The sequence below is a fragment of the Pedobacter nutrimenti genome, from assembly GCF_032678445.1.
GTDB lineage: Bacteria > Bacteroidota > Bacteroidia > Sphingobacteriales > Sphingobacteriaceae > Pedobacter > Pedobacter nutrimenti_A.
The window spans coordinates 57,672-115,342 of sequence record NZ_JAVTSQ010000003.1; the positions used below are offsets into that span (position 1 = coordinate 57,672).

Below are 57,671 nucleotides of genomic sequence, written 5' to 3' on the forward strand. Positions count from 1 at the left end.
AAGATTGCAGTTTAATATTATTACTAAAACCATTAATGGAATTCTCCTTTAAATTGCCATGATCGAGATTATAGGTCATCGCTATATAATATTTAGAACGGTCTGTACCTCCGCTGGCATTTAAATTAAACCGCTGGTTATTTGTTCTGTTTTTAATTAACTCCTCTATCCAGTTGTTATTAGGATATAACAATGGGTTATCTCCATTAGCTGTATGGTCAATTTTATTTTGATCGTATGGTAATGAGCTCAGTGGGTTTCTGGTTAACAGAGCCTCATTGGCAAGTGTCATATAGGTGATGTTATCTGCTAATGCAATATTCTTAGTGTTGCTTGAGCTGGAGTTCTCCATACGGAAATTTAACTGCATTTTCCCGGCTGCACCTGTCTTGGTATTGATCAATATCACCCCGTTTGCTCCCCTTGCGCCATATACTGACGTTGCCGTAGCATCTTTCAATATGGAGAAACCAGCAATATCATCGGGTTGCAACCTGGCAAGATCGGTAGAGCTGGATTCAATACCGTCAATTAAAATGAGCGGTGTGCTGTTTGTTGCACCAATGTTCCTGATAAAAAAAGAAGCATTGTCCTTGCCTGGCTCTCCACTTCGCTGATAGGAGATGATACCGGCAATTTTTCCAGCCAACATGGTCGTCAGATTACTGGTAGGCCCCTTAAGTTCTTGCGGATTAATGGTACTAATGGAACTGATCACTGAGGTTTTCTTTTGGGTGCCATAAGCCACCACCATAACTTCATTCAGATTGCCTTCTTTCGAAATGAGTTTCACATTAATAAGGGTACGCCCATTTACAACAACTTCCTGCGGAGTAAAGCCAACCGCGGTAAAAACAATTGTGTCTTTTACTCCGGGTACAGCGAGTTTATACTTTCCATTTACATCTGTACTGGCGCCTATTGACGTACCTTTTAACTTAACGGATACACCTAAAACCGGCATATTCTTTTCATCTGTTACCCTACCGGTAATAATTATATTAACAGATTTTTCTGCAAATTTTGTTCGCTTGATTTTGATTAAAATACTTGTATTTTCTATAACGTAGGTTAAAGGCTGATTACTGAAACAAATATCCAGTACTTGTTTTAATGTAGCATTTTTTAGATCTATACTTACCGGATTGGCAAGTTTCAGATCATTAACGTTATATAAAAAATCGGATTTCGTTTGAACCTGAATTCTTTCAAACACCTCCTTAAGTGTGGCTCTTTCGACTTTTAAAGTAACTCTTTGGGCATAGCTCGCAGCAGAAACTTGTAAAAAGGTGACTGTTAATAAAATAAGTGTTAGCCTCATGGTGAGCAGCAATTTATTAAATGGACAACATGGTCTGCCGCAAATAAATACGGTAAAATTTCTATACATTTGGTTGTTAGTTTAGTGAATTAAATTGATTCTAATCGATGTCAGTGATTCCTATTATCTAACATGGCTTGTGGGCCGATAACCAGGGGCGCTGCGAACGCTCCTGGTTTAAATTGTAGATAATGGTGATTTGAGTACATTTATTCTGTAACGATCACCCTCCTTCCCATAATCTTAAAGTGAATGTCTCCGATCTCTTCCAGGTGATGCAAGAGTTCATTGATGCTTTTGAAGCGATAAAATGTTCCGCCAAATCTTTGATTTTCAAAGCTTCCCTGGTATTCGACATCTACATCATACCAGCGGGATACCTTTTTCATGATGCTCTTTATATCATCATTATTGAATATAAAATACTCATTTCTCCAGGCCATTGCTTCGGCGATATTGGCTTCCGAAACTTTAATTTCATCATTACTGTTGTTTACAACTACTTGCTGACCTGGCTTAAGCAAAGATTGTTTATGATTTTTGCTTATCTGAACAGAACCTTCCAGTAAAGTGGCCGTAATTTGTTTATCGTCACCATAGGCAGCAATATTAAAATGTGTACCCAGCACCTTGACTTCCACATTATTGATACTGACATAAAAGGGCATGTCTTTATTTTTAGCCACTTCAAAATAAGCCTCACCATGCAGTTTAACATGCCTTGCGTTGCCTGTAAACTCCTGAGGAAAACTCAAAGAAGACGCAGAGTTTAACCATACCTTTGTTCCATCTGACAAGACAACCTGGTATTCTCCTCCTTTGGGTGTTGATATTAAATGATAAACCGGGACATTGTTTAGGAGATTTTCATGGCCGTCCTTTTGCAAATTATTGTAAATAAGTTGCCCTTCACGGATTTTAACTGCACTGGCTTTTCCTAATTTTGCAATTAAGTCACTATTGGCTGTTTCCAATGGTATAACCTTACCATTAGGTAGGGTCAACGTTGCTTTATTGCTGCCGGGTAGAATCTTAACCGGAGTCTGAATGTTGGCAACATCATTTGTTAAGGTTTGATCCTTAGGTCCGCTTTTTATGAAAAATAAACCGGCCGCACAACAAACCAGAAGTACTGCAGCGATTTGCAGCCAAGATTTCTGATAGAACTTAACAACCTGTGGCTTATCATCAGTCTCTCTAAAAGATGCACCAATATATCTTGGATCAGATCTAATCCGGCTAAAGAGTTCATTCGCTTGTTTATCCTTAAATTCTGGACCTTCATCCAGTGAAAATAATTCCAGATCTATAATGTCGGCGATTTCGTCCGGATTGACACTATTTAAATAATTGAGCAATTCAATACAGTCAGCCGCACTTATGGTATGATTAAAGTACTGATACAGAAAATACCGAAGCTTCTCTTTGTCCATGTTCATTCGTCTATAAATTCCTGAAGGAATTCCTTCAGGAAGGTTTGGTTATATAGAGAGAACACAGAAGTGATGTGGTAGGACTAGTTTAATGGAAAAAAAATATGATCAGTACTGCAGCCGAAGAATTCCACCCCGTATCAACTCGTTATGATTTATTCTAAAATCTGTGATTTTACGCCCGTTAAAGCTTACCGATTTTATAGGATCTTCCAATGAATGCCTGTTAATGGCCTCTATCCTTATGTTTTTACCTTTGCCGTTATTGATTTCAATATCATTAAACAGAGGTGAAGTGATTTCATACCAGGGCTCGCCAACTACTAAAGGAAATATCCCCATTGCAGAGAAGGTGTACCAAGCTGACATGGTCCCATCATCTTCGTCCATTTCCGGTAAAAAGCCTACAGGATCATTTTTAAATATTCTGCTGTAAACCGGCTTCTCATATTCTGAATTCCCTCCGTAAAGGTGCTTGATTTCTTTGGTCAGCATAGCCATTACCGTTTTTTGGGCAAGATCTGGTCTGCCTGCACGGTTTAGGATAAAAGGGGCATGAATCCCCACCTCATTTCCTTGATTATACAGGTTATGATCAAAATAGTAAGCCAGCTGCTGTCCCAATGTATCTTTACCGCCAGTGCCATAAGTCCGTTCCATTCTGTCAAGGTATTGCGGTAATGCCCATCGGTATTGCCATTTGGTACCCTGGTATAATCCATTGTTGCCCATTTTCGCAAAAGAACCATCCACATTTTTCAAATATCGGTTCCAAACGTTATCAAACAGCTCTGTAGACTGATCTCCATATTTTATGGCATCAGCTTTATTGCCCTCAATTTCTGCGATCTTTGCCATTGCCCACAGGTCAATACAGGTTTCCAGGATCTGATCCGGACGCTTCGTTTCCAGACTGTCTACTTCTTTCTTTATGCCATTATAGGCCAGAGGCAGATCAATGTCTGTAATGCCTTTCTTATAGGCATCCAGAAGCACGGCAATGGTATGTTCTGTGCGCACTGTTGGCGTGGATTCAAATGGGGTAGCCCAGGGCTTCTTTCCGTATACATACAGACGGCTCAGCGACTTACACATATCCCTCATTTGTTGAGGATCCAATAAGGTGATCAGGGGAAATTTAGTCCTGTAAGAATCCCACATAGACCAGGAACTGTAATAGGTAAAATCTTTGGCCTCCTGAATTGTACCATTGGTAGCCAGATAACGATGGTCTCTGGAAGTGGTATTCGCCGGACTTAAAAAAACCCGGTATAAAGAGGTATAAAAAAGAGTCCGGTTTTCATCGCTTCCACCAGAAACTTTAACCTTTCCCAGTAAATTCTCCCATTGCTGTTCTGCCATAGATTTTACTTTCTGAAAACTGAACTTAGATACCTGATCATTTTCAAGGGCAGCGGCTTCGGTGTTGAGCGGAGACAGTGCAATCCTGACTTCTACAGGACGATCATCCGCAGGCCCAAAAGAGAACTCTAAGATATGCTTTGTACCGGATACCTTTTTGAAGGCCTGGCTGGTTTTAAGATCAAAATAGATTTTCGCCCTTCCTACATCGCAGGTTGTTCCCGTCCAGACATAACCTTTAATTTCCCTGTCCGATACGATTTCATAAACCGCATCATAAACGGAATTAAATGCGGATGCCACGTTTAAAGTCATAAATGCTTCCTTTCCTTTTGGAAAACGGTAACGTTCAATAGCTACTTGTTGCGTAGCCGTAAATTCAGTTCCAACACCATTGTCTAAATCAGCTGTATAGTAGCCTGGGCTGGCCTGTTCAGTGGTTTTGATAATTTTTAAACTGGAATCTTTGGAACAGGGTTTTATACTAAAATTCCCTCCATTTCCCCCACAGCCAATTCCCGACAAACGGTTTACCGAAAAGCCAGAGATTGTGTTGACCGCAAAATCATAGCCACTATGGCTCCTTGGCTTTGAGTCGGGACAAACACGAACCATACCATAAGGTACACAGGCTGCCGGGTCAACTTGCCCGTTATCCCCGCTTGTTCCTATAAAGAGATTTACATATTTAGATACGCCTTGTGCATAAATAGAAGTACCTCCAGCTGCAATAAAATATAAAATGGTAAATAGTAAAACTTTGTTCCTTTTCATTATTCCATTATTTAACCTTTTCCAGTAAAACACATGCTCCGCCCCCAGGAGCCAGCTCCACATCGATATACTGATTAGGGGTGACCATTTGGGTTGCTACTGTGTATTTTTCTTTATTGGCCAGATAACTGGCGTCTTTTCCATCTTTGATGATCATTGCCTTGTACTTTCCTGGTTCTGCAAAGTTTAACGGGATGCGGAGTGTCCTGGGGCTTTCATTAGTTGCTGCAGCAACCAGCCAGTTCCCTGTGGATGCCTTACGCGCCATAACAATATATTCTCCAATGGCACCGCTTAATGTTTTACTTTCCATCCAGGGCATCTTTTCAGAGGCAATAAATTTCAGGAGTTCCGGATGTTTGTTATAATATTCAGGGATGTCGGGTATAATTGTGGCCGCTGAAAAAGTAATCAGCGTACGGGCAGCTTCAGCAACTATGGTAGAAGGAACCGGATTGCCATTATCTACCCTGCCTTTTTGGGCCATATCCATTACGCCATTACTCATATCCAAAGGTCCGGCCACCATATTCACAAATACGGTGGTAACAAATGTTTTTGGCTGGAATACTTTAGCACCATCCAATTGTGCCTGACAGTACTCGCGGGTAACGGCATTGGGCCAGGTACGCATTTGTCCATAAGGATGTACAGGATCATCATGAAAGTCTGTCATTAAATGATTCTGGGCACACCACTTTGTGATCTGTCTGGTTTTGATATTCTTTTCCTCAAAACCACCTTGCATAAATCCATATTTAATACCTACAGCACCCCAATCACCATACTGCTTGATGGTAGATTCAAGCGGAAAAGATTTTCCTCCAACATCATTCAGGTACAACCAGATCCCCACTCCTTTTTCTTTACCATATCTAATCAGTTCTTTTACATCAGCTACTTTTCCGCCCTTCAGCGGATCTGAATCTTTTTCAAACTCAGGGCCATACCAATTGGCATCCAACACCAGTGAAGGCATTTTGTTGACTGCGGCAAAATCGACCATTTTTTTCCAGGATGGCAGCGACATCTGATACTTAAATCCATCCACTTGTGCACCATTAATTCTCCAGTCCCAAAGCGCTACCCCAGGCTTTACCCATGAAAAGTCGTAACCAGGCTCCGGATCAGGGTTCAACAATTCCAGCAAATGGGAATCAACCAACTGGCCAGGTGTTCTTCCATACATAATGACACGCCAGGCTTTGGCGCGCTTAGAGGGTACCAGGAATGAAGCATGCCCAGATACGGGCTGCAATAGCAAGGGTTCCCCACTTTCTAAACCCGCCTCATGAATAACCATATATTGCTGATCAGAAGCTTTAATGGTTACAACTGGCCTGCGAATACCTTTGGCGTCCTGCAATTTTTCGGGTCCGATATTATGATTCTCGCCATTATAATACCAGGCCTCGTAATTTCCTGCAAAATTGAACTCTGTCAGTTCAGATTCACTCTGTCCTTCTTCATACCTAAAAGCAATACCGTCATTATAGGCCCTGGCTCTTATCGTATAAACATCCGACACCATTGTTATTTCCCTGTAGACATCAGGGACAATACTTCGCTTGCCCCAAACTGGCCGCCAAACTTTCTGAACAAGCTTCGATTGCTTCAATTTAAACACTGGAACCTTAGATACATTTAAGCCCATACGTGAAGGCTGCATTAAAAGCCTACCATCAGCTATCAACGAATAAGAAACTACGCCATCCGGATCAGAAGTAAACAAAACCTTCAACTTCCCATCGGGCGAACTGAGCTCGCCCAATTTCCCTAAACTTTGAGAAAAGGACGGACTGGCGAGCACACTAAAGATCATGAAGAAAAGGAAGTGGTTCCTAAACATTTTAAAAGGTTGCATTTTGTATTTTATTTAAGTTATTTATTTCCCGTTACTATATACCATCGCCGAATGCATGTTTGTTCATTCTATTATAAGCGAAGTAATTCCGTATGGCAACATATTAATTGAATTTCCTACTACCTTACCTGGTGTTTCATCTGCGACACCTATTCGAATAGATTTTGGTTTAAAAGAAGGAAATGATAAGTTCACTATTTCCGGTTTTTCAGATAATGATCTAAGCCGGATAATCATCTTCTTACCATTTGCAGATGTTTTAACAATCGATATAAAAATCTTATCATTATTTACTTTAATCAGGGGCTTGATATCTACCCTTTTTCTAACAGTGGTAGCTATTAGTGGTTGTGATTGTTCGAGTCCAAAACGATTAGCTTTAACAGCATCATAGGCATGTTGATGCGGTAAAATCCGATAACGAAAATTCAGTTTTCCTTCTTGGGAAAGAGGGAAATTTGTATGCCAATGATTATTAAGGGCCCACGAATATATCGTGGAACTTAAAGGCAGATGCTGGATCCATTCGGGAGAATGGGATGCTCCACCGATAATATTGGCAGTCATATTGCCACTTTCAAAGGTGGGGGCATCCAGTGAACACCAGGTTACTCCCTTATCTCCGTTTGATATATCAAGCCAGCGTTGAAAAGCCATCCAATTGCGGTTTGCAGCTGGGAGTTGGTCCGCTTCCATTTCTACTACACCCCAGGGAATATCCATTTTCGTACGTCCGTCAGGGATATCAAAGGCAAAACCAAAATGAATGCCTTCTTTTTTCGTTGTCGCTATTTTATCTACCAGGTTATTAATTTCAATTTCTGGTTTACCTGCAATAACACGGACTTCCCGGGTTAATGAATTGCAGCCCTCTGCATTTGATGTGATCAGTATGGATGCTACAAGCGGCCCGTTTTCTTTAATTACTGTTTTTACCATTGTGGGTCCGGAGGCCTTCATTGTATCCTTAGATAAATTATTACTGGTTGCATTATTGGCGGCAGCATATTGGGGTCCGCTGGCTGTGGGTTTCCCGCTTCCGGGCAGGTATCTGAAGCTGTTAACTTTACTTGCATCAATCTTGCTGACAAAATCGGTACCTGTTTTATCTTTTATACTGATAATATCTCCGGTTGTATCATCTATCAAAATTTTAAACAAGCCATTTTCCAGGGTATTTCCATTTGCCATTTTGACATTGGAACTCGCCACGTTTTTTGTACTTAATGAGTAGTTTTTTGCTCCGAGTGCAGGTATATCAGTAGCCATAAACACTAATTCACCAGTGCTTAATCGTTGGGAGAGAACTATTTTATTATTATCATCCATCACTGAGGATATCTCTTTGCTCTGTTCTGCTGAAAGTGTAATTAATCCGCTTCGCTGCCAGCCAAGGGTATTAAATACTGCAATAGTATTTGATGTTTCAGTTGATAGTGGCTTTAATGCGTGGGAAAGCAGATGGATGCTGCTATCTTCGGCGCTCTTGAAGAAGTTTTGTTTTACTTTCCATATTTCATTCTGCATATCAGCCTGATTAGGATTCATGTAACACCAGGTATGTTCTGAGCCCATAAGCACATTACGCCATGCTTCATTCAGCACTGTGCGGGGTGCTTTTTCTCCACGATGAAGCATTGACCAGAGCATGTCTGCCTGAATTAACCGCTCTTTGGATTTGCGGTTCATGGCAGTTTCTTTTGCTGCAGTGCCCAGGCCATCTGTCCAGTATTCAGTAAAATCGCCCCTGTAAGAAGGAATAATAGCAGCATATTTTTTTTCAAATGCAGACATAATATCCGTTGCGCTTGAAATGATCAGATGCGGGAACGCATACTCTTTATTCCAACTTTTAACCGCATCGGGGAGATCTGCGTCTATAGGGGTATTATCAGCCATCGCCCATGTCATTGGAAATAAATCATAGGGATAATCGCTACCCGTTTCCAATTCCTTTAGTTTTGGCCACAGATAATCATCAATAAAATTTTCGCGCGGATGATCTGTTTTAACAATTTGCAAAAGTTTATTAGGATCTTTTTGTCCCGCCATTAAAGGCCAGTATTTATATCCTTTTGCTCTGGCTCCGGGCGTATAATCACCAGGTTGCAGGAACAATACCTTTGAGGTGCCATCCTGCCCAATCCACCAAAATGGCCTGAAATTCAGTTTGTCGGCTAAGCCAATGCGATCCGATCCGTTAAAGTCTGCAAAAACGTACTTTATGCCAAATTGGGCTGCCATCGGGACAATTCCCCATGTCATGCCAGGAACGTCCGTTTGAACGATCGTTTTTACTGGTATACCTGTTAATTTTTCCAGGCTCTTTGCATCTCCAAAATACCTCGGAAATTCTTCGTTCGCTGTAACACTGGTATTATCATTTATATATCCGGCATCCAAATGTATATAGCCTTTCCGGATAGCCTCCAATAATTCGCTTTTTTCGGTTGGTGTTGCATTTTTCAAATAACGTTCCACCGGCCAGATAACTTCAGGATTCCATAGGTACCTGGCTCCGTCCGGATAGTTGGATGTTTCTTTTGCAAGCTTCATTCCGCTAAGAAGGTTCCGTTTATGAATGATCTCCACATTGGCCTGCGTGTTTGTATATCCTATATCGACATGTGAATGAGGATAGATATAAACTGTCCATTGTCTTTGCTTTGGCAGCATGAATGATTTTCTGATAACCTTGTTGCCTGATATTAATTTTATGAAAACCTGTATCTCCTTCTCTACGCCAACTTCAGACGGCAACAGTACTTTTGCTGTTTCATAGCCGTATTTATTGAATGGAAGTAAGGTAGTTTCTGTGCGGCCATCAACAGTCGCTTCGATGGCTGACGATTGATATAAGTTACTTCCCAGGAATGTCAGTATCACCTCTCTTCCCGGTTTACCATCTTTACAGTACCTGTATACATTGGTAGATGCACAGCTAATATCCAGTGGGTGTGGAAGTGCTGCATCTTTTAACTCAGGGCTAGAACTGAATTCCACTTCGCTTAGTCCATAAACATCACCACCCCAGTTAGATTCGGCTGCAATGTTATCATGAATATCTGAGCTGTTTGTTAAATAGTGAACACCTTGGTCGGGGTCAAAGGTACCGGATGCAGGTAGACTGATTTCACTGACCCTGATATTTTTAACTATCCTGAATTCAGATTGCTGTGCTACAGCACCTAGGTAAATCAGCATGAGTAATAAGCTGAATGTTATGGTATTATATAATTTTTTCATTCTTAATTAAGGGTTATTAGATGGTACACTATTGTTAAGTGCAGGAGAATCTGAAAGTTTACTTTTTATTTCCTTTTCGAGATCCCATTTTCGTTAAAAGAGTCTATTCTAAAAAAGTAGGGAATACCTTCATTTAAGCCTGACAAATCCAATGAGTTTTGACCATAGACCATGGCCGAGTGGTACAGTTTATTTTGTTCTGTGCCAAAATAAACGATATATCCTGTCGCTGCTTTCACCGGTTTCCATTCCAACCTGGCTCTACGGGTATCTTCAGGCTTTCTTTGCACAGAAAAGCCATCAACTGCCTCGGGCAATTCACCCTTTCCTTTACCAAATATTCTAAATCCGGATAAAGAGAATTTACCATCCGGCACCTGCAAATTGTCAATTTTCACATAACGGGCTTTTACCGCTTTTGGCAGTACGATGTAATCATGAGTAACATCAGCTGCATTTTTTGATTGATCAACTATTTTATGCCAGTGTACGCCATCATCTGAAGCGGAAATGATGTATTGATAAGGCCGCACTGGATTACCTGCTTTTAATTTGGAGGCTTCATCTGCAAAGTTAACCTGCAGTGCATTCACTGTACATTGCTGCTGCAAGTCTATTTGTAACCACTCCCCTTTATTTCCAGTGGCTGCGCTCCACCAATCGCGGACTTCTTCATTACATGCCATAGCCGCCGGATGGCCTGCCAGTTCAGAAGAAGCCTTTACAGGTTTGTGATAAGAGAGCAGCATCCAATTGGTAAAAAGACCTTCTTTTTCATAATTCATTTTACGGTTTGGCATCAGCATAGGATAATCGCCAAAACTGGTGATGCAATTCAACTGACCCTTGTCATCAAAAAAAGCGGGGAATAGACCAATACGCCTTTCAAACATGTGCCGTACGGATATGGCCATGGTGGCTACATGCCAATAATTGCCGTATTTATCCTTAAAAGTACATCCATGACCTGCGCCGTTAATGAAGCCTCCGGGTTTATAGGAAAATGGACTATTGGGCATATAAGTAAAAGGACCCAGTGGCTTCTCCGAAACATATACGCCGTCGCCGTATACCTTAAATTCTGTACCAGGCGAGGCGTACTGAAGATAATATTTGCCCTTGTATTTCGTCATCCAGCTGCCTTCATTCCAGCCTTCCTGTCCATCGTCATTTTTCTCTCCATGTTCCTCCCAGCCGTATGTTTTGGCATGGTGTCCTATAAGAATTTTTGACTGACCGATCGTATCCAGCAAATGTGAAGGGTTCAATTCAACGCCTCTGATCGGATCTCTATTGGAACAGCCATAGTAAAAATATACACGGCCATCCTCATCTTTAAACAACGCGGGGTCTGTCATAGAAATCGGGAAGGAGGCATTGTAGACTTTCCAATTGTCTTCTATTGGATTTGTATTGTAGTATATTTTCTGACCACCCCTTGAAGCGATAAAAAACACCGTATCACGAATGGTTTCAACTGTTGGCGCATAATCTTCTACAGGCAAAGTTGCCGAAGGCCTGAAAGTCCATTTAAGCATATCATCAGAATACCAATATCCACCTGATTTAGAGGCGTACAGGAAGTATTTGTTTTTAAACAAATGAATCACCGGATCTGCGGCTTCCCGATAAGAAGAGGATTGGTCATAACTGAATCGATAATTCAGGTTGAGCGGATTACAGAAACTTTGTTTTGCCGGTTGAGCAATTGATTGCCCAAATACGGATACACCAAGGAATAAAAAAAAGGAAAGAATAATTCTATTCATCTGCTTATCTTATTATTTTTTTTTCAGGATAAAACTAACTGGTGCATAAGCATGCATAAAAAGCGTCAGCGTATTTTTTGTAACAGGCATTGGTTTTCCTATGACCTCAGCCCGAAGATTAACCGGAACCGCTTTAGTATAATTTGAACCCTTGGGTAGGGTAACTGTAATACTACCCGAAATACCATCCTGTTCCCATAAACGTAAAACAGTTCCTTTACCATCCGGATTTTCTCCGAAGGCAGTGACCAGCACGCCCTTTCTTGACATAGAAAGGCCTTCATTTTTTGCAGGTAATTTTCCGGCTGCTCCTTCTGAAGTTCCAGTTAACAGAGGTACCCTGGCCTCCCAGGATCTTTCGCTGAGGTTGGCTACAGTTTCGGTATTTTTATCAACAGGCCAGATCCGTACTCTTTCACTCCATGAGCCTTCCTGCCATAGTGGAAAATTGGTATTCCACATGTTGTTATATATATTCACAAATACGGAAGGTATTTTGGGGCTATGATCTAAAGAAAACTTCCATAATCCTGGTTCGCCTAAACCAATTAATGGGGAATCCATTGGGCTTAGCCCTACTCCAGACTTGTCTTTCTGTGTAATGGAAACGCCTGTATTGACCGCCATCAGATATTTATTACTACCCGGAATAATGTCGGTTGCAGGATCTATCGGTCCTCCCAAACGGCCCACCGTAAACTTAGGGTCTTTCACTTCAAAAGGAAAACACAGCCACCCGCCTTCAGGTTGTTTATCTGGCGTTTTATTGTCCACAAACCATTCTACATCTACATAAGCAGCGTTTCTGGGAAATGTAAATGTTAAAGTATATTTATTTGCAAAACCCTGCGTTGCTAGTGAAGTTAAAGTAGCTATATCGGTAATATCGGAATGAGAAACGGTGATCTTCCAATCATCAGGTGTAAAGGCCATATATGGTGCTTTGTCTGTACCAAGCATGCCAGGTTTTCCCAGATCATTTAAGCCCCAGCCCTCTTTTATCCTACTATAAGTATTAAACCACTGATCAACTTCCTTTGTACTGAAACGTTCATGCAAAAACTGACCAACAATATATTTAGAAGATTGATCGACCAGTTCACGCTTCGTTTCTTTCTCTATTAGAGAAGCTATCCCTCCTTTCTTCAGATCGAAAACGATTTTAAAATAAGGGGTCTCGAATTCAGATTGATGATCATTTGTGAGGACGGATTCTTTTAAATCTTTCTCAGAATAGCTAACATATCCAGATGGAGCAATCTCTTTAATATAGAAATAGCTCCCTTTATTCCATGGGTTCTCCACGATCCCTGACCGCTTCCATGGCAAAGGATTATACACCACCAAACGTTTCCCGGAAACATGAACGGATCTGGCCAGCAAATCTAAATGACTTTTTAGCTCTGTATTAATGATATCATTGGTTTGATGAATATAGTTCCTCTTAACGTCGTAAGAATGCAACCACTTTTTCTTGCTACCTATATTGGTTTGATGGGCATCACTGTTTTTAAGTTTTGAAAAATCTCCGTTTTCAGGATCAGGTTCCGCAGCCGCTTCAGCCAGCCACTTTTTCCAATCCTCACCATAGCTGTAACGCGGGCCATATTCAGCATTCATACCCCAGGTATGTTCTGCATATAAAAGACTCTGCTCATAGGCTTTATCCAGTTTAGCCGAAATGCTTTTTACAGGAATTCCCCAGTTTTTCATTTGTGTATGCAAGCCATCAAGAGCTGGTTCTAATGGGCGTATATTTCGCCCGATCTTTGCTTCTACCGGGTTAGATAATAAGCCGTGAATCCAGGAATCTGGTGTATCCCCTTTAACTGTTGGCAAATTGGGTTTTTCTGCCAGTGCGGCTTTTGCAAAATCATCGAGCGTTCCAAGATGTATTTTCACACCAGGCATTTCTTTATTAATCTGAGCCACTATCGATTCGACCTCTTCTTGATTTGGCGGTCCATGATTGTCACCCGTCATGATCATCGCAAGATAATTCTTTAATGGCCAATCTGATGGGGCCTTTACTCCGGAACCATAATCAGATGTATACTGACATAATATTTTAGAGCCGTCAGCGCCTTCCCACCAAAAAAGTGGAGGGAAACGAGGATACTGACTTGCCGGATTACACCCTAACTGCAAAAACCTGATGCCAGCGTTGTTCAATAAGGTTGGAAGAATCCAGGAATGGCTGGGAACATCGGTCATTTTAGCACTGATTGGCAAAGCCTGTCCATAGGCACGGGCAACCCGGGAGGAGTATCCCAAGCTACGAACCAGATCTTCCTCATCAAGGGATTCTGTATGGGTGGTAAATGCCAGTCCGTGGACCACGATTGAACCTTCTCTAATTGCCTTTTCTATCCTTTTTTTACGTTCAGGGTCTTGCTTAGGACCCAAAATTTGCGCGTAAAGCGGCCATCCGGGTACGGTCCATGCAAAATGTTTATCCTTAGGCAAACTTGAATTTTTCTCGATCACATTTAAGGCCTTATCCATCATTTCACCTCTATAGCGGGCAAAAACGTTCTCTGGCAAATCGGTAAAGCCTAAGTCAAAATGAGTTTTAAAAACCACCCATACATCCGTTACTTTTGGAGTACCCAAATGCTTTGCCTCCTTATTTTGGGCATTGGCAGCCAAGACCATAAGTAAAAAGACAAGGGGTAAAATCTTTATTATTTTCATTACAGAGCGGATAATTTATTATTTTTCAATCCTTCAATGACATACCAGGAATAACCACCTGCATTGAGGCTAAAGGTCATATCTATGGTATCATCATGGTTCAGTTTATAGGTTTTAGTCACCTCTCCTTTTTCACTTACCTTAACCATATCCGATAAACCCGTATACTTTAAGGGAACTTTAATTGTTTTTGTCATTCGCACATTGGTTGGATTGTACAACATCATCAATCCTTTTTCTTTTAAGGAAGGGTTGACGTGCAGTATCCCATCCCAGTCACGACCATCTGCCCTGCGCAAATGAATGATATCGGAGTTTAAAATGTCCCTGTATTTCTTGTACCAGTTGATCACCTTAATCACCGTCTGCTTGGTTTCTTCGGTATCGTAGAGTCTTGGACCGCGGTAACAGGCCTGTACTCCAGCACCATAATACTGCATCATCAGCTGCTCGTAATCATTCAAGTGTTCAGAAAGCGGTTCAAGGGTTGCCGCACTTCCACCGCCCTGATATTCAGTAAGTGGTACAAAACCCCAGCCCATAGATGGTGTCTTCTCCCAGGTGGCATCGTAGATGTTCTGACGGTTAATGATTTTTTGCGACGCTCTTGGAAGCGAGAAGTTTACCTCCCTATATCCTAAAGCGATTTTATTGGTGCCGTCAAGAAAATACCAATCTGGGGCATTAATATAAACGCCTCTTTCATTTAACCAGGTATACAATTCTTTCTGGATCTCCATTTGTCTCCATTGAGAGTCTTCCAATCCTTTATGTCCTGGATGGCTTGTTGAGGCACATACGTCTCCCGGATAAGGGCCATCATTTTCCCAGATATCAAATCCGGTTTTGGTGAAAAAGCTTTTGATGTGATCTCTGTAGGCAAGCCCCCATTTACTTCCAAAACAAGGTGCATTACCAAAAAATGCACCACCTGGTTTTCCGGTAACCGGACTAATGACATCTGTTTCAGGATTGATGCTGCGTGAGCTAAATAAAGAGTAGCCACCGATCTTTACATTTTTACTGTGCGCATAAGCGGCCAATTCTTTCCATGCGCTTATATTGGATTGTGTGGTATCTTCCATATTCAGATAACTGCCAAAACTCAGGATCAAGGCTTCATAACCTGTTGCCGCGCATTGATCAATAGCGGTTCGTACCTGATTTGCATTCCTGGCTACAAGGTGCATAAATATCGGATTGGCCGAGGTCCATGGTGCAATGGTGCGGTACATTTTTCTAATGGCCAGACCACGGCTCTCTCTGTCTTCATTGTTCATGAGCAATTCATTGGTACGAACTGAATTAAACACCTCTCCTGCTTTAAGCTCTATTCCTGGTGCTTTATCCGGATAAATTTCCAACAGCACGGGTGTTTGCAAACGATAGTGTACTTGTGAGGTATAGGTTGAATCTGGCTTCCAATGCGTAGTTTGATCACTGTTTGCATAGTTCATAGAATTATTAAAAGCGTAATTGGTCTCAAAATAAATACCCGAAGGCTTTCTCATCAGATCAAAGCGCCCCTCTACAGAACTCTCTTCTTCTACCATTCCCAATACCTCATTTACCACACTTTCGATCTTAAAGGATTGGTTACTTTTATTCGAGACACTTAGAGATTTAACCATCAAAGGTATCCCGTCATATAATTCATAATTCACCCGCACCTCCAGGCCTTCCAATTCTGCTGCACCCGCTTTGTATAAAAAAGACACTGTTTTACCTGAAGCAGGCTTAGCATGCAATTCCCAATATTTGGTATTGTCCCATTTTAAACGGGGGCTAATGGGTTTCACTTCATAGGAAACATATTTAAAATCCTTTGCACTAGCAGTAAAGCCATCAAGCCATTCCGGTAAGAGATAAGCCTTCTCCTTCTGGCCATAAAGACCGCCTATATTATAGGCCTTTCCATTAATGACTAACCTACCCTCTTCACGTACGGACCGCAACAGCTGCCGACCTGTACTTAAATTGGTATAATCAACACAAGCGAGGTTTGGAGTAATCCTGAATACCCTTTTCAAAAGACCATTTTCCAGGACAATGTCTTTTCCGTTCGCACTTTCCCGAACCTGGGCTTTTGCCGTTACTGGTTTGATCAGCCAATCTGAAGTAAAATTGGACTGAGCATGTCCATCCGTCATGCAGGCAAGCATCAAGGCAGCCAATACGAACAAGTGTTGAATTCTAAGTTTCATTTCTAAATATATTAATAAGCTTTATCTCTTTTCAAAACGATCGGATTCGTTTTTAGGTTATTTATTCTCTGGTACAGTGTCCAGGTATTTTTATCAACTGTTTCTAAAGTCCAGTCTTTCTTTGGATCTGCCAATTCCTTTTTTAACAAACGAGGAAAAGCATTTGCTGCACGGGCATCTTCCCAGGTTCTGATTACTTTGAAGATCGCATCTTTCTGTGGGCAACTTTCAACATCTTTCTGGTTTAAGGTCAAACTATATGTTGTTCCGATGCCCACCGAAATTGCCTGTATATGTTCATATTGCGCAGCTGTTGAATTGGCTTTAATCGGAAAATTACCTCCCATCCCTACCGGGAAAAAGTTGGCATAAGTTACATCGCGAAGATCTTTACCCTGGCTGGTGGCACTACCCCATTCTCTGGTGTCCACATCGTACAGGTTTTTTCCTCCTCCTACATTCCAGATACTTTGATAATGCCATGAGCCTTCTGACAGGGTTGATCCGGTGAAACGGATATCGGGAATATGATGTTCTGCAGCTCTTTCAAACATTTTACGGAAGAAACGCTTTGCAGAATAATACCCTTGTCCATTGTTGAATAAAAATTCCTGTCCGTCAAAATCGTAATAACCCAAACCGTTGATAGAACAAACATCAGCATAGTATTCCGCTATTTTATCTTGTAAATCCATATTTGGAATCAAGCCATCATAGCCATAGTTTATGGTGACCTGCAGTTTGTAAAGCGTATCCTTTGCTTTGTGGTTTGCAGGTGTTGTATTCCAATATCCACGTTTTACATTTAAAAGTCTGTAAGGTTTTGTATCAGAAACACCCAGATAATGAATCAATTCCTTTCCTATCTTTATGATATTTAAATCTTTACAATGTCCTTCCCAACTGGCAATCTCTTCAAGATGTGTAGGATCATCCACAACAATGATGGTATCTGTCGTAGAAATGTTATTCATCAGCAAGCGTTTTTGCTGGTAACACAAACTGTCGCTTGGAACAGGGCTGGCATCTTTGGTCCCGGGGGCTAAAGAATTGGTTATTGGGGTTCTTCCTATAGTAATTCCATATTTCGCAGCCATTTCAGCAAATTCTTTCTGCGATTTGCTTCCGGTGGTGAATTTCAAAGGTTTTTTCTCAAAATTTCTTCCGTCAATATAGCCGAGATTGCCCCGATCTGGTCTTAAAAACCCCTGATCATATAAACTAATGGCTTTAAAGCCTAATCTGGCCGTATAGGGCACAATGCTATCATACAATCCACCACTTGTGAGGACATCAGGTACAAAGGCAGCCGGGTCTTTCACCCATCTGCCATGAATGGTTGGATGTGGCAACTTCTCCGACAACACAATATTCTGCACAACATCCATCAGCGCCGTACTGTCCGGACTTCCCCATAAGGCAACGGAAGAACCTATATAATCTACTCCCGGCAAGGGCTGTACTTCAATATGGTTTGGCGTATTTGCAGCCATGTTGGGTATTAAAGAATAATTCACCTCTCTTTTGAAAGTCCTGTCTCTCGAATGATAATTTATAGAGATCCGCCCCTTATTGTCTACCATAGCTGAATTTCCATATAAAATCCTGTAATAAGGCTCTTTATGGGCATAAAAAGCAACGTCACTTATTCCGTTTCCTCCAAGGGTAAAAACCTGTCCCTCATGCAAATTTCCAGGCAATGGAAAACGTTTGGCGTCTGGAGTATGGATAATATACTGGAAAGGGGCGGCATCGGCAATCGTTTCCGAGGTACCACCCAAAGTATTGTCGTTAAGAGCAAGCATACCAATGGCATAATTTGTCACTTCGCTCGTATCACGGGCCACACCTATAATTTCACCAAACAGATTTTTAATATTGGTATGGATTGCTCCCCACTGAACATCATCAACACCGTTCCGTGGGCTAAGGGACACCAAAGTCAATTTAAAATATTTCTTTTGGGCCTCCAGTGAAATTCTCGCCATCGAACCGTTGGGGTAGTTTAGTGTAATCGATTTATTGCTCTTGTTATAAGATGCTTTATTTGGTTCATAATATACCTTTTTCTTGCTGTCATATAGACTCATCAATGGCGAAGGTTTATCCGAAGGGCTAAATTCCTTATTGGGTGTTACCGTCGTATTTTTCATACTGGTGATAAATCCCTTATTGTTGATGTGGATTTTAAAATAATTTGTACTAAAATCCCATTGTGCTTTCGCAGAGAAATTGAAGGCTAAAAGCAATACAATAACCAGGCGAATGGTAAAAATGTCTCTTCCCATTTGTAAAAATCTAATTAATACTGGCAACAATTTGTGTGTTTAAGTTGCTATCAGATTCAAATCTACCTGTTTTTCAGCCTTTTTAATTGATGCTAATTTGACCAATAATGACGTTATTTTTGCCCGGAGATCAATTACCTTTACCTCTCTTTAAAACTATTGGATCAGATTTTACGCCATTGTTTTTCTGGTACAATTTCCAGGTATTGTTATCTACTGTCTCTAAAGTCCAGTCTTTTCTTGGGTCTGCCAATTGCTTTTTTAACAAACGAGGGAAAGCATTCGCTGCGCGAGCATCTTCCCAGGTTCTGATTACCTTGAAAATCGCATCCTTCTGAGGGCAACTTTCAACATCTTTCTGATTAAGGACTAAACCATATGTTGTGCCAACTCCTATAGAGATCGCTTGTATATGCTCATATTGTGCTGCAGTTGAATTGGCGCCTATAGGAAAATTACCTCCCATGCCCGCCGGGAAATAGTTAGAATAAGTTACATCACGAAGATCTTTACCCTCACTGGTAGCACTTCCCCATTCCCTGGTGTCAGCATCGTATAAGTTTTTGCCTCCACCCACGTTCCAGATACTTTGGTAATGCCAGGAACCTTCGGATAAGGTAGATCCTGAAAAGCGAATATCAGGAATACCATATTTTGAGGCCCTTTCAAACATTTTACGAAAGAAACGTTTTGCAGAGTAATAACCGTGTCCATTGTTGAACAAAAACTCCTGTCCATCAAAATCGTAATAACCTAAGCCATTGATGTAACAAACATCAGCATAATATTCAGCTATTTTATCCTGTAATTCCATATTGGGAATAAGCCCATCGTATCCAAAATTTATAGTCACCTGAAGTTTGTAAATCGTATCCTGGGCTTTATGGCTTGTCGCTGTGGTCTTCCAGTATCCGCGCTTAACATTTAAAAGCCGATATGGTTTTGTATCAGAAATCCCCATATAATAAATCAGTTCCTTCCCTATCTTTATCATATTCAAATTTTTGCTGTGCCCTTCCCAACTGGCAATTTCTTCAAGGTGCGTTGGATCATTTACGATAATGATGGTATCGGCTGGAGAGATGTTATTCACCAGCAAGCGTTTCTGCTGATAGCACAGACTGTCACTTGGAATTGGACTGGCGTCTTTGGAACCAGGAACCAAAGATGTGGTGATTGTACCTCTTCCAATTGTTATTCCATATTTTGCTGCCATTTCAGCAAACTCTTTATGTGACTTATTTCCAGATGTTAGCTTTAAAGGCTTTTTTTCGAAATTCATTCCATCAATATAGCCTTTATCGCCACGGTCAACTTTTAGAGAACCCGGACCAGATAAACTGATGGCCTTAAAACCTAACCTGGAGGTGTAAGATATGACACTATCGCACAAATCCCCGCTGGTTAGTGCATCAGGTAAGAAAGCAGCGGGATCTTTTACCCATTTGCCATTAATTATTGGGTGTGGCAACTTTTCAGATAACACAATGTTTTGAATAACATCCATCAGCGCCGTGCTGTCCGGACTTCCCCATAAGGCAATGGAAGAGCCTATATAATCTACCCCAGGCAAGGGCTGTACTTCAATATGATTTGGCGTATTTACAGGCATGTTGGGTATTAAGGAATAACGTACCGTTCTTTTGAAAGTCCTGTCTCTCGAATGATAATTTATGGATATCCTTCCCTTATTGTCTACCATGGCGGAATTTCCATACAATATCCGGTAGTAAGGTTCCTTATGGGCATAAAACGCAACATCACTGATCCCATCTCCACCAAGGGAAAAAACCTGTCCCTCATGCAAATTTCCAGGCAATGGAAAACGTTTCGCATCTGGCGTATGGATAATATACTGGAAGGCGGCAGCATCTCCTATTGTTTCGGAGGTACCACCCAACGTATTGTCATTAAGAGCAAGCATACCAATGGCATAATTTGCCACTTCGCTCGTATCACGGGCTACACCAATGATTTCACCAAAAAGGTTGGTCATGTTGGTATGGACCGTACCCCATTGAACATCCTCAATTTCTTTGCGTGCACTCAGAGACACCAAGGTCAATTTAAAATACTTCTTTTGAGCGATCAATGAAATCCTCGCCAACGAACCATTGGGATAGTTTAGTGTAATCGATTTATTGCTCTTGTTATAAGATGCTTTATTTGGCTCGTAATATACCTTTTTCTTGCTGTCATATAGAGACATCAAGGGCGAGGGTCTATCCGCAGGGCTAAATTCCTTGTTGGGTGTCACCGTCGTATTTTTCATACTGGTGATGAATCCTTTATTGTTGATGTGGATCTTAAAATAATTGGTACTAAAATCCCATTGTGCTTTCGCAGAGAAATTAAAGGCAAAGGCCAACAGCAATGCAATAACCATGCGGATGGTAAAAATATTTCTTCCCATTTTATAGAGTTCTAATTAATAAAGGCAACAATTTGTGTGTGCAAGTTGCAAATAGACTCAAATTTACCTGTTTTTCAGCCTCCTTTACTGATGCTAATTTGACCAATATGGACGTTTTTTTGCCCTACCTTTTGATTAAAGAAAATTTATAGGCTTTACAGTACTAGATTAACTCCAATTTCAATCTGTATTAAAATTTTTAACATGCTTATAAAACCTTATAAAGCTTAACAGATTCAATCACAGGACAGGCCAGGGAATTTGTAAAGTTTATCCGCACCTTTGAAGCTGTGACAGTAGCAAATCTTGCTAATTTTTTTCTTCCAACTGTACTCCCTTTGAATACCTGTTCCCATTTCCCGTTTTTCTCCACTTCAATCGAGAAGGACTGAATACGCTGTCCCAATCTGACGTATTCTTTAATCTCGAAACAGTTGAAGCTGTCCGCCTTTTGCAACGTAAAGGATAGTGATGCCTTTTTGGTGGTGTCATTTACTGCCCAGTACAAGTGTTTGTTAGCCAGAACATTTGACGCTGCATATTTTTTGGAATTACCTCTGGTTTCGGAGGCTTTAACTTTCGCTCCCTGCAAAAGATCTTTTGAAAATGACTTGGTCAGATAATCCTGCAATTTATCAAGTGAGGCGATGTCATTCGCATTGATTTGACCTGTGCGGTCAGGAGGAAGATTCAGGTTCCAGCAGGCTCCATTGCCAACAGATTTAAAATAGATTTCTTTCAAATTTTCCAGGCTTCTTACACTCTTATCTTCAGTGCTGTGATAGAACCAACCTGGTCGAATAGAAACATCTACTTCTGCCGGAATCCATGCTTCGCCATTCAGCGTACCAGTCTCCCCTTCCTCCCCTTTGGTATACCCAATACCCGGTTTATCACCTTTCGGTCCGTGAGGCGTATACGTAGCCCAGCAGGAATCACGTGTGTAACCACTTTCATTCCCACACCACCGTTCGTCGGGGCCAATATCGCTAAATATACATGCGTTAGGCTGTAATTTCCGGATGATGGACCATGTATTCTCCCAATCATAATAAGTGTTCCGGTCGATCTCCCGTTTCTCATTCGCCCCTCCATAATACCCATCACCACCATTGGCTCCATCTAACCAGACTTCGAAAACATCACCATAATTGGTCAGCAACTCTCTGAGTTGGTTTCGGTAATAGGTAATATATTCAGGTTTACCGTACATGGCACTGTTTCTGTCCCAAGGTGATAAATAAATACCGAACTTAACTCCATATTTTCTGCAGGCCTGTGATATTTCCTTTACAACATCTCCTTTTCCATTTTTCCAAGGACTGTTTTTTACAGAGTGTTCCGTGTATTGGGAAGGCCACAAACAAAAACCATCATGGTGCTTACAGGTTAAAATAGCCCCTTTAAATCCATGTTTGGCAATCGTAGATATGATTTGATCAGCATCGAAATCCGTGGGATTGAAGACACTTTCTTTTTCGTTCCCCAGGCCCCATTCCCTATCTGTAAAAGTATTCACTGTAAAATGAAGAAAGCAATAGCGTTCCATATCCTGCCATTTTATTTGACGCTCTGTAGGTATTGCACCATGGGACTTCGGTGGAAGACTATTTTGCGCAAATGTTGTATATGCCAGGAAAATCAGTACTGTAGACAAAGTGATTCTCATATTATTATAATATTTATCTTAAAAAATTTGCTTATTTTTAATCGGATGTTCCCCATGAAGTATTAGGTTTAGCCCCCATAAATAACTCCAATTTGTCACCGTCTATAATTTGGGTGAAATCTATATAACACTTATTGTACTCTTTTCCGTTCAATTTTGCAGATTGAATGTATCTGTTCTGAGCTGAATTGTGATGCGCTGTAATCGTAAAAAGCTTTCCTTTTGCAAAATGGCGATCGGTCTGTATTTCGATCTTATCAAAAACCGGACTGAAGATCTCAAAACGGTTTTCGCCCGGACATGAAGGATGAAGTCCGCTAGCTGCCAAGACATACCAGGCCGACATCTGTCCCACATCTTCATTACCAACCAAACCTTCTACCGAATTGCGGTATGCCCTCTGGCAAATTTCGCGCACCCATTTCTGGGTAAGATAAGGCTTGCCTAGTTTATTGAACATAAAGGGAACAAGGTGAACAGGTTCATTCGCATGGTTATAATAATTATTCCACTTCATAGACTGTGGCGTTTTATCAAAGAAATTCTCCAACTCTTTTACGGTATTTTCTTTGCCACCCAGCAATGCAGCCAGTCCATTAACATCTTGAGGTACAAACCAACCTTGCTGATAAGGGTTGCTTTCCGTACATCCGTATCCCATGGTCAAAATACCATCTTTTGGCCACGGAGCCCAGGCCCCATTTCTTTCTTTTGGCCTAAACCAATGCTGCGTAGTGTCAAAAATATTTTTGTAGCTTTTTGATCTTCCGAGATATAAACGGGCATCTTCTTTTTTACCCAGGCTATCTGCCAGTTGAGCGAGCTCCCATTCAGAATAAGCATGTTCCAACGTTTCGGAAATCTGGAAGGAATGTCCCACATCTCCATTGCCAAATTTTTCACAAGTATTTTTGGCAAAGCGGTATCCTTTTTCTATATCAAATTCCCTGATTCCTTTATTGTAAGCATCAACCATTATGTTTACTGCCGGGTTTCCATTCATACAGCCACTGTAGGCATTTAAAAACTCCCATCGTTCCAGGTAATGCTGGCCGCTTTCATCAGCCAGTTCTACCAATGAATTTACCATATCCTTAACAACAGTGGGATTAATGATGTTCTGTAATGGAAACTGGCTCCGGTATACATCCCACCCGCTAAAAATTGTACGCTTAACAAACTTATGGGTTTGATGAACTTTGTGATCGCCTCCTACATAACGCCCGTCTATATCTGTATAGCAGCGCGGGTCAATCATGGTATGATAAAGTGCAGTGTAAAAAATGGTCTTTTGATCTTCTGTGCCACCAGTAACTTTGACTTTATTCAAAGCCCCTGCCCAAAGCGCTCTTGCTTGTTGATGAATTTCATCAAAGTTAAAACCTTTAATTTCTGCCTTCAGGTTCTTTTCTGCCCCCTCCATACTTACAAAGGAAATCCCTGCTTTCAGCAATACTTGTTCATCCTTCCTGGTTGCAAATTCAGAGAAAAAACCCAAATGTTTTCCCTGCATTTTTTTTATACCATATAAGACTTTAGAATTTTTCACAATATCCTGATAAACATCGCTTGTCACGTTTTCCCTTTTGCGTTTCATACCTTCAGGTATATCTGCCGTCCATACTCCGTATTTCTTTAAGGGCTTATTCATCTCCGCATAGAAATAAACGGTATAATCAGGCTTTCCGTCACCATTACCCCAGCCTCCGCCTTCAGGTGTGCATTTCATCCAGCCACGAATGGCATGGTCATTCACAACCTCTATATACTGCTCCGTAGATGTTCCCCCTACCCGACGGGCCAGATCAATTTGAATGCGTGACTGTTTTCCAGCCGGATAAGTAAATCTAAGTATACCACTATGTGGTGCTGCAGTTGCTTCAGCCCGGATGTGACCTTCAGATAAGGTTACTCCATAATAACCTGCACTGGCTTTTTCACTGGATTTCTCATAAGGAGAACGGTACCCCTTCTCTTTTCCATTTTCTTTACCCGCAAAGGTTTTCAATGGTCCAGTGGTAGGCATAACCAAGAAATTTCCAAGATCACCATACCATCCAACTCCACTCATCTGGGTAAAAGCAAAACCTTCTATCGTGGTATGCTCGTAACTATAGCCACTTCCATTATCACCGCCTGTAATGGTATTGGGGCTCAGCTGAACCAAACCAAAAGGTGTAGCAGCACCCGGAAAAGTTTTACCCAATCCAGCACCATCTCCTGCTTTAGCAACACTGGTGCTGGCCCCAATGAAAGGATTAACGTAATCCACTGGCTGTTTCTGCGCATAAACAGCTTGAAACGGAACCAGTATCCCTAAAATCAACGCAATTCTTAAATTGATCATTGAAGGCTATTTTTTAAACTTTAGTTTCCACTTTACAACCTGACTTTCTTGCCCCTTAATCACCACTCTAAGCCAACCCTTTTCTACCTGGGGCAATACCTCTATGCTTACACCTTTAGGGTTTCCAACTAGAGAAGCACTGCTCAATTTCCAATTTCCGCCATCATTCATTCCTGCGATACGTAGTTCATAGCGATCACCGCCAATGATCTTACTTGCCCCCGATAGACTTTCTCCGGCCCAATCTTCTTTAACAAGGTCAATCATACCCTGGGTGATGTGCTGTGAAGTTGAAACCACCACAGGATGATTGGATTTGGCACGTACAGCAATGACCTTACAGGATTCTGAAGGAAGCTCCCATGCAAACGAACCAGACAGATTTGGAAGAGGCTTGTTCGCCCAGAAATCAAAGGCGTAATAGGTCGTTTTATCTTTTAATCCGGTCCGGCTTAAAGATGTGCCGATTTTCTGAGGGCTGGTCTCCCAGTTGTATAATCCCAGTACATTACGATCAGTACCCGATTTTTTATCTGTTGCGATCCAAATTGAAGGAAGCGTTTTATCAAAAGCATCTACTGGTCGGGCAGTTCCCTTATGCGAAGCCATGCAGCGCTTCATAATTTCCAATCTGTCTAGTGGCAGGTCAGGAAGCCAGTCGCTGCTTAAAAAAAACTGACCTGAAACAGCAACAAAAGATGGTAGTAATCTTGCTCTTGTTAAACTGCCGATTCCTTTGCTGGCATTATCCGCAGTAGATTCTCCACGTTCTCTCAGCATAGAAGGATCAGGATCGTTCCACCAAACCCTTCCATTTAAAAAATAAAGCCTTGAGGCGCGGATAGCCCCGGTACGGATACTTTGCCCGTCATGGTTAAAATCGGGTCCTATGCGCATGGAATTGACCAAACCAATAGACGCGCCAAAGGATCTCATATTCTGACTCACACAGCACCCCGACAGAAATACATCTTCTCCTGTAGCTTTTCGTATTATTCTCAAACCATCTCTAAAGGCTTCAATCTGCGTTTTAAGAGGGTTAAATAATGGCATACTGTTTCCAATACTGTCATTTTTGTAGCCATCATTAATATAAATCTGTTCGGTGACTGTTCCAGTCCATAATCCATCCATTTTGAAATAATCATAGCCCCATTGATGCATCCTGCTGGCATAATCGGCAATATGATGCTGAACTTCGGGATTGGTCAGATCAAGAGAAGTTCCTCCCCATGTGGTTTCATAGGGCTTCCCGTTTGTTCTTTTTGCAAACCAATCCTGATGATCTTTGAATTCCGGAGCCTGATGATTTCGGCTAAAAGGCATCCACCAGATTCCAGCAGTCAGACCATCTTGTTTTATGGCTTTAGCAGTGGTTGTCATTCCGTTCGGATAGCCTCCTTTTGGATCAACCCGGTCAAAGCCCCGATGAGGACCATTATATTGATTCCCGGCTTGCCACTGGTCATCAATCTGAAGTACTCCAAGACCAAAAGGCTTTAATTGATTCTTGATAAAACTTGCCAATTCAATTGTCCCCGATTCCGTGCCGGCACCTCCGTTTTTCTCCGCATACCAGGTACAATATACTGCTGTCCGGGATTTAAGTTTAATATTTTGCTGCTTTGCAATGGCTTCTGCAAACTGCTCTTCCCCCAAACGGGCATCGTCAAAATAACCGATCAATAGAGTTTCGGTCTTTTCTGTCTTCCCAGCAGGTAAACGTAAATGACCGTATTCAATACGCGGTTCTATTTCTATCAAATTGTTTTTGATTGTAGAAAATACAACGCCACTTCCTTTTTCATTCGTTAACCAACCTGTTACCACTCCATTTCTTGAAACCGGATCTACACTGGTCAGGAACACATAACTCCCTGGATTCTTATCCGGATCCAGCAGGCCTCCGGTTCCAAGCGTCTTTAACTGAGTAACCGGTTTTCCAAGATCCAACAAAAAAGACACCGGGCTAAGTTTTGGAAAATCAACGGTTCCGCTGGTCGCATTTTTTATGGATTGACGGATAAACAGAAATGGTTGTGAAGGAAAGAGTGTAAAAGAAACTAAAGACCCATCGGCATTACTTGCAATTAATGCGTGACCTTTACCAAAAGCAGGGTCACTGACCGCTTCCTTTTGAACTTTAATAAAATTAGCCTTTGGCACCAGATCCTTCACAAAAACCTTTTTCCCTGATGTTGTGCTCAGCCAGAAACTCCGGGCTTTAGAATTATAGTTCATCACCAGAAATGAATTACTGATGCTGCCCGGATCCTGACCTAAATTCCTTTGAGGAGGAACTTTAGACCATAGCGTAGTATTAAAAAGAGTGACTATCGATAATACGAGTACAAAAAGTCTGGTCATTTTAAATTATTTAGTTCGTTTAAGATTTGAGGATACTACCTCTTTAATTTCGCCATTGATCCGCAGTTTTACTTTTGCTGGCTTTTCCGAATAGATTTGATAAGAGATCACTTTCCCATTATGCCATTTGCAGTTAACCGTAAAACCTCCTCGTGCTTTCAGCCCATCAAACGATCCATCAACAGCCCATTCTTTGGCAATAGCGGGCAATAAATGGATTTCACCAGCCTGGCTTTGTAACAGCATTTCGGCTATTGCCCCGCTGATACCGAAATTGCCATCCATCTGAAATGGGGGATGGCTGGCAAAGAGGTTGGGTAAGATATTATAGGAGAGTAAGCCTCTGATCATCGTTCCTGCTTTTTCGCCTTCTCCCAACCTGGCCCATAAGGCACAACGCCAAGGCCATGTCCAGGAACGGCGGCTATCTCCCACTGTTGATTCCACGGTGAAAGGGGTATTGATATTTTTTCCATAGTTTCCGCTCCTGCTCCTCAAGGAAATGATGGCTGCATTTGCCAGTTCAGGTGTTGAGACTTTACTGATCTGTCTTCCAGGGTATACCGCAAACAGATGAGAGGTATGTCTGTGCTGATCATCGGGATCATCCCTGTCTTCCTGCCATTCTTGCAGCTGCCCCCATTTCCCGATTTTGTTAGGCGCAAGATGTGCTTGCATATCGGCTACCTTAGCCTGATAATCAAGATCAAGCCCCAGCGCTTTAGCTGCATCCAAATAGTTTTGAAAAAGGTCCCATACCAATTGCTGGTCGTGCATCACCCCATCTTCACGCGGTCCGTGTTCAGGAGACCAGCCATTGGGCACCATCAATGTTCCATCCGGCATTTTCTTCAGCCGGTCTTCCCAGTATTCACAGATTTCCTTAAGGATGGGATAAGCGGTTTTCCCCAAATATTCCCTGTCCTGAGTAAAAGCCCAATGCTCAAAAACATGTTGTGCATACCAGGCGCTGGAAGGAATGTTCCATTCCCAACCATTACCGCCAAAAATACTTTGGCTGGTTCTAGCCGTCCATCCGCGTATCTTTTCACCAAAGGCTTTCCGGGTGGCAATCCGGCAAGGTTCTTCTGCGGCAACAATAAAATCGATCAGCGGAACGTGGCATTCAGACAGGTTTGTAGATTCTGCAGCCCAGTAATTCATCTGAATATTGATGTTGTTGTGGTAATCACTTGCCCAGGCTGGCGCATTGCTGTTGTTCCATAAGCCCTGTAAATTGGCCGGCAATCCACCCGGACGTGAGCAGCTGGCTAATAAATAACGCCCATACTGAAATAAGGTCTCTTCCAGATCAGGATCTTTGCCGCCAGCTTCATATTTTTTTAACCGCAGATCCGTCGGAAACGCCGCCAGATCAGCGTTTGTTGTTCCTATATCAATAGCAGCGGCCTTTGTTAGCCGGGTAATATCTTCAATATGCCTATCAAGTAATTTCCTGTCACCCAGTTTAAGGGCCTTTTTTTGCTCCTGTTCAATCGTTGGCATAGGATCTGGCCCCCTCCAACCGGATTGGTAATCCGCCTTGTAATTGGTACGGGCATTCAGGTAAATGACCAGAGCATTACAATTTTTAAAGACTAAGGTATTGCCCTTAACTTCCACAGAACCTCCATTATGCTCTATCTGTAAATTTGCAGCATACTTCAAATGGTTGCCCATCTCCCCCATAAAACTCAACGCGTTCTTATCTGCCGTACTGATGGCTTCCTGAGCCGAGCGTATTGAAATCGTACCGGATAATGTGGCTTTTTTACTGGCGGTATATTTAAAAACCATGACCTGATCCGGATGACTGGCAAAAGCCGATCTGGTAAAAGTGACGCCATTGATTTCAAATGAAGTGGTATGAACACCAGTTGTGATATCTAAAGCCCTTTGGTATGCCTTCGCTTCATCAGTATGATCAAAATCTACAACAAATTCTCCGAAATTACGGTAGGAACCAAAGCCATGAATGCCCGTTTGGTAATCGCCATCCCAATTATTGTCTCCACCCCAAAGACTTTGCTCGTTAAACTGAATACGTTCGGTTTTAATACCACCAAACAACATCGCTCCCATACGGCCATTACCTATTGGCAGAGCCTCAGCATCCCATTTCTTTGCAGGTTGTTTATACCACAATCTTTTTGGTTTGCTATTCGCTGCATAGGTTGCAGTTGCTGTTAGAAAAGTAAATAGAATGAGTAGAACTTTTATCTTGATCATTTAGGTTTGTTTATGGTTGATTTATCTTCAGGTTTGTTTTGATCTCAATAATCGACATTTCTTTTGCTTTATTTATAAGCGGTTCTGGCAAATCAATATCATTTTTTTCCATTCGCACATTTTTTATCGTGATTTTCTAAACAACAGTGCATTTGGTAATTTTTAAGTTCTCCTCTTAACTATCTCCAGATGTTCCACTGTTCATCCACCAAATACCATACACTTATAATCTGTGACAGATATGATTAATATCGTTCTGCACAATACAGCTGAACCAACGGGTTAATACTATATTTTAACAGTTTTCTTCTTTTCATTATGTTCTTTTTCTATCTATTCATAGGGTTTTTATCTTCACCCAATTGTGTTTGGTTTTCGAGCGTATTTCATCATCAACAATACTAAAGGTAAGCACCAGTTCGCAGAACGTTCTATAAATTCGACAAAAGGTTCTCCCGAAACAGGACGGCTCAATGCGGCAAGGAAAGCCCAGAAAGCAGCCCAGATGAGGGCCTCTTTAACGGGGTGTATCAAAATAATAATCGCCACAATAATATCCATCACCCCTATAAAAGGCATCATAAAAACAGCCTGTTTTGACGTAAACCCAATAGAGGTCAGCAAGGGTATCCATTTAGGATTGACTTTAAGTGCAGCCGTTCCATGCCCCAAAAAGGTTCCGAAAACACCTATTCGCGCCATCAGTTCCAATGGGTTGCGAGCTACATATAATCGAAACTTTTCTAAAAATTTAGATTTCATCTTTAACAGCATTATGGCTTAACAGGGATTGCTTTTTTTAAAGTCAGCTTGCTACTTTTCCCTGGTGTATTCTTAGTCAGGCAAAACGAGTCTATTATATTGCCCTTATGATCAAATGTGGTATTACAAATGCTATTCTCCGTCACATCAAATTTGCACAGGTTATATTTACTCTCCACGGCCTCTATAAACCAACTGGCTGTTCCTGAGTAAAGAGGGGCACCTGCACCACCGCAAACAATTTCGCAACGCCCCTGGCCTGGCTGGCTTCCATATTCGGCAACGGGTTCTGTAAGACTTACATTTCTGTTCAGAGGCTTGGTCCGTTCGTACATATGATCATGTCCATTCACTATTAAATCGACACCATAGTCATCGAAAGCTTTCCACCAGGTGCTAAAATAGGGATCCATTTCTCCGGCATGGCCACCTACGGTATAAAATGGTTTATGAAAAAAGATAATTTTCCATTTCTTTGTTGCATTGGTTTTCAAAGTATTCAATAGCCAGTTGTATTGCTCAGTACTGGCTGCATCTTCTGAATTTAAAGAAATGAAAACAGCATCACCATAGGTAAACGCATAATAAAGATTGGTTCCGGTTTCCGGAACAGATTTTGGCAGTTCAAAAACATTCTGATAAGTGGGTACACTCGCTGCATCGTGATTTCCCATGGAATGAAAAATCAAATTATTTTCTATAAAGGTTTTTCCATTGTTGAACCAGTTGTCCCAATCGGCTGTCGATTTTCCGCTATTTACAATATCACCACTGAAAATGGTAAAATCTGGTGCCTTGGTATCGGCAAGACTTGCAACCTGGTTCCAGATGTTCAGTCCCGTGCGGCTGTCGCCAATGGCTAAAAACGAAAATTTCTTCGTATTTACCGGCGGTGCGGTCCGATAAGTTTTCTCTCTTGTCCATGCTCCTGTATGTGAATCTAGTATTTGATAGTATAAGGTAGCGTCGGGTTTCAACCTTGGAAAAGCATAGTTAAAAAAATCATCAGAATAGCCCTTTCTGGATACTGCAGAAAACACACCCTTTTCATAGCCATGCGTATACCCCCATCTGATCAGGTCCTTCGCTCCAGAACTGCTCCAGGTAACTGTCAAACCTTCCAAAGGGTTTTTACTGCTCCCCCAGCGTATGTGTTGTATACCTGTTCCCGCAGCTTTTGCTTGATCAGAAATTGATGTCGTTTGTGCGCAGATTGGCTGCACAAAAAAACAAAACAGTAAAGTATAGATATTCTTTTTTAACCTCTTCATTGTAATTTAATTCTATTTAATTTTAAACTACCTGACCACATGGATTATATTTTCCGCATTTTCCAGTCCAGGCGACTCCACCACCAATTTAATTTTTCCAGAGGCATGTGCTTTTGTTTTTATAATGGCCAACATCAGACCATTGAAGGCTGGACGAACTGGTGAGGAAAAAGGAACAAGGCAAGTCGCATCTCCATTATCTGTTGCCTCAATTTCCCCATCTCCTATAACCTTGCAGGAAATTTTCTGATTGGCTGTAGGCACTTTATTTCCATCTTTATCTGTAATGGCTATAGTGACAAAAACCAGATCGGTTCCATCCGGCTGTATTTCGCTTTTATCCGCAGTAAGCTGCAGTCTGGCGGCAGGTCCGGTAGTTTTTACCGTAGAACTTGCCCACTCCTTCCCTTGCTTATAAGCCACGGCTTTCAATTCTCCCGGTTCATATTTCACTTCCTCCCATTTCAGGCGGTACTCAAAAGGTTTTTTCTTTTTTCTACCTAATGATTTTCCATTCAAAAACAATTCGGCTTCATCACCGGAGGTATAGAGGTAAACCGGAGTAACCTTTCCAATTCGTTCCGGGAAATTCCAATGGGGCAAAATATGTACCATTGGAAAATCAGGTCTCCATCTTGCCTGATATAAGTAATAGCGGTCTTTTGGAAATCCGGCCAAATCTACCATTCCAAAATAACTGCTCCGTGAAGGCGGCCTGTTTTCAGCAGTTTTCAACAAAGCGGCCTTTTCTTTTTCCTGCTGCTCTTTGCTTAAACCTGCAAAATTCAGCAGCACGCTAGCGTCGCTGTTGAAAGGTGTGGGCTCGCCCAGGTAGTCAAAGCCTGTCCAAACAAATTCACCAGCAATAGCCGGATATCTGTCAAGCGCGGCAAATTCATCATCGGCTAGCGAACCCCAGCCTGGTGCCCAGGTATCGTAGGAAGAAACTTGAAACTTACCTGGAAAATATTCCCCTCTGGAGCTCATGGTTGAGCTGGTTTCACTGGCATAAGCAGCCAGTTTTTCATGGCCTTTTTTACGGAGAAATTCACCATAAAAATTCGGGCCACCGTACACACCAGCGGCATAATTCATACCATGAACATCTACCTGCAGTTCTGTTCCGTTCATTCCTGATTTACTAGGATAAGAAGCTCCAAAAGTTACGGGATGCGTAGTATCGAATTGATGAATGACATCGGTTAGGTGCCTGGCTAAACCTTTTTCAGGATAATATTCTTCATCCACTTCATTTCCTGTACTCCAGAGAATTACTGCAGGATGATTTCTGTCTCTGCAAACCAGCATTTCCAGGTCCCGTTCATGCCATTGCTGATAATGGGTACCATAATCATTTGGGTTCTTTCCTGTGGCCCAGCAATCAAATGCCTCATCCATCACCAAAAAACCCATCTTATCTGCCAATGTCAACAGTTCGGGCGCCGGAGGATTATGCGAGGTACGCAAGGCATTGCAGCCCATATCTTTCAAAATACGCAGCTGCCGCTCTAGTGCATGAATATTCATGGCAGCACCCAATGCACCTAAATCATGATGGTTACAGGTGCCCTGTAGCTGCACCCGTTTGCCATTAAGTAAAAAGCCATTGTCATGTGTAAATGTGATCGTCCTGAAACCAAAGGGTGTGTCGTATTCATCCAGCAATTGATTTCCATTATACACCCGTATACGGGCAAGATAACGATGGGTTTGTTCCAGGCTCCATAACAAGGGATGAGGAACGTCTGTTCGCAGGGTATCTGTAGAAAGTCCATTGGCTTGCAATTTCATGCTCTGCATACTGCTTGTTGCTACTTTCTTAACCAGCTGGTCATTGCTACTGAGCTCATAGATATCTGCTGCATAGTTTATGTCAACCGTTTTGGATAAATGGTTGGCGACCTTAAGTTCTATTTTCACCCTTCCTTTCTCTGCAGTAATCTCAGGTGTAGTTACAAAGGCACCCCATTGTGCTACGTGTACCGCATTGGTCTTTACCAATCGTACATGCCGGTAGATTCCGGCACCGGGATACCATCTGGAACCCAGCTTTTCGGTATTGAGCCGAACAGCAATAATGTTCTCTTTTCCTAAAAGGATATAAGGGGTAAGATCTACCCTAAAAGAACTGTATCCATAAGGCCGTTCTCCAATTTTATTCCCGTTCAGCCATACTTCTGCATTGGCCATAGCCCCATCAAAATCTACATAAAACTGCTTTCCTTTTTCCGCTAATGCAATTTTAAAATGTTTGCGGTACCAGCCAATCCCTTTCCAGGGAAGTTTTCCAGTGTAACCATCCAGATCAGTTCTAAAAGGCCCTTCAATACCCCAGTCGTGTGGAAGGTTCAGCTTCCGCCATTTGGAGTCATTAAATGTAAGGCTTTGCGTTGTACCAGATTCCGGCTCTGGCTTACTCGTGCCGTCAGGTTGTAAGCCATAACGTGCAAACAACCATCCGCCATCAAAATTTTCTTCTATCCTAACCTGTTGTGCAGAAAAAACCATACCCCACAATAGAGACAGGATGACCAACAATTGTATCTTTAAAATTCTCATCTTGTTTCAGCGCTTTCAGGATAAGGTCTGATCTCAACTGCATTTAACAAGGCCCCGTTAACGGTTTGCCTCAAACCAAACACCAGTACATTTTTCTTCTTTTTCCCAAAATTTAACCAACACTCCGGCAAATAAAACTCCCGTTGAGGGCCAGCCTCCCAATGACGGCCAATATTATGTCCGTTTAACCACATATAGCCATTACCGGAAGCATTGATCCTCGCCAGCCAGGGCACCCATATTTTAGGGTCCAGATCTGGCAAAGCAAACTCTACCCTATACCAGGTAAACAGGCCATTTTGTTCTGCATGAGGCTCTATTCCATTTCCTTTTCGGGGAATTTCATCTTGTTGATTTAGCGCTACTTTTTCCCATTTTGCTGTTGAAAAAGAGGGTTGGGTAAAACCGTTTTTAATACCAGCCATGTCCGCTGCATATTCCCATTTCAAAGGATGGGTAAGCGTAGTATCACTGGTGGAGAGTCCGGCACGACGAATACCCGCAAGCTCTTCCATTGGCACATAGCCATGAGCATGGCCTAAACTCTCGTAAACAACCAGGATGTCATTTTTACCTTCCTTCAGTAAACCTGTTACATCAAAGCGGTTATCAAACTCATTGGGCCGGATACGTTCCCAGGCACCCCGGGTAACCCAAGTTTGGGCATCTGCTTTATCTGGAAAGAGACGTTTTACATTCTTGCCGTTGATTTGCACAGAAACAATATCACGGGTATACATATTGAACAGCAATCTATTCTCTTTGGCAACTTGATCAGCATTTAGAATAGCCGTTGAACGGTACAAATTGCAACGAAAATCGTTAATGCCTAAATCTGACAATGAGGCTTCTTGAGGAAGCGACATCCATCTGGCTTCCTTCGCCGGATCATCATAGCGCACAGCACTTGCTATGCGAATTGGTTTAATATTTACTAGTGGACGAACCGGTTGCTCTCCTTCAATAAGGCACCACTTGCCTTGTTCCGGCTTCGCGCCAGGAGGGATCACCAACACCTGCGCCCCTAAATCCGGTAGATTGAAATCTATAGCAAAAGGTTCTGTCACTGATGTAGTCGCATTGGCACCTTCAGTTGTTTTGATCAGTACTTTTTTACCGTTCTGATCGATATTGTACATAGGTTCTGTTGATTGGGCCATCTTGCCCGGCACCACAGTTACCCGGCCTTTCATGGGTTTCTCTGGATCAGTATTGTGTAAAAAGACAAACTTAGTTCCATCAGGGGCTATACGGATCCCACCAAAAAGTTTCTCTGGTGCATTCTGCAATTGGCAAGGGCCACCTACAGATCTTAACAGCCTGGAACCATATTCATTAATAAATTGCCCGAGAGCTTTGGCTTCAAAGTATTTAGGGCTTGTTGCCCCACTTTCTCTAATCGCTGCATTATAGTCATAACTGGTGGTCATACCCCTTGCTCCCCAACCGGCAAAATGCGTACCTCCGAAAAACATATAGTAATTGATTCCAGTCCCTCCACCAAGCATACTCATTAAACCAAGCGCTTTGAAATGCCGTGCATCGGAATAGTGTTCTTCGCTCAGTGTTCCGGTCACCAGAGAAAACCACCCACCTTGCAATTCAGTTACAAATCCCGGTGCATCAGGTTGCTCTTTGCGAAGGCCAACCATACGCCGGGCACAGCTAGGCGCATCCGTCAAACCCACATAGTAATTATCGCAATCAAATACCTGCGACAATTCAGGATCTTTACTCTCCCTGCATACCCCTGTCAGGCATGTAAAAATAGGTACTTCAATGCCATTAGCTTTTGTAGCTCTATACAAGGCTCTAAGCACATTGGCTTTATCCTTGCTGTCATGTCCTCCTCCGTATTCATTTTCAATCTGCATCATAATGATGCCTTTCTTCCCCTTCTTTTTCCTTGTAATCTGGTCGTCAGCAACCGCTTTGCAAACTGCATTATACCAGTGAACACTCCATTTGATATGCTCCGGATCATCACTGCGCAGCCAAAAACCTCCCTTTCCTGGTCCAAATTTCGCTAACCATCTAGGGTAGCCTCCTCCAGACCACTCTGCACAGAGAAAAGGTCCCGGACGTACAATGGTATACAAACCAAATTCTTCATGGGCCATTTTTAACCAGGCTTTCAGATCTTTAAAGTCGAAATGAGAATAATCATCGATACCGCTGGGCATACTGCGTTCATGCCAGTTCCAGGGCAGATAAGTTTCTACCGTATTAAATCCGGCTTCTTTTATTTTCTTGAAACGGTCTCGCCACAATTCCTGCGGGCAACGAAAGTAATGAAAGGCAGCACTGTAAATAAATACATCTTTCCCCTCAATGGTCATACATGAACCGTCATACCTGATGCGGTCGGGATGAGCAAACTGCTTTACCGGCTGTGATGATTTACCTAACTGCTGCGCCCACACACTACTCCTGATATTCATGGATATTAAGAGCATCAGCGCAATGCTGCTCCACCTTAACTTTTTCATCTTAGTCATTTTAAATTTACCTATTTATCTTTAAAGAGTGTTACTTCGGCCAGTCCGGCCCTACCCTCGCTTGCAGATAATATCGAGATTCTGAAATACTTGATTGTCTTCTTGAAACGGACGGGTTTAAAGTCCCAGCCTGTACATTCCTTTTCGTACAGAGGCTCCCAGGCTTTACCATCTGATGATACTTCCACCTTATGACGATATTTTGAACTGTCTTTTTGAAATCTTACCCGGCTTCCGACCACCGTGGTTGGTTCTTTCAAAGTCAATGTAACCACTTGAGGAAAGTTATCCTGATTGGCAATCCACCAGCTGTAATCATTTCCATCTAATAAATTTGTTGTTGGAAAATCAGGATGAGAAGATGTTGCGGAAATATCGCTGATCTCCACTTTGGGTTTAGTAAGAAAACCTTTATCCCATTTGGTGGGTTTCACGATCGCTCCATCTTCTTCCTTCCCTTTAAATTCGCCATGTAAACCATCCGGCAAATGCATCCCTTTGTATGCAACGGTGTTTATGGTCAACTGCCCGGTCTTCATCCCCTTAGATTCCACCTGGATTTCTATTTTTCCCGCTTTTTTGGATGTTCTGATAAATGCGAATCCGATCCCCGCCTCTACGGTCTGGGGGTTGATTTCCACTCTCGGGATACCATCACCAATCAATGTACCCTCGCCTTTTACCCGAATGAGAATTTCAGATTTTGCATCATGTACAACTGAACCATTGGCGTCGCAGATTTTAAAATAAACCGGAATCATATCAGATCCATCTGCTACAGGAGTGATCTGTTGATCAGGAACAACAATCTCGATATGATTGGCCTCACCAGCCGTCCGAACGGCATGCTCTGCCACCTTTTTCCCATTTACATAACCTATGGCCTTCAATTCTCCTGGCTCAAAACCTCCTGCATCGAACACAAAACTTGGACTCCCTCCCTTAGCTACGATATGAGGATATATCTTTGCTCGCTCCGCACGGGTCTGTTTCCCAATCAACTTATTGTTTCTATACAATTCAACTGCATCACAATTGGAATAAACCGTAATATCAGAAGTTGATGTTTTGTACTTGCCTGAGGAATTAAAGGAAGCAACGAATACCATCGGTCCCTCATACAGTCCTTTCTGCGAAATTCCATTCGGCCGCATACTCTGCATCATATAATAGGCAAATTTCGGATACCGATTCACATCGACTACACCTGAATACATCGTTTCTTCCTCTGCACCCCTGGTATAATCGTTGTAACTCCACATAAAATGGCCGCCCATCCGAGGATTGGCATCCAGCATACACCAGTCAAAATATCCATTACCATTCAATTGGGTAAGACGGCTGCGTCCTTGTCGCATCTGCTCATACTCGTTTTCGGTCATACTTACCCTGGGTTTCTCCCCAACACCATCCCCCCATTCTCTGGCAAAAAGTGGCTTGACGGCAATTTGATCTTCCAGATAATTACTCATCACACTACCATCTTTGGGAAATTTGCTTACTTGTTTGTAAAAAACGTCATAATAAGGTTCAGTTTCTTCATGGCTAAAATAATCGCCGGCTGTATAGAGCTGATCTCCGGGATACTCTTGATGTGCGGCATCAAAAATACGTTTAACAACCTGTAAAGGATAGCTTGTTTCATTCAGTGCCGTTTCCCATAATACAATAGAAGCTCTGTTCCGATCCCTTCTGATCATATTTCGCGTAACGGATTCCAGACGATCGGCAAAGATGGGATTTTCATTGAAGATCTGCCAGCCAGGAACACATTCCACAACCAGCAAACCGTATTTATCACAAGCCGCCAGAAAAGCCGGATCTTGCGGATAGTGTGCTGCCCTCACCGCATTGTATCCCCCTCTTTTCATATCAATAACGTCTCGTTCCTGCATTGAATTTGACGCAGCGTCACCGACATTAGGAAAAGCTTCATGACGATTGGCGCCCACGAGATATAGATGTTTTCCATTGATAAAGAAACCTCCATCACGGGTAAACTTAATGGTGCGAACGCCTATCTTTTCAGTTCTAACATCCACTACTTTTCCGTCCTCAGATAATACCTGACTCTCTAAGGAATATAAATAAGGGCTATATGGGTACCATAAGTTAGGGTCAATCAAATTCAGATCTTGCTCCAGCAACGCATTCTTATTTGCTCCAAGATGAAATTTACTTTTGTTCCTGGCGACTACTTTTCCGTTTACATCTTTAAGCAGGGTTTGCAAAAATCCTTCTTTCGCGGTTGCATACGAATTGGCAACTTCAGTTTTCACATGAACAAGAGACCGCTTCTCATTTACTTGAGGATAGGTTACAAAAACACCACTTGAACTGGTACTATTCGGAGCCAATTCACTCGTAATATGAAGTTTATCTGTTACTATCAGATTTACATCACGATAAATACCACTATAATAATAAAAATCTAACCGATCTTGCGGCTTACCTGGTGGCGTCAGCGGATCATATTCTGCGGATACGCGAACAGCGATCACGTTATTTTCATTGTTGAATTTCACTTTGTCCGAAATATCCATTGTAAATCCCACGTATCCTCCGTGATGGCTACCAACCCTTTCTCCGTTTACAAACACTTCGCTGTTAGTCATAATCCCTTCAAAATTTAAAAGGATCCGTTTACCAGCATGATCTTTGGATAGTCTAAAATAACGCCGGTACCATCCGACACCATCATAAATGATATCGCCACCGTTGTGTTTCTTTTCTAATTGCATGATATGCGGTAGAACTACAGGCATCCATTTTGAATCATCATATTTAAGCATTTGGGCCTGCTTCGCATCGCCCCTATAAAATGCCCAACCTGTATTCAGGTTGTAATCTACCCTGGGGGGTTTGCTTTCTGAACCTGCTAAACTTACATTAGCCGCTATACACCATAGCAGCAGTGCAACGAAAATATTTTTTCCCATTTTGTAATAAAAATCTAAATAATACAGATAACAATTTGTGTGTGTGTTGTTAACAATTTCGAATTTACCTATTTTCAATTTTATTTGTCAATGTTATTTTGACCAATACCAACGTTATTTTTGCTCCAAAATCCTTCTTGAAAAAGGAAAATCCAGAGTCAAAATAGCATTGGAACATATCAAATTTCCACTAGCTTCCGAATTGGTCAATATCTACATTAGCACAACGTCCTCTTTTAGAAACCACTTTTAAAAAACTTATAATGAGCAACTCATTACTAAAAATCAATTTCACCTGCTTATCGGCATTATTTTTTTACATTTTTTTAATACCGCAGGCCTCCCATGGACAGGTGCATCTTAATTCTCCTGTGGATGAAGTTAATCCATTAATAGGAACCACCGGAAACAACAGTACAGAATATGGTGGCCTTATTCCAGCTGTTGCACCACCCTTTGCGATGACCCAGTGGTGCGCTCAAACCAGGGAGAGTAGCATCTCCAGTACCTCTTATCATTACAATGATAAATCTATCATGGGATTTACGGCAACCCATCAGCCAGCCATCTGGATGGGAGATTATGGAATGGTTACTATATGCCCTCAATCCGGGCAACTGTACACCAACAGAAAAAGGGCCATGACTTTTTCGCACGAGGACGAAAAAACAACGCCTTACGGGTACAGCGTTCGTATGAATGCCATTGCCGGGGGGATCATTAAGGCCAATCTGGCTGCCACTTCCCGTGCCGGGCTCCTGTCTTTTTCCTTCCCTAAGTCTGATAGCTCCTTTATTTTTGTTGAAGCCTCTCGCCAGGAGAATTTTGTAGGCTGGATAGAATACGATTCCTTACGCAATGAACTTATCGGCTATAATCCCGACCGGCAGTCTGCCCATCTCGGGCCACCCTTGCCAGGTTTCAAGGGTTATTTCGTCGTACGCTTCAATAAAAAACCAACGGCTTTTGGAACTACCTATCATGAAAGCATTTTCAAAGGCAAAAGCCAGCAATCCGGCGACCGTTGTGGTGCCTTTTTAAGGTTTGTGACAGGTGATGGTGATTCGGTTTTGGTTAAGACCGGTACTTCTTTTATCAGCATTGAACAGGCCCGTTCTAATCTGGATCTGGAGATTCCCGGCTGGAAATTAGAAACTGTTCAGGAGCAGACCAAAAAAGAATGGAATAGGTATCTGGCACGCATCAAGATTGACGGTGGTAGTAAAGATAACCGGACTTGTTTTTATACTGCATTGTACCGGACTATGCAATATCCACGCGAGTTTTCGGAATATGGCCGTTACTACAGTGCCTTTGATGACCGCATCCACCAGGGAATCAGCTATAATGACTATTCTCTATGGGATACCTTTCGTGCCGAACACCCTCTCCTCAATCTGTTGATGCCCGAAAAGACAGGGGGAATGATCCAGGCACTGCTGCAAATGTACAAGGAAGGCGGCTGGCTACCTAAATGGCCTAATCCTACTTATACCAATATCATGATTGCAACACATGCAGACGCTGTTATTGCCGATGCCATGGTTAAGGGGATAAAGGGCTTTGACAAATCACTTGCCTGGGAGGCCGTTAAGAAAGATGCTTTTGTAGCACCCTCTGGCGATAGCACGAACAAGTGGGGGGACCGTGCACCCTGGACTGCCTATGAAGCTAGAGGTGGGCTTACATGGTACAATAAGATGGGATATATTCCCTCAGGACGAACGAATGAAAATGTCTCACGGACCATAGAATATTCTTATGATGATTGGTGTGTCGCACAAGTTGCCCGGCTCACCGGACATCCATCTGATTTTAAATTTTTGATGAACAGAAGTAAGAATTATCAGAATACATACGACCGGCGTTCTGGTTTCTTCATCAGCCGGTATGAAAATGGTTCATTTGTTCCTGAAAACAGATCAAATGAAGGAATGACAGAGGGATCCAAATGGACTTATTTATTTGGGGCCATGCATGATATCCCGGGATTAATAAAACTGATGGGTGGAGCTGAAAATTTCGAGAAACGTCTTGATGAGAACTTTGACTCTTCTCATTACCAACACGATAATGAACCAGGACATCATTATATATATTTATATAATTATATTGGAAAACCAGAAAAAACACAAAGCAGAATTTATCAGTATACACCAATTAATTACAAAAACACACCAGACGGACTTCTGGGTAATGACGATTGCGGACAGATGTCGGCCTGGCTTGTTTTTACGAGTATAGGTTTTTATCCGGTTTGCCCTGGAAGTTCAGAATATGCTATCGGCGTACCTCTCTTTGACCACATACAGATCACGGTAAAATCTCCTTCCGGCCAGCCTCACCAATTGACTATAGAGCGGAAAAATTACGCTCCATCCAAACAGCACGTAAAACGAGTACTCCTGGATGGCAAAAAACACAATGGCTTGTTTTTTAAACATAATGAACTGTTAAATGCCAGAACCATTATATTCGAAATGGAATAAGTTGAATCAAGTAACGCTTAACCGAAATTATTCTGCACACCGGGAGCCAAATGAAAGGTGGCAAACTTGTCCTTACTCCCGGTGGAGGTCCTAACTCCTTAAGTATAATTTTCGGTTAGCGTACTCATTTTAGAGAGGCGTCTAAATATTATTTTACAATCATGACCATGTGCTGGACAACATTAGAGCTTGTTGGCTGTTTCACATCCGGTTGCCCTCCTCCAATACTCAGCAACAACTTGCCATCTGGCTCGTACCGTTTTCCATTTTCATCCACCAACATCAGTTGATCTGCACTCAGTTCAAAACGAAGCTTTTTAGATTCTCCCTTTTCCAGGTTGATTCTTTGAAAGCCTGCTAAAGCCCTGACAGGAGCCATTCCTTTCGCTTTTGGATGGGAAACGTACAATTGAACCACTTCCTCTCCTTTAAGCTTACTGGTGTTGGTTACTAACGCTTCTACAGTTAGGGTTTTCCCTTTTTTAAGCTGGGCAGGTGCTTTAAGATTGGAATATTTGAAAGTACTGTAACTTAAACCATAACCAAAAGGATATTCTACTTCTCCTTTAAAATAACGATAGGTACGGCCCTTCATACTGTAATCTTTCACATCCGGAAGGTCGGCGTCACTTTTATAAAATGTTACCGGAAGTCTACCGGCAGGATTATAATCTCCAAACAAAACATCGGCTACTGCTGTTCCGGTACTTTGCCCACCATACCAGGCATTTATGATTGCCGGAAGATGTTCAGTTTCCCAAGGCATGGCAAGTGCACTTCCTGTAAACAGGACTAGAATCACCGGCTTTCCTGTTGCCTGCAGTTGCTTTAACATTTCCGTTTGTACCGCAGGAAGTAAAATTGAAGTGCGGTCACCTCCTTTAAAACCTTTTGCATTCACAGACATCTCTTCTCCTTCCAACTCAGGAGAAATACCTCCAACAAAAACAATGACATCAGAACCGGCTGCACGACTGGCCACTGAAGCCATATCGGTTTTTACATCATTTCCATTTATCTTCAAAATATCGGTTGTGAAACCAACGCCTTTATCGTAAAAAACCGAAGCCCCTGGGCCCAGTTTCTCTTTAATACCCTCCAAAACGGAGATATTTTTTGAAGGAAAACCGTTATAATTTCCCAATTGTGCTGTTTTGTTATCGGCATTAGGTCCTATGACAGCAATATGTTTTGCTGATTTTAAAAGCGGTAAGACGCCTCCACTATTTTTTAGCAAAACGATAGATTCTCTAGCCATCTTAAGCGCATGTTCTTTGTGCGCTGGTGCCTCCAGGATATTCTCCGGGATCTGTCTGTATTTCACTTTTTCTGCCGGATCGAACATACCCAGGCGATACCGGATGGTAAACAGACGGGACAGGGAAACATCAATATCTTTTTCTGCTATAATACCCGTCTTTACGGCCCCTACAAGCGATCTGTAAGCATGGTCGCCGCATTCCACATCCGTACCGTGAAACACCGCATCTGCAGCTGCTGCAGCTGCATTTTTATGTGTTTTATGGTTATTAACAAAATCGTCAATGGCCCCGCAATCACTTGTTACATATCCGGCAAATTTCCACTGCCTGCGTAAAATATCATTCATCAACAGGTCATTAGCACAGCATGGCTGGTCATTTATTGCGTTGTAAGCGCACATCACACCGGCCACCTTAGCTTTCACCACCAATTCCTTAAAGGCGGGCAAATAAGTATCCCATAAATCATATAAACTTGGATTAATGTTATCTGAATGCCTGCTGGCTTCAGGACCACTATGCACTGCATAGTGCTTGGCACAAGCTGCAGCCATCAGATAGTTTGGATCATCCCCCTGCAGGCCTTTAACAAATGCAGAACCCATTTTAGCGGTTAAAAAAGGATCTTCTCCATACGTTTCCTGCCCTCTGCCCCACCTTGGATCACGGAAGATATTAATGTTCGGCGTCCAGTAAGTAAGCCCAAGGTATCGATCTCCGGTTTTACCTTCCCGAATGGCCTTGTTGTTGATTGCCCGGCCTTCCGTGCCACTATATTGTGCCATCAGCTTTAAGGCATTGGTATCCCAGGTAGCTGCCATACCAATAGCCTGAGGGAATACGGTAGTTTTATAAGGTGTACGGGCAACACCGTGCAGTACTTCATTCCACCATTCATATGCCGGAATACCCAAACGCGGAATGGCCGGAGCTGTATTCAGCATCTGTGCAACTTTCTCTTCCAGTGTTAACCGGCCCACCAGATCTTTTACTCTTTTTTCTACGGGTAATGTAGAATTCCACATGGGATAGGTTTTAAAATCCTGTGCCTTCAACAGTACAGGGAATAACAGGCATACAAACGGTATGGTAATCTTCTTCATAATTCTATTTTGTTCTTGCACATGGCAATTTTTAGCAAAGTAAATTTACAGTAATAAGATCTTTTAAACTTCAACTAAATTGACCAAAGCAAATGTTTTATTTTCTCCATAAACGATAATAAGCCGGGCAGCTATTGCCGTCCAGCTTATTATAATCGTATTTATTAAGAGCGCATTATATTATTGTAAGGGGTCAAATGTACCGCCCCATTCATTATTCTGAGGCAGATTTTCTGGCTCCAGAGAAATTTGACTTGGTTTTAGCGGAAAAAACCAATGGTTCAACGTTAAATTGAAAGTAAATGCAGGATCGCCATCCAGGTTATCGAAATATACCGCTGAAAACTTGGCACGAACTGCAGGATCCGTCCTAATATTATCCGATGGCAAAGGCAGTGATTGACCGGGTTTTAATACGATGACCAATCCATGCCGGGCACCCTGGTTGTTGAGTATATCATATCTTCTCCAACGTCTTAAATCAGGGAAGCGCATATTCTCGAAAGCAAATTCTACCTGGCGTTCTTTAATATAGGCCATACGGATATCAGTTTGTCCTGTAGCTGTAATACCATAGGATCCTGAGCCTGCATTAATCTTGGCCCTTGCCCTAACCTTATATAAAACATTAAGTGCCTCGTTTGAATTTCCTATTTCGTTAGCGCACTCCCCGTAATTCATCAACAATTCAGCGTAACGCATGGGTACCCAATAGCTTTTTGCACCAGCTATACCATGTGCAATATTGCTTTGGGTAACCAATGTATCTAAGCCCTTGCGATCCAAAAATCCGATTGTTCCCAACTCTCCAAAGACACTATTAACACCAGGGGTAACCAAAGATGCTATGTTAATTTTACTGGTTGTGGTGTAACTTGACCAGGCAAACCATAATGATGTTTTACCAGTTTGTCCGGGAAGAATATCTGGTGTTGGATATGGTGTACCCCCACAAAATACGGTAGCATAAAAACGCTCGTCGCGGTTGGTATAAAAATCTTTTAAAAACTGGGCATTATATGACGGATCTGAAAGCTGATCCTTATCGGCCTGCATTGGAGAGCCATCACGTTTTGGATATGCCGTAAGTAAGGACCAAATGGGTTGATTTTTGTGGTAAGCAGGACGTATATACGAAAAATCATAATAACGATCCGGAAAATAGTACTGGTTTACCATGATCATCTCATTGTTAGGTGTGTACCAGATATCCTTATAATTGGAATAAAGCCCATAACCGTTGGCATCGGCAGCGGTAACAGCTGCTTTAGTGGCCGCGTAGGCGGATTGCCATCTTGCAGCATCGTTGCCAGGATTAAATAATGGGCTGGCATACCACAATAAAATTCTTCCTTTAAGCCCCAAAGCTGCTATACTGGTAATCCGGCCAAAATCGTTACCGGTATAATTTGCAGGCAACGCCGCTGCCGCATCATCCAGATCTTTGATGATCTGTGCCATACATACCGAGGTTTTACTTCTTGGAACTTTTAAACTTTGCAAGTCAAGAATATTTTGCTGATGCAAAATTAAAGGCATTCCGCCCATCTGGCTAACCATACCCCAATAAGCCCATGCGCGCCAAAATTTTGCCTCGGCTGCAAATTGTGCATTTAATTTAGGATCCAAAACGCTTGCCGGTGTTGCAGCCAGGTGATCTAAAAGAGTATTACATTTATCGATATTGCTATAATCAATGTTGACCTGATTGTTCGTAACGCCGAAAATGCCGCGTTGAAAATCGCCCATATCCTTGACTTGATTCGTGGCTTCGTCCGAATTATTTCCGTCAAAGCTCCACTCAGGCATGGATTTACCATAAATATCGGTTAAAAAAGCCTTGATCATGACCGGGTCATTCCAAACGTTACCTGAATTAATGTCTTTGGTATCCGTATAATCCAAACCCTTTTTGCACGACGTTACCAGGCTAATGCTAACCAACATTAGCCCTGTAACAATAACTGTATATTTTTTTAAATACTTTTTCATTTCTTACTATTTAATAATCTGACTATTATAAATTAACTGCGCAACCAAAATTAAACGAACGCGTAATCGGGAAAGCGGTACCATTACCGATTTCAGGATCATAGTATTTTTTGTTAAAGCCACTTATGATAAATAGATTTGAACCAGAGGCATACAATCTAACGCCTTGTATGCCTATTTTTGAGCACCACCTGGCAGGAACACTATAAGCTACATTCAAATTTCTTAGACGCAAAAAGCTTGCATTGGCATACCAAAAATTACTGCCCTCATTGTTAACCGCTTTGGTGCCGTCATTGGTGCCATATCTTTTAGGCAATGTGGCATTAGGATTTTCCGGAGTCCAGCTGTCTGTGGCCCAATTCGACCACATCCTGTTCCACTCCACACCTCCTGTTACATCGTTAAATGACTTCCATTGCCTGAAGGAGCCCACAAAAGTGGCTGCCAAACTAAAGCCCTTCCAACTCGCACTCAAATTCCAGCCAAGGTTAATAGGGTTATTATTGGCACGGAGAACACCTTTATCCCAATTATCAATAATACCATCCGGAACGCCATTAGGACCGCTTATATCAGCGTAGATCAATTGTCCCAAGGCCGGTGCTCTGCCATTGAATTTATAGTTTGGATTTTTTGCTAATAAATTATTCAGATCATCTTGGGTACGGATCATACCAATCTCCGTATAATACGCTGTTATAGCGGATTGTGATCTTCCTACAGACTTGTCGTATGGATAGGTGATGTTCTCATCTTTAAGCTTGGTTACCACATTACCATAAGAGGCGTTAATACCTGTGTTGAAGTCAACCTGGCCTATTTTGGTATGGTAGTTAACAGATACATCTATACCTGCAGCATCTGCTTTTCCATAATTTTGCGGAGGCGGCGTTCGACTGAAGGTCGGAGGGATTGTCTGAATCCTTTGACCTAAAATATCATAGGTATGGGTTTGCCAATATTCTACTTTTGAACTAAAATGTTTTAAGAAATCAACACTAACCGCATAATTTCTGTTAAAAGATTTTTCCCATGTAAAATCCTGGTTGGGTACCGATCCGTAAGTTATCCCGGCATTGGCTGCAGGTGTTGTTCCGAAATAGGCCGATGCTCCATTTTGATAGGTATCTAACCACAAATATGCGCCATCTTTAAGAAAATCATTACCAACCAAACCCGCTGAGGCGGTGATTTTCAATAGATCAATTCCCTTTACATTTTCAAAGAATGGCTCCTTTGACAGAATCCATCCTACTGATCCAGAAGGAAAAAACCCCCAGCGCTTATCTGCTGCAAAATTCATTGACCCATCGTAGCGTGAGGTAAATGAAGCCAGGTATTTCTCCGAATAATCGTAAAATGCCTGTCCCACCCATGATCTTCTGCCAATTGTAACATCAGCTAAATTTCGGCTATTCGAAACATATTGATTACTCACTTGTGTACTGGTCGCCCACCATTGATCAGTGACATATACCGGGAAACCATCGATTTCGGCATCCATACCGCCACCTTTACTCTCCGCACTTTCATAAACCACCCAACCTTTAATATGGTGTTTATTAAAGGTCCTTTCATAATTCAACTGAAGATTCAGCTGCTTATCTTCAGCCCAGGATGCCAGTTCTTCAAGACCCGGATAGTCCCAAGTTGATGGCCTTGTCGAAACAATATCAGCATCATCTGTACTAATCCGATATTGGGTCGGTGCCTTCATGACATTCATCGCATACGATTTGGCGAAGTTTTTTGTACGGCTATTGGTATAAGATTTAATATAACTGGCGTTTGCACTTAACCCCTGTATAAAGGGCACCTTATAAGTCAAATTCAGATTGATGACTGGCTTAAGATAGGAAATATTTTGATAGCCTCCTTCTCCGTTTGTCTCTGCACCAACGTTACCAATCCAGCCATAATCAATTATTTTACCTGCATTTGTATAAACCGGCTGCCAGGGCTGCCAAATCAGTAATTTGCTGTAAAGATCTTGAGTATAATCAGCTCCAACCCCTGGACTTGCAGCATGTGTCAGATTGTTATTTAAAGACATCCCTGCGAAAAAGCTCAGATCCTTGGTTAAATCTCCCGAAATATTGGCCCTGAAATTATACTTATCATATTCAAGGTTCTTCATAAAGCCTTCCTGTTTAACATAAGAACCACCTATAAAATACCTCAATTTTTCACTACCTCCAGAAACACTTAAATTATGGGTAGTGGTATAAGGGTTTCTCCATATGATTTTCAATTGATCATAACCATACCCGTTATTAATGTTCTTCATATAGGCAAAATCTTCCGCGGTCCATGCATCAGTTGAGCCAGGACTGATTTGATTAATCAGTTGACCATTCTGAATTGCAGAGGTTAAGGGTATATTCTTAACCCTGGAATCAAATCCAGTGTTAAAAGAATATTGAACCGATGCTTTTCCAGCTTTTCCGCGTTTAGTCGTAACCAGTATAACCCCACCGGCAGCCCTTGCCCCGTAAGCGGCTGTTGCAGCTGCATCTTTCAGTGTGGTCACTTCATCAATTTCATTGGGGCTGAGGTTATTGAAATCACCCGAAGCACTCACCTTTCCGTCTATCACAAATAATGCCGGCTGTTTAGTGTCCGAAAACGATGATTTGGTACGGATAGTAATATCAGGCGACGACTGACCCGGGATGCCATTTGGATTCGAAACCGAAACACCGGCCATACGTCCAGCCAATAAATTACCCGCCATAGTTGTGGGTATTTCATTGTCGGCTTCGGTAAATTTAACATGTTCTACAGAAACCGAAACCAGGTCCTTTTTCTGGGTTCCATAACCGATCGTTACTTCAGATAGGCTTTTTACATCTACATCAAGCCTGATTTTCATATTTGCGGATGCGGTCACAATTAGAGGCTTATAGCCCACCATGGTAATTTTTAACTGACTTTTTTCGGGTACATTAATGGTAAATTCGCCGTTTTCATTGGTAATAGCTCGCTGGGTACCCCCAACCAGTTGTATCGTAACCCCGCGAAGCGGAAGCTGATCATTGGAATCGGTTACAGTTCCATGAATATTGATTGGCAGAACAGAAGAGCCTGATGTTCCATCCGGTGAGGAAGGTTCATTAAGCTTTAACAAAATATTTTTGTTAACTATTTTAAAGGTTATCGCAGAATTTTCAAAGCAAGCCTTCAATGTTTCGTCAATTGAACCATTGGTAACATGTACAGTGACAATTGCTTCTTTTATACCTTTGTTGGCATATAAAAACACATATCCTGTTTGTTTCTCAATCGAATGCAAAACTTTCTCCAAATGAGTGTTTTTTTCATTCAGGTTTATTTGCTGACTATAGGTTTTAGCAGATACCTGCATCAATGCCATAATCAAAAAAACTAAAGTTAGTTTCATAACCAGAAATACTTTGGGTGGTAGCCATGCCTTCGGCCTAGCTATGGAGTAATCATTAAATTCCATACTTTTATAGAAAATTGGGTTAATATGTAAGACGGTTCGACCAAATTGTTTTCCCCGATAATCGGGAGGGTTAACCCAGGTAATTCCGTAGAGGTGCTTCGACTGATCTCTGCGGTTTTTTTTGTTTTGGGGTTAACCTTTCTGTTTTAAGTTTATATCTGTAATTGCTTTTTCATCTTCTTGCTAGTTTAAAATTATTAATTGGTTCTTATTTATAAGGTTAAGGCATTACTACTATCTTCTTTTGGACTCCGTCGTTTTCAATCTTAAAATGAACTTTAAAGTAACTCAGCATATCTAAAACCTGTGAGACATTTACCTCCCTGTACAGTTTTCCCGTAAATAAAGCTTCTGAGATTTTACCACGATATTCTACATCTACATCGTACCATCGGGATAATTGTCTCATAATGGTTTCAATATCTGCGTCTTTAAAGTCGAACAATCCGTTTTTCCATGCGACCACTTCATCTACATTTACTTGAGTTACGAGGATATTTCCTCCTACAAGTTGTGCCTGCTCTCCCGGTTTAAGTATTTTAGCTTTACCTGCCGATGATATTTTTACACTTCCCTCAAGCAAAGTGGTTTTGACTGCATTTTCATCGCTGTAGGCATTGATATTAAAGTGTGTCCCTAAGTCTTCGACTATTTGACCGTTACAGATGACCCTGAAAGGTTTAGCGGCATTGTGTTCTACTTCAAAATAGACATTTCCTGTGATCTCTACCTTACGTTCCTTTCCGGCAAACGCAACCGGATACTTTATAGAGGATGCAGCATTTAACCAAACCTTGGTGCCATCAGCTAAAGTAAGGCGATATTCACCTCCACGCGGTGTTTCTATGGAGTTATAGGTTACGAGTTCTGAGTTCTGAGCGGCTGTTGCAGCGGCTGTGTAAACAAGTTGTCCATCCAGAGTTTTGTTGATGGTAATTGCCCCCTGTTTTGCCAAAGCCCCATTTTGAGCTCCGATTAACGCTATCTTCTTACCGTTAGCCAAAGTCAGGTAAGCTTTATTACCACCTGGCTTGATATCCTGTTTAACCAAACTGCTTTGTTGATTCGCAGCAGGTCTGTTCTTATAATAAAAAAGACCTGCTCCAGTGAGGAGAATGATGGCAGCAGAGGCAGCGATACGTGGCCATAAGGTAAGCTGTCTAACTGCAGTTTGAGGAACATCGCTGATCCCTGCAAAGATTTCTTCAGAACGATTTTCTGCCAATCTGATTTTATCTTCGCTTTCCATGTTGTCCCAAGTCCTATAAACCAGTTCTTGTAGCAAATTTTCGGCAGCAGGATTAAGCAGCACACCTTCCCATTCCTTCCATTCTTCTTTTGACAAAGTGTCCTGTAAATACCGATCGTGGAGATATTGAATCCTTAGCTTGTCCATTTTTTAATATCCATTTGTTGCAGCGAAGATGCTGACCGTGTAACGTCTTTTTATACTGGACGTCAAGGAAACAAAAAGTGGGTAACGGAATATTAAAATATTTTCAATATTGCCATAAGAGACAGCACAGCAACCTTGTCCATATGGGCGCTGATATAGGCACGCAGGAATCTAAGGGCCAGTTTCATGTGCGTGCGCACGGTCAAAGGAGAGAGATTAAGCTGCCGGGCCACCTCATCATTTTTTAAACCCTGCTCATTACAAAGCCGGTAAACCAGTTTTTGCTGAACAGGTAGCTGTTCAATAGCCTCCTGTAAAATCTGGCGCACATCATTCAGAAGAATTCCTTCTTCGGTTTCATTGTGTCCCGGCTCTGTGTCTTCGTCAACGGTAAGGACAACGGTTTTTAGTCGCCTGGCCTGATAGCGTAACATATCCAGCGACTTATTGCCCGCCAGCGTCCTAAGATATTTTTGCAGGTTAGCGATGTCGGTCACTGCGGTGCCTTTCATCCAGAGTTTTAAAAAGGTTTCCTGTACGACTTCTTCAGCATCGGCTTCCGATTTAAGGTACCAAAGTGAAAGGGCATATACGTTTTCATGGTAATGATCGTAGATCTTCTTAAAGGCACGCTGATCCCCTGATGCTACTTTTTGCAGCAATTCGTGTTCATCGATCAGGGGTCTTATAGCCATTTAACTTGTATTCTAAGTTTAGATTTACGAAAAGGGGCCTCAATAGCATAAATTTCAACAGAATATCCTGGCTTAACCACCGTTTATTTGACTATTTATAATGCTTTTTTTGCATAAATCCCTTAAATAAATAGTTTATTTTATATTTAAATTTCAGATGTTTTCGTAACTTTAATTTGAATCCAAAGCGATAAATACTTGTGAATAGACCTATTCAAACTTAGATTTTTAAGTAAAATGCAATATATATACGAAAATTTCACTTTCCCTCCTGAACAGTCTTTTACTGTACGGTCAGAAATTCTGGAAATAAAAAAGTATGCCTCATTAAAGGCTCATATTAATTTTGAGATTGCTTTAATAGAGAATTGTTGCGGGAAACGTTTTGTTGGGGACCATATTGAAGATTTTGAGGGAACAGAACTGGTCTTACTTGGAAGTTATTTACCACATTGCTGGCAATATTATAATGCGGTAGATGGACGAGTGAATCCACAAGCTATTGTCGTTCATTTTTTTCCAGATTTTCTGGGAAAAGAATTACTGGAAAAACCGGAAGCACAACATTTAAACCAGCTTTTTAAAGATGCTGCAAAGGGTGTTCGATTTTCAGGCCCCACCATAGCAAGGGCTAAGCATATCCTCAATCAAATGCTTTTTGAAAGCGGGCTTTCTCGTGCCGCATTGATGCTCCAGTTGCTGGACATTTTAGCGCAATCCGACGCTTATCGTACTTTATCATCTCCCTCTTTCAATATTATTGAAAATTCAGCTGAAGCCAACAAGATCAACCGGGTTTTCGATTATATATTCAAAAACTTTAAAGAAGATATTACACTCCAGGATGTGGCTGCAATAATACCTATGTCTACCGCCGCGTTCTGCCGGTTCTTTAAATTAAAAACCAACAGAACGCTAGTAGAATTTATTAAGGAAATCAGGATTGGGCATGCAGCAAAATTATTAATGGAAGGTAATTACAATGTCACTGAAACCTGCTACAAAAGTGGCTACAATAACATTTCTAATTTTAACAAGCACTTTAAAGATGTAAAGGGCCTTTCTCCCAGAGATTTCATTAAGCAGTATAAAACGTCTGCTTAGCAGACCTAGTTATTAAATTTGTAAAAAGGAGTGGCCTCTACCCATTTCTCCCCAGCCTTGGTACCATGAACACCTTTCTGGTAGGTATTCATCAATTTATTCCATTCAGCACAACGCGGACTATAAGACTCCGCTAATTTGCCCATTTTATTCAAATCGGCATTTTTAGGAACGGTGATGCGCATTACAATAAGGTCATTGAAACGATAAAGTGTAATGCTTTTATAGCCTGCCTTTTTAAAGCCTCCCTCTACTTCTGGCCATACTTGTTTATGATAGGTCAAGTATTCGCTCAATTTCTTATTGTCGTCTATCGTATTGACAACAAAGATCTTTTCTACAAACTCACCATCTTTATGAGCAGCTTCTCCTTGCCGACACCTGGTTAAAGAACAAATGAACAGGATCATTATTAAATTCAGGATTATTCTTTTCATATCAGAATCAATTAAAAAGTATATAAATTAAAACCATAACAGAGGCCAGTCCCAACCACACCAGCCAGGTTGTTCTGGAACTCGCCACTACCTCATTTTTTGATTCCAGCAATGAAGGCAAGGCCATATTTTCTTTGGGCTTTGTAAGCAGTGAGGTAACGATAATAACTACAGTTAAGGCCACGAAAATGTAAAAGGAAAGCATTAGAAAATGTGGCCAGTAGCCCTTATATGGGTAATTCAATACGTGACATGCACCCAGTATCAGGCAAAGCAATCCACCGCCATAAAGTACAATTTCTGCTGCAGTACTGTTGACGCGTTTCCACATCACACCCGCTAGAAAAACAACGGACAAAGGTGGAGCAAGTATAGAGACCAGACCCTGGCTCAATTCAAAAAAATCTTTCCCTGAATAAGAGAAAAGCATCGCAATCCCCACCCCGCATGCTGCCGAAATTAGTGTAATCCATCTCCCCATTTTGACCTGTTGTTTTTGATTAAGGTCTTTAACCTGTGTCACGACGTCTAACGTAAATACCGTACAAAAAGCATTTAAACTGGAAGAAACTGTATCTATTAATGCCGCAATTAATGCCGCAATGCTCAACCCCAGTAAACCATGGGGCATTAATCTTTTAATCATAGTGATATAAGCATTGTCTGGCTGCGCCGTATCTTTAAATAAGACATAGCACATAATACCTGGAACAATGAATATTAAGGGCATAATGATCTTAAGGGCTGCAATAAAGATCGCCCCATATTGTCCTTCCTTTAAATCTTTGGCCGCGAGTACTTTTTGTACAATAGTCTGGTCTGCGCACCAGTAATAAATGGCCACCACAGGATAACCCAAAACAATAGAGATCCAGCTGTATTCCGGGTGTGATGCCGGAAGAAAAAGCTTCCAGTAAGAAGCCGGCGTTTGGCTCATTAAAGAACCTATGCCTCCAATTTTTTGAAAGCCTATAAAAGTAAGCACGATAGACGATGCTATAATAATAACCGATTGAAAGACACCTGTACGCACGACAGCCTTCAGCCCTCCAACAGCGGTAAAACTAGTGGCAATACAGGCAATGACAACAATTGCGACAAATAGTGAACAACCAAATATTCCGGAGATCAACAACCCTCCTGCATACAAAGCACTACCCAACCAGACCACCAATATGGAGATCAAACTGTATATGACCAGGAAATTGTAAGAGCGTTTACCGAAACGAATCAGCAAAAACTGCGGAATGGTACTGATTTTGGCCTTTAAGTAGTAAGGCAAGAATACCATTGACAGCAACATCAAAAATATCCAGGCCAGCAATTCAAAATTACTGCCAACGATACCATGCGAAAAGCCAATTCCGGCAAAACCAATCAGCATCATCGGGCCAGCATTGGCACTGAACATGGAAAAGCCAATCTGCCACCATTTTAAGGTTCTGCCGCCCAGGAAAATATCTTCCTGGCCTTTCCCTTTCCGGTTGAGATAAAACCCAATAAAGAATAGCGCCAGGATATAGCAGCCCAGCACGAAGTAGTCGACTTGATTAAAAGATAAATTCACGGTATATATTTGGTTTAATTATGGTTTTAATTTACATGGATACTTTAGGGTTGTACTTCTGAACGTGTTGCCTTTCCCATACTTTTTCTCCTATAACTTTGTTTTCTTTATAACAATAATCCCAATTTATTCTTACCGGAAACCCCTCCAATTCTGATAAAATAAATTTGCCGTCTTTCCAGGTTGGGTATTCCAGAAAATAATCTTCCAGGCCATGCATAATAGAATATAAATACTCTACCATTCCCTCTTCATCAGCAGAGGTCATCAGCCCTGTTGAATATAAAGAATATCCCCCGGAGGAGAATTGTATTTTTTGATTTTTACTAAGGTCCCTTACATCCATCCATTCTTTAATTCCACCTATCTGTGTTGGAACAGGCTGTAGATGGCGAACCCCGCAATTGACTAAAGTAGGAAAGATTTTTGAAGTGCGCTCGGATTCGCCATAAGCTACGTTCACACTTATTTTTGAACAAAGTTTTTCTATTTGTTCATAAGCCGCAGAATGTAAAGGTTCTTCTAACCAGCACAGCCCTTCTTCACCAACGGCGTCCAAAAATTTAAATGTATCATTACAAGACCAGATCTGATTGGCATCTACAGCCAATTTCATTTTCTTGCCTATAAGTTGTTGTACAAATTTTACCCGGGAAACATCCTCGTCTATCTTTTTCCCAAAATCCTTTCCAACTTTCATCTTATAGCATTCCGCTCCCGCATCCAGAAACACCTGCACCTCCCGTTCCAATTCAGCCAGGCTATAATTGGTTCCACCACCGCTGCCATACATTTTCACTTCATTCCGCTCAGCGCCAATATAACGATACAAGGGGGTGTTCTTTCTTCTTGCGGCCAGATCGTATAAGGCCATATCAACCTGACCCAGCAAAGCCGAGGCTGCCCCTTTAAATCCTTCATTTCTTATAGACCAGTACAGCTTTGGGTAAACATCTTTATAAGCTACAGCATGACTGTGAAATAAGATCGGGAACAAACAGGATTCCAGAATATTAGTGTAGGTATTGTAAACAGGTGCTTCCCCAACATTTCCATCTTCATCCTCAATGGTAATGATCGAAATCCCAAAACTGGGAAAAGGGCCCATAGTTGCATCCTGAAAAGGTGTTACGGCAGCTACTTGTTCTAAAACCCGTATGCGGATTTTCTTTATGTTAAAAATTTCGTTATCTATCTGATTCATATTAATTAACTGCCCGAAGGATTTCATGGTATATTTCAATGGGTAAACTTCCTGCCTGGAAGGCCAGAAGTGCACTGGCAAGCTGTTCCTGATTGGCCGCACCAATAACGGTTTTTATCGGATAAGGAACCGTCATTAAAAAGCGGTGCGCAAGTATCGGCAAGGGCATCTTATACTGCTCTGCAATGAGGCTCACTTTTTTTGCACGTTCTACCTGTTTTAAGTCCATCCAGTGTGGAGGATTTGTTGTAAAAGCAGAGAAATTGCAGCCCAGCAGCCCCATATTAAGAGGGCTGGCTGCATAATATTCCTTTCCCTGCTGCAGATACAATGGAAGGGTTGTATCTAGTGCATCTATACAACAGGCATTAAGCCTGTTGTGTTCCATAAATACATCAAATGGACTATCCAACAAGTAAGGTTCCATCCATTTCGGCGGATTTCCCCCTAAACCTAATCTTTCGGTATATCCCTGTCTCTTGAACTCTTGCATTTGATGCAGTATGTTTTCCAGCTCCTCTGGCCTTATAGCTGCCGGGTCATGCAGAAAGAGGATGTCAACTGCAGACACTCCAAGTGTTTTGAGGCTGTTGTCTACACTTAATTTCATTCCATCTGAACTATAGTCATAATAAGCTTCATCTGCCTGATGGCTCTTTAAACGTCCAACTTTTGTACTCAGTCTTGGCCTGGTACCCGTCCATTGACGTAAAGCTTCTCCAACAATTTCTTCCGCATCTCCGTAGGAGGGGGCTGCATCTAGTGCAGAAATGCCTTTTCCCAATGCTTCCAAAATGGTTTCTACAGATGCCTTCGCATCAACTTTACCCCAAACGCCACCCAGTCCGGCAGTACCGAGCACAAGATCCTGTTCTATTGAGAATGCCATGTCTGATGTTGATTTTATATATACAATTTACAACAAAGTGATCACACCCGTGTTG

General features: G+C 41.8%; 31 protein-coding genes (2 of these 31 cut by a window edge). 2 read left to right on the forward strand and 29 right to left on the reverse strand.

Annotated features, from left to right (window positions below):
• The 19 genes from R2S08_RS05490 to R2S08_RS05580 all read right to left on the reverse strand — a co-directional run.
• Positions 1 to 1,390, reverse strand: the start of a protein-coding gene (locus R2S08_RS05490) for a TonB-dependent receptor (RefSeq protein ID WP_316834193.1). It extends 2,072 nt beyond the left edge of the window; 1,390 of the gene's 3,462 nt are visible here — the first part of the coding sequence; the start codon lies at positions 1,388 to 1,390; the stop codon falls past the left edge of the window.
• Positions 1,391 to 1,530: 140 nt separating this feature from the next.
• Positions 1,531 to 2,754, reverse strand: a complete 1,224-nt coding sequence (locus R2S08_RS05495) for a FecR family protein (RefSeq protein ID WP_316834194.1) — start codon at positions 2,752 to 2,754, stop codon at positions 1,531 to 1,533.
• A 108-nt stretch (positions 2,755 to 2,862) separates the two neighbouring features.
• Complete coding sequence (locus tag R2S08_RS05500; RefSeq protein WP_316834195.1) at positions 2,863 to 4,890, reverse strand: glycoside hydrolase domain-containing protein; 2,028 nt, start codon at positions 4,888 to 4,890, stop codon at positions 2,863 to 2,865.
• A gap of 7 nt (positions 4,891 to 4,897) precedes the next feature.
• Positions 4,898 to 6,754, reverse strand: coding sequence for a glycoside hydrolase family 97 protein (locus R2S08_RS05505; protein ID WP_316834196.1), 1,857 nt, complete (start codon positions 6,752 to 6,754; stop codon positions 4,898 to 4,900).
• A gap of 63 nt (positions 6,755 to 6,817) precedes the next feature.
• Positions 6,818 to 10,000 carry a glycoside hydrolase family 38 C-terminal domain-containing protein gene (locus tag R2S08_RS05510; RefSeq protein WP_316834197.1) on the reverse strand — a complete coding sequence of 1,061 codons (3,183 nt, stop codon included), beginning with the start codon at positions 9,998 to 10,000 and terminating at the stop codon, positions 6,818 to 6,820.
• A 65-nt stretch (positions 10,001 to 10,065) separates the two neighbouring features.
• Positions 10,066 to 11,769, reverse strand: coding sequence for a discoidin domain-containing protein (locus R2S08_RS05515; protein WP_316834198.1), 1,704 nt, complete (start codon positions 11,767 to 11,769; stop codon positions 10,066 to 10,068).
• A gap of 12 nt (positions 11,770 to 11,781) precedes the next feature.
• Complete coding sequence (locus R2S08_RS05520) at positions 11,782 to 14,463, reverse strand: hypothetical protein (protein ID WP_316834199.1); 2,682 nt, start codon at positions 14,461 to 14,463, stop codon at positions 11,782 to 11,784.
• The gene (locus tag R2S08_RS05525) at positions 14,463 to 16,667 is read right to left on the reverse strand and encodes an alpha-galactosidase (RefSeq protein WP_316834200.1); all 2,205 of its coding nucleotides are present in this window, start codon (positions 16,665 to 16,667) and stop codon (positions 14,463 to 14,465) included. Before R2S08_RS05525 ends, R2S08_RS05520 begins: the two co-directional genes overlap by 1 nt.
• Before the next feature lie 11 nt (positions 16,668 to 16,678).
• Positions 16,679 to 18,955 (reverse strand): hypothetical protein, encoded by a 2,277-nt coding sequence (locus tag R2S08_RS05530; RefSeq protein ID WP_316834201.1) that lies wholly within the window; start codon positions 18,953 to 18,955, stop codon positions 16,679 to 16,681.
• Between the two features lie 130 nt (positions 18,956 to 19,085).
• Complete coding sequence (locus tag R2S08_RS05535; RefSeq protein ID WP_316834202.1) at positions 19,086 to 21,368, reverse strand: hypothetical protein; 2,283 nt, start codon at positions 21,366 to 21,368, stop codon at positions 19,086 to 19,088.
• Positions 21,369 to 21,576: 208 nt separating this feature from the next.
• Positions 21,577 to 23,037: an alpha-L-fucosidase gene (locus R2S08_RS05540; RefSeq protein ID WP_316834203.1), complete on the reverse strand. Its 1,461-nt coding sequence runs from the start codon at positions 23,035 to 23,037 to the stop codon at positions 21,577 to 21,579.
• 37 nt (positions 23,038 to 23,074) lie between these two features.
• Positions 23,075 to 25,384 carry a GH92 family glycosyl hydrolase gene (locus tag R2S08_RS05545; protein ID WP_316834204.1) on the reverse strand — a complete coding sequence of 770 codons (2,310 nt, stop codon included), beginning with the start codon at positions 25,382 to 25,384 and terminating at the stop codon, positions 23,075 to 23,077.
• Positions 25,385 to 25,390: 6 nt separating this feature from the next.
• Positions 25,391 to 27,751, reverse strand: a complete 2,361-nt coding sequence (locus R2S08_RS05550; protein WP_316834205.1) for an alpha-galactosidase — start codon at positions 27,749 to 27,751, stop codon at positions 25,391 to 25,393.
• A gap of 6 nt (positions 27,752 to 27,757) precedes the next feature.
• Positions 27,758 to 29,980 (reverse strand): glycoside hydrolase family 95 protein, encoded by a 2,223-nt coding sequence (locus R2S08_RS05555; RefSeq protein ID WP_316834206.1) that lies wholly within the window; start codon positions 29,978 to 29,980, stop codon positions 27,758 to 27,760.
• A gap of 354 nt (positions 29,981 to 30,334) precedes the next feature.
• Positions 30,335 to 30,742, reverse strand: coding sequence for a DoxX-like family protein (locus R2S08_RS05560; protein WP_316834207.1), 408 nt, complete (start codon positions 30,740 to 30,742; stop codon positions 30,335 to 30,337).
• An 11-nt stretch (positions 30,743 to 30,753) separates the two neighbouring features.
• The gene (locus R2S08_RS05565) at positions 30,754 to 32,013 is read right to left on the reverse strand and encodes a metallophosphoesterase family protein (protein ID WP_316834208.1); all 1,260 of its coding nucleotides are present in this window, start codon (positions 32,011 to 32,013) and stop codon (positions 30,754 to 30,756) included.
• A gap of 27 nt (positions 32,014 to 32,040) precedes the next feature.
• The gene (galB, locus tag R2S08_RS05570; protein WP_316834209.1) at positions 32,041 to 34,572 is read right to left on the reverse strand and encodes a beta-galactosidase GalB; all 2,532 of its coding nucleotides are present in this window, start codon (positions 34,570 to 34,572) and stop codon (positions 32,041 to 32,043) included.
• Positions 34,569 to 37,061, reverse strand: coding sequence for a beta-galactosidase (locus R2S08_RS05575; RefSeq protein WP_316834210.1), 2,493 nt, complete (start codon positions 37,059 to 37,061; stop codon positions 34,569 to 34,571). The genes galB and R2S08_RS05575 overlap by 4 nt, the downstream gene beginning before the upstream one ends.
• A gap of 20 nt (positions 37,062 to 37,081) precedes the next feature.
• Positions 37,082 to 40,009 (reverse strand): glycoside hydrolase family 2 TIM barrel-domain containing protein, encoded by a 2,928-nt coding sequence (locus R2S08_RS05580; RefSeq protein WP_316834211.1) that lies wholly within the window; start codon positions 40,007 to 40,009, stop codon positions 37,082 to 37,084.
• A gap of 263 nt (positions 40,010 to 40,272) precedes the next feature.
• On the opposite strand from R2S08_RS05580, the gene R2S08_RS05585 reads away from it, so the two are divergent.
• Positions 40,273 to 42,498, forward strand: coding sequence for a GH92 family glycosyl hydrolase (locus tag R2S08_RS05585; protein WP_316834212.1), 2,226 nt, complete (start codon positions 40,273 to 40,275; stop codon positions 42,496 to 42,498).
• A gap of 148 nt (positions 42,499 to 42,646) precedes the next feature.
• Here the strand turns inward: R2S08_RS05585 and R2S08_RS05590 are convergent, their stop codons facing one another.
• The 5 genes from R2S08_RS05590 to R2S08_RS05610 all read right to left on the reverse strand — a co-directional run bounded on the left by R2S08_RS05590 (position 42,647) and on the right by R2S08_RS05610 (position 52,415).
• Entirely contained in the window at positions 42,647 to 44,863 is a 2,217-nt protein-coding gene (locus R2S08_RS05590) for a glycoside hydrolase family 3 C-terminal domain-containing protein (protein WP_316834213.1), read from the reverse strand.
• A 180-nt stretch (positions 44,864 to 45,043) separates the two neighbouring features.
• Positions 45,044 to 46,855, reverse strand: a complete 1,812-nt coding sequence (locus R2S08_RS05595) for a RagB/SusD family nutrient uptake outer membrane protein (RefSeq protein ID WP_316834214.1) — start codon at positions 46,853 to 46,855, stop codon at positions 45,044 to 45,046.
• Positions 46,856 to 46,880: 25 nt separating this feature from the next.
• Complete coding sequence (locus tag R2S08_RS05600) at positions 46,881 to 50,258, reverse strand: SusC/RagA family TonB-linked outer membrane protein (RefSeq protein ID WP_316834215.1); 3,378 nt, start codon at positions 50,256 to 50,258, stop codon at positions 46,881 to 46,883.
• A gap of 286 nt (positions 50,259 to 50,544) precedes the next feature.
• Positions 50,545 to 51,720, reverse strand: coding sequence for a FecR family protein (locus R2S08_RS05605; RefSeq protein ID WP_316834216.1), 1,176 nt, complete (start codon positions 51,718 to 51,720; stop codon positions 50,545 to 50,547).
• A 92-nt stretch (positions 51,721 to 51,812) separates the two neighbouring features.
• Positions 51,813 to 52,415, reverse strand: a complete 603-nt coding sequence (locus R2S08_RS05610; protein ID WP_316834217.1) for an RNA polymerase sigma-70 factor — start codon at positions 52,413 to 52,415, stop codon at positions 51,813 to 51,815.
• Between the two features lie 237 nt (positions 52,416 to 52,652).
• On the opposite strand from R2S08_RS05610, the gene R2S08_RS05615 reads away from it, so the two are divergent.
• Complete coding sequence (locus R2S08_RS05615; RefSeq protein ID WP_133781833.1) at positions 52,653 to 53,519, forward strand: AraC family transcriptional regulator; 867 nt, start codon at positions 52,653 to 52,655, stop codon at positions 53,517 to 53,519.
• A 5-nt stretch (positions 53,520 to 53,524) separates the two neighbouring features.
• On the opposite strand, the gene R2S08_RS05620 is transcribed toward R2S08_RS05615, so the two are convergent.
• The 5 genes in view from R2S08_RS05620 to R2S08_RS05640 are tightly spaced (at most 31 nt apart) and all read right to left on the reverse strand, a layout consistent with a single transcriptional unit that may run on beyond the window.
• The gene (locus R2S08_RS05620; protein WP_316834218.1) at positions 53,525 to 53,956 is read right to left on the reverse strand and encodes an L-rhamnose mutarotase; all 432 of its coding nucleotides are present in this window, start codon (positions 53,954 to 53,956) and stop codon (positions 53,525 to 53,527) included.
• 7 nt (positions 53,957 to 53,963) lie between these two features.
• Positions 53,964 to 55,523 carry a sodium:solute symporter family transporter gene (locus R2S08_RS05625; RefSeq protein WP_316834219.1) on the reverse strand — a complete coding sequence of 520 codons (1,560 nt, stop codon included), beginning with the start codon at positions 55,521 to 55,523 and terminating at the stop codon, positions 53,964 to 53,966.
• Positions 55,524 to 55,554: 31 nt separating this feature from the next.
• Positions 55,555 to 56,727, reverse strand: coding sequence for an enolase C-terminal domain-like protein (locus tag R2S08_RS05630; RefSeq protein WP_316834220.1), 1,173 nt, complete (start codon positions 56,725 to 56,727; stop codon positions 55,555 to 55,557).
• Between the two features lies 1 nt (position 56,728).
• Positions 56,729 to 57,616, reverse strand: coding sequence for an aldo/keto reductase (locus R2S08_RS05635; protein WP_316834221.1), 888 nt, complete (start codon positions 57,614 to 57,616; stop codon positions 56,729 to 56,731).
• Positions 57,617 to 57,643: 27 nt separating this feature from the next.
• Positions 57,644 to 57,671, reverse strand: partial view of a hypothetical protein gene (locus R2S08_RS05640; protein WP_316834222.1) — the end only. Its footprint extends 2,300 nt past the window's final position; 28 of the gene's 2,328 nt are visible here — the last part of the coding sequence; the start codon falls outside the window, past its right edge — the gene reads right to left on this strand; it ends in the stop codon at positions 57,644 to 57,646.

Coding starts and splice junctions, on each gene's coding strand:
- R2S08_RS05515 (WP_316834198.1), bottom strand. CDS start 11,769: ATGAATAGAATTATTCTTTCCTTTTTTTTATTCCTTGGTGTATCCGTA.
- R2S08_RS05505 (WP_316834196.1), bottom strand. CDS start 6,754: ATGCAACCTTTTAAAATGTTTAGGAACCACTTCCTTTTCTTCATGATC.
- R2S08_RS05525 (WP_316834200.1), bottom strand. CDS start 16,667: ATGAAACTTAGAATTCAACACTTGTTCGTATTGGCTGCCTTGATGCTT.
- R2S08_RS05600 (WP_316834215.1), bottom strand. CDS start 50,258: ATGAAACTAACTTTAGTTTTTTTGATTATGGCATTGATGCAGGTATCT.
- R2S08_RS05535 (WP_316834202.1), bottom strand. CDS start 21,368: ATGGGAAGAAATATTTTTACCATCCGCATGGTTATTGCATTGCTGTTG.
- R2S08_RS05500 (WP_316834195.1), bottom strand. CDS start 4,890: ATGAAAAGGAACAAAGTTTTACTATTTACCATTTTATATTTTATTGCA.
- R2S08_RS05605 (WP_316834216.1), bottom strand. CDS start 51,720: ATGGACAAGCTAAGGATTCAATATCTCCACGATCGGTATTTACAGGAC.
- R2S08_RS05595 (WP_316834214.1), bottom strand. CDS start 46,855: ATGAAAAAGTATTTAAAAAAATATACAGTTATTGTTACAGGGCTAATG.
- R2S08_RS05580 (WP_316834211.1), bottom strand. CDS start 40,009: ATGGGAAAAAATATTTTCGTTGCACTGCTGCTATGGTGTATAGCGGCT.
- galB (WP_316834209.1), bottom strand. CDS start 34,572: ATGAGAATTTTAAAGATACAATTGTTGGTCATCCTGTCTCTATTGTGG.
- R2S08_RS05575 (WP_316834210.1), bottom strand. CDS start 37,061: ATGAAAAAGTTAAGGTGGAGCAGCATTGCGCTGATGCTCTTAATATCC.
- R2S08_RS05590 (WP_316834213.1), bottom strand. CDS start 44,863: ATGAAGAAGATTACCATACCGTTTGTATGCCTGTTATTCCCTGTACTG.
- R2S08_RS05610 (WP_316834217.1), bottom strand. CDS start 52,415: ATGGCTATAAGACCCCTGATCGATGAACACGAATTGCTGCAAAAAGTA.
- R2S08_RS05630 (WP_316834220.1), bottom strand. CDS start 56,727: ATGAATCAGATAGATAACGAAATTTTTAACATAAAGAAAATCCGCATA.
- R2S08_RS05510 (WP_316834197.1), bottom strand. CDS start 10,000: ATGAAAAAATTATATAATACCATAACATTCAGCTTATTACTCATGCTG.
- R2S08_RS05540 (WP_316834203.1), bottom strand. CDS start 23,037: ATGAGAATCACTTTGTCTACAGTACTGATTTTCCTGGCATATACAACA.
- R2S08_RS05635 (WP_316834221.1), bottom strand. CDS start 57,616: ATGGCATTCTCAATAGAACAGGATCTTGTGCTCGGTACTGCCGGACTG.
- R2S08_RS05585 (WP_316834212.1), top strand. CDS start 40,273: ATGAGCAACTCATTACTAAAAATCAATTTCACCTGCTTATCGGCATTA.
- R2S08_RS05550 (WP_316834205.1), bottom strand. CDS start 27,751: ATGACCAGACTTTTTGTACTCGTATTATCGATAGTCACTCTTTTTAAT.
- R2S08_RS05620 (WP_316834218.1), bottom strand. CDS start 53,956: ATGAAAAGAATAATCCTGAATTTAATAATGATCCTGTTCATTTGTTCT.
- R2S08_RS05615 (WP_133781833.1), top strand. CDS start 52,653: ATGCAATATATATACGAAAATTTCACTTTCCCTCCTGAACAGTCTTTT.
- R2S08_RS05545 (WP_316834204.1), bottom strand. CDS start 25,384: ATGATCAATTTAAGAATTGCGTTGATTTTAGGGATACTGGTTCCGTTT.
- R2S08_RS05495 (WP_316834194.1), bottom strand. CDS start 2,754: ATGGACAAAGAGAAGCTTCGGTATTTTCTGTATCAGTACTTTAATCAT.
- R2S08_RS05530 (WP_316834201.1), bottom strand. CDS start 18,955: ATGGGAAGAGACATTTTTACCATTCGCCTGGTTATTGTATTGCTTTTA.
- R2S08_RS05560 (WP_316834207.1), bottom strand. CDS start 30,742: ATGAAATCTAAATTTTTAGAAAAGTTTCGATTATATGTAGCTCGCAAC.
- R2S08_RS05565 (WP_316834208.1), bottom strand. CDS start 32,013: ATGAAGAGGTTAAAAAAGAATATCTATACTTTACTGTTTTGTTTTTTT.
- R2S08_RS05520 (WP_316834199.1), bottom strand. CDS start 14,463: ATGAAAATAATAAAGATTTTACCCCTTGTCTTTTTACTTATGGTCTTG.
- R2S08_RS05555 (WP_316834206.1), bottom strand. CDS start 29,980: ATGATCAAGATAAAAGTTCTACTCATTCTATTTACTTTTCTAACAGCA.